Below are 57,671 nucleotides of genomic sequence, written 5' to 3' on the forward strand. Positions count from 1 at the left end.
TCGCCCTCGCCCTCGCCCTCGCCCTCGCCCTCGCCCTCGCCCTCGCCCTCGCCCTCGCCCTCGCCCTCGCCCTCGCCCTCGCCCTCGCCCTCGCCCTCGCCGAATTCTGCAAACCGCGACCAGGCAAACGGTGACCGCGCGTCCCAGGACGGGGCATCCCAGGATTGCGCACCCCAGGACGAGACGACGGTGGGGCAGGCGTACGACCGCGACCGCCCACCCGAGGAAAGCGCGACCCAGGACCGTGCGACCCAGGACCGTGCGACCCAGGACCGTGCGACCCAGGACCGTGCGACCCAGGACCGTGCGACCCAGGACCGTGCGACCCAGGGCCGCGCGACCCAGGACCAGGAGACGGCGGGGCAGGTGCGTGACCGCGAGCGCCCGTCCCGGGAACGGGCAACCCGGGGAGGGGTGATGGTGGGGCAGGTGCGTGAGGGGTTGCGGTTCGTGCTGGGCGATCCGGTGCTACGAGCCATCGCCGCCACGAGTGGACTGTCCAACGTGCTCTTCGTGGCGGCCAACGCCCTCAACGTCTACTTCCTCGTCGAGACCGTAGGGGTCAGCGCCGCCACCGCCGGCCTGCTCTTCTCGACCGCCTCGGTGGCCGCCCTGGTGGCCGCGGCCGTCGCCACCCGGCTCGCGCGGTGGCTCGGGCCGGCCCGGATCATCTGGTTGTCCGTCACCGTCACCAGCCCGTTCAATCTGCTCATCCCGTTCACCGACAAGGGCTGGCGGCTTTCTTTCTTCGTCGTCGGGATCTGTGTCGGCGGCGCCGGCCAGCTCGTGTACGCCATCACCCAGCTCAGCTACCGCCAGGCGGTGGTACCCCGGCCGATCCTGGGCCGGGTCAACGCCACCATGCGCTTCCTGGTCATGGGCCTTCTGCCCCTGGGCGGCCTGCTCGGCGGCGCGCTGGCCACCCTGTCGAGCGTTCGCCTGACCCTGTCCGCCGTCGCGGTGGGTCTCACCCTCGCCCCGATCTTCCTGATCCTCTCGCCCCTGCGGCGTCAGCCCTTGCGGCCCTGAGTGGCCACTCCCTCGATGAAGTAGCGCTGGCCGAAGCTGAACAGCAGCAGCATGGGCAAGGTGACGAGCAGGGACGCCACCATCACGTACTGATAATCGGCCTGTCCGCCCGCCGTCGGGCTGTATTTCGTCATCGCGTAGGCCACTCCGAGCGGCGCCGTGAAGCCCTCGACCGAGCCCGCGTTCAGATAGATCAGGGCGCCCTGGAAGTTGTTCCAGGCCGCCTGGAACTCGAACAGGAACACGATGATGAACGACGGGATCGACAGCGGCATGGCGATGCGCCAGAACATCTGCCAGTAGCTGGAGCCGTCGATCCGGGCCGCCTCGAACAGCTCGCGGGGCAGTCCCAGGAAGAACTGCCTTTGCAGGAAGATGTAGAACGCCGAGCCGAACAGGTTCGCGCCGAACAGCGGCACCCACGTGCCCAGCAGGCCGGTCTGCTTCCAGATCAGGTAGGTCGGGATCATCGTGACCGAGGCCGGCAGCATCATGGTCGCCAGCACCAGCCCGAACAGGATGTTCCGGCCGGGGAAGCGGAAGTAGGCGAAGCCGAAGGCCACCACCGAGCTCGAGACCGACACCAGGGCGGCGGCGAGCAGGGCGATGGCCACGCTGTTGAAGATCCAGTGCACGAGGGGCAGCTGGTTCCAGACCTCGACGTAGTTGTCGAAGCGCCACGTGTGCGGGATCAGCGCGTTGTCGAAGACCTGCCCGGACGGCTTCAGGCTGGCCGCCACCAGCCACACCAGCGGGTACAGGAACAGCGCGGCGAAGCCGATCAGCAACACCGTGAGCAGCACCTGCCCGGCCGACCGGCGGCGCTTCGGCCGGGCCGGCCCGGGAAGGCTGGACGGGCCGGCCTGAGAGACAGCCGCCGGCGGCGCGGTCGTCGCCATCACCGCTCCCCTTCGTAGTAGACGAACCGGTTGCCGATCCGGACCTGGATGGCGGTGAGGATCAGCAGGATGACGAACAGCAGCCAGGCCATGGCCGCCGCGAAGCCGAAGTTGAACTGGCGGAACGCCTGCTGGAACAGGTAGACCGCGTAGAACAGCGACGACTCGGGGGCGACGTTGGTCTGGTCGCGCCAGAACAGCAGGTAGGCCTGGTCGAACACCTGGAACGCGGCGATGGTCAGGATGATGACGTTGAAGAAGACCGCACCGGAGATCATCGGCAGGGTGATGGTGAAGAACTGCCGTACCGGGCTCGCGCCGTCCAGCGACGCCACCTCGTACAGGTCGCGGGGCACGTTCTTCAGCGCCGCCAGGAAGATGACCATCGTCCCGCTGACACCCCACAGCGCCATGAGCACGATCGAGGGCCGCACCCAGGCCGGGTCGACCAGCCATTGCGGGCCCTCGATCCCGACGGCGCGCAGGGCCGAGTTGATGGCGCCGCTGTTGCCGTTGAGCAGCAGCAGGAACACCGCCGCGGTGGCCACGGCGGGCGTCATCTTGGGCAGGTAGTAGACCGTACGGAAGAAGCCCGCCCCGCGCCGGGCCCGATTGAGCAGGATGGCCAGGAACAGCGCGACGATGACCTCCAGCGGCACCGCCAGGACCGCGAAGAACAGGGTGTTCTTCAGCGATCCGGCGACGCGCGGGTCGTCCAGCAGGGCCCGGTAGTTGTCCAGCCCGCCCGGCCGCATCTTGTTGGTGGCCAGGTTGAAGTGGCTGAACGAGATGGCCAGGCTGTAGATCATCGCGCCCAGGGTGAAGATCAGGAACCCGATGATCCAGGGTGAGATGAACAGGTAGCCGGCGATCGCCTCCCGGCGGTTGTACTTGCGGGCCTTCAGTTGCTCCACCGTCGTCAGCCGCCCGCGATCGAGCGGTAGGCCGACATGGTCGCCGTCTGCGCGTCGGCCAGCGCCTGCTGCGGCGTCTTCTTCCCCAGCAGGGCCGAGGTGATCGCGTTCGTCAGTTCCTGCTTGAGCTGCTGACCGGCCGGTGACGCGCCGGCGCTCTTGCCGCTGGTCACCACGTCGTAGTAGGTGCTGATCACCTGGTCGAACCCGGCGTTGCCGCTCGGCTTGACGTACTTGTCGCGGATCGCCTTGTCCGGGCCGGGTGATCCGGTGAACAGGCCGGTGTTTATCGACTTCTCCTTCTCGATGGTGGCCGCGCGGGCCGTGGCCGCCGCGTCCCACGAGCCGTCGTCGGTCAGCGCCAGCGCCCACTTGCAGGCGGCGCTGGGGTTCTTGGCCTTGGCCGGGATCACGAAGGAGCCGCCGTAGGCGACGGTGACGGGCTGGCCGTCCTTGCCTTTGAACGGCACCGCGCCGAGTTTGAGCTTGTCTTTGTACGGCGACAGCACGTTCGGGTACCACTGCGCGTCGACCTCGGCCCCGACCTGGTTCTTGACGAACTGGTTGTTGTCGCCGAACACGTCGAACGCGTCGGTGAAGCTCTTGTACTTGGCGAAGCCGCCCTGGGCGTCGACGATCTTCTTGAGCGTCTCGAGCGGGTAGACGTTGCTCGGGTCGTCGAGCGTCGGCGCGCCGTTGTCGCCCACGAGCTTGCCGCCCTGGCTGATGAACCACAGGTAGGTCTGGCCGACGGCCTGCGGGTTGAAGCCCAGCACGGCCGGGACGCCGCCGCTGGCCTTGTACATCTTCGCGATGGCGGCGAGCAGCACGTCGGGCTTGGAGGTGTCGATCTGCTCCGGGGTGACGCCGGCGGCTTCCATCACCGTCGTGTTCAGGATGATCGCCGGTGGCTGGTAGAACTGCGGAACGGCCCAGACCTGGTTCTTGTACGTCACGTCGCCCACCACGTTGGAGTACCAGCGCTGCTTGGGGTCGACGTCGTGGGCCGAGAAGCATTTCTCCAGCGGCACGATGAGTCCCTGGGCGGCGTAGGTCGGCACGTACTCCCGATCCATCTGCACCACGTCGGGGACGTCGCCGCCGGCCAGCCGGGCGGTGAACTTCTGCGCGTCGAAGCCGGTCTGGTCCATCTTGACGGTGACGCCGTTCAGCTGCTTGGCCGCGTAGTCGATGCGGGCCTTCCCGACGTCGTCGGCGTTGTCGAAGGCCCAGGCGCTGAGCGCACCGGACGCGTTGGCGTCGAACGTCACCGCGTCACCGCCGCCACCCTCGTCACCGCTGCCCGACTCGCAGCCGGCCGTGCCCAGCCCGAGCACGATGGCGACGCCGGCGGCCACTATGGCCGCACGTTTTCTCTCCATAGTGGCCTCCCCGATGTGGGATCCATCCCAGATCGGACGCTAGACCAGCGTGACGGGGCACACAAGGCATCAATATTACCGTTGTGTATCACTGCACTTCAGGGCGGCTTTGGAGGCTTCGTTAGGGCGTATGGCAACGTTTCCACAACCTGGCCGGGACGCGACCGAAGAATCCCCGGTGGGCGGCTCCTTAAACGCGACCGCGCTGCCCGGGCGCCATCCGTTCGGCGGGCGAAGTGGCGTCGGAGGCGTCGCGGTCCGGCTCGGCCCGGCGCCGGCCACCGGGCGCGGCCGCCGACGGCCCGGCCTCCACCGGATCGGCGTCCGGCCGGTCCCACTCGATCAGGTCGGTCTCGCGGACCTCACCGCCGTCGAACGGCACCCGGAACGTGCGGATCCGGTGCGGGCCGAAATCGGCCGTCACCGTCCGGCCCAGCAGCGGAATGCCGAGAACGGCCCGGTGCGTACGGCCGGTGGTCTCCACCGCCCGTACGATCAGGGACCCTCCGTCCTCGTGGGTCTTGACCGCGGTGACCATCACCGGCCCGGCGCCGTCCGACAGATAGCTCTGCGCCGGCGGCAGGGCGCCGGAGTGGAAGCTCTCCAGCATGGCCCGCACCGGCGAGCCCAGCTCGGCCGCCCGGCGGGTCAGCCCGGCCCGCCGCCAGTCGCCGGCGTGCGGCACGAGCAGGTAGCGGAACGTCTGGAGCCCCTGGTCCTGATAGGAGTAGAAGCCGTCCGGGTCGAGCTCGCGCGGATCGTGCCACGAGTAGACCGGGCTGCGCACCGCCGTCATGCCGATGCTCACCCCGGCCGGTTCGGTGGGTGAGACGTCGTACCCGTGCTTGGCGTCGCCGACCACGGCCAGGCCGGCGCGGCCGTCGCTGACGTCGACCCAGGACTGCGCGGGGTTCTCGGCGCCGTCGGCCGGGCGGTCGACGACACCGAACGGGATCTCGTACGTGGCCCGGCGGCACCCCACGGTGGTCGGGAAGCACAACTTGAGCTGGTGGGCCCGCTCCCGCCAGTCGAGGGTGACCCGCACCTCGAGATGGTCGGCGTCGTGGCCCAGCAGGAACTCCTCGACCAGCGTGGACGAGTTCCACGCGCGTTCGACCCGCAGCCGGGCCCGCAGCGGTCCGGCCTCCCGCAGGACGATCCGGCTGACCGGCATGACGGCGCCGGGCCAGCGGTACGACCGGACGTGATGCCCCCACGTGTCGGTCGGATCCCGGCTGACGGCGGTGTGCTCCCCGCGCGCGCCGGCCACCACGTCGGCTCCGGTCCTCTTGTCCAGCAGCGACGACAGCCAGCCGGTGGCCGGGTCGAAGACGGCCCGCAGCCGGTCGTTCTCCAGGACCTCCTCCGTGGCCCGCAGCGCGGTCGGCACGGCGACGGCACCCGGGCGCAGCCGGTAGAGCCGGTAGCCGAACGCCGGCACGGCCGCCTCGAAGACGACCGCCCCGCGGGCGAGGTCGTCGGTGGTGGCGACCGGCTGGATCGGCTGCGACAGCGCGCCGTCGACGTGCACGCCGGACGGCTGGGCGCCGTACTGCAACTCGACGTGCGCGGTGACCTCCCACGGGTGCGGGTTGAAGACGAGCACCGGCTGCGTCCCCTCCTCGAGGGGGATGTCGACCTGACGGGCGATGACATTGTGGGTACGGGCGATGACCCGCTTGGCGATCGCGACGGCCTCCCCCAGCTGGTCGCGGGCGTCGTCGTAGGCGGTCTCGACGGCCGAGCCCGGCAGCACGTCGTGGAACTGGTTGAACAGGATCTGCTGCCAGGCCCGGGCCAGGTCGGCCCGCGGATCGCCCAGGCCGAACAGCGCCGATCCCACGGCCGCCCAGCGCTCGGCGGACAGGATCGCGGCCTGTGCCCTCCGCTGCCACATCTTGATGCCCGAGTGCGCCGAATAGCAGCCCGGCGCGTGCATCTGCAGGTCGTCGCGCCATACCGGCAGCGCGGCCAGGCCGTCCTCGCCCAGGCGCTTGGCCAGCTCGTCGAGGTACCGTCCCGGCGAGGAGATCACCATGCGCCCGTAGGACCCCATCCGGTCGTACCGGTGAATGCTCTCGATGTTGGCCCTGGTCGGCCCGCCGCCGTGGTTGCCCACCCCGAAGAAGATCATCGTGTCGCCGGGCGGCACCGCCCCGAGCGCCTTGTCGACCTGCGCGCCCACCTCACCCGGCGGGCTGCAGTACTCGTACGGAAGCCGGTAGGCCAGGACCCGCGAACCGTCGGCCGACTCCCACCAGAACGCGGTGCCGGTGAGGCTGGTCTCGTGCGGTCCGGGGCGCATGAAGACGTACGAGGTCAGGCCCTGTCCCCGCAGGATCTGCGGGAGCATGCCGTGGTGGCCGAAGGGGTCGACGTTCATGCCGACGCTCGCGGTGACGCCGAACTTCTCGCGGAGGTAGCGCTGCCCGTACAGCCCCTGCCGCACGAAGGACTCCCCGGCCGGCAGGTTGCAGTCGGGCTCCACCCACCAGCCGCCGGTCAGCTGCCAGCGGCCCTCGGCGACCCGGGCCCGGATGCGGGCGAACAGCTCCGGATCCGACTCCTCGACCCACGACAGGAGCACGACCTGGTCGCAGGTGAAGACGAAGTCGGGGTACTCGTCCATGCGGTGGATGGCCGACCAGAAGGTGGCCCGGGCCTCCTGGTAACCCTCCTGCCACGGCCACAGCCACACCGGGTCCAGGTGGGCGTGCCCGACCATGTGCAGCGTGCGGTGCGGGGTGGCCAGCGGCCGCTCGGCCCCGGGACCGCAGGACGGCTGGTCGCCGTTGGGCGCGTTGGCCATCGGCGCGGTCACGGCCCCGGCTCCTCACCGGCGGCCCACGCGTCCACCATCTCGCTGATCACATGCAGCATCAGGGTGTGCATCTCCTGGACACGCTGGGTGCTCTTGGACGGCACGAGCAGAACCCGGTCGGCCCGGGCGGCGCCCGGTGCTCCGCCCGCGAACAACACCGTGGCGGCCCCGCGCGCCCGCGCGGTGTCCAGCGCCGAGACCACATTGGGCGACCGGCCCGAGGTGGTGAAGGCGACCACGACGTCGCCGGGCCGGGCCAGCGCCTCGATCTGGCGCGCGAAGACGTCGGCGTAGTCGAAGTCGTTCGCCACACAGGTGAGAACGCTGGGGTCGGTGCTGAGGGTGACGGCCGGCAGCGGCCGCCGCTCCCGCTTGAAGTGCCCGACCAGTTCCCCGGTGAGATGCTGGGCGTCGGCCGCACTGCCCCCGTTGCCGAGCGTGTAGACGGTGCCGCCACCGGCCAGCCGCCGGCAGATGAGCTCGCCGGCCGCCCGTATCTCAGCGGTCAGCTCCCCCAGCGCCGACGCCACGGCGACGTGCTCGTCCAGATGGCTCTCCAGCCAGTGCACCATGGCCGGCGCCATCGGCCCCCGCCCGCCCTCCAGCCCGCGTTCCAGCCCGCGTTCCAGCCCGCGTTCCAGCCCGCGTTCCAGCCCGGCCTCCAGCCCGCGTTCCAGCGCCGCCTCCAGCCCGCCTTCTAGCCCGGCCGAAACCTCGATTCGCGCGGCCTCGAACCCGGTCGGCGTTCCGGCCTCCACCGACTCTCCCGCCGCGAGCTCGCCCCGCGGTGGGCTTGAGGCCGCGAACTCGCCCCGCGGTGGGCTTGAGGCCGCGAGCTCGCCCCGCGGTGGGCTTGAGGCCGCGAGCTCGCCCCGCGGTGGGCTTGAGGCCGCGAGCTCGCCCCGCGGTGGGCTTGAGGCCGCGCGCGGCGGTCCGGTGTGGGTGCTGCCGAGTCCGGGCCGTGAGCTACCGGTGGGTGGCGGGGCCAGGGCGATGACTCCCGCGCCGATGACGCCGACGCGGTCGCCGAGGGCGGCCGGCTCGACGCGGGCGGCCCGGGCGGCCGGCGGCATGGCTTCGCGGGCGACCACCTCACGCACCGGCCCGAGGAGCATGGCGCCGGCCCGGGTGACGCCGCCGCCCAGCACGACCAGGTCGGGTTCGAAGACGTTGACCAGGTCGGCCACGGCCGCGCCGAGCAGGTCCACCGTCTCCGCCCAGACCGCTGCCGCCGCCGGATCCCCCGCCGCGACGGCCGCCGTCACGCCGGCCGCGGTCATCTCCCGGCCGCAGGCTTCGCGGGCTCGTTGCGCTATCGCGCTTCCCGAGGCGTACGCCTCCACACAGCCCCGCCGCCCGCACGCGCAGAGCCGCCCGCCCCGGCGCACGATGATGTGGCCGAACTCCCCGCCGTTGCCGGCCGCGCCCCGGTGCAGCCGCCCGCCCACCACCGCGCCGCCACCGATCCCGGTCGAGACGGTCAGGTAGAGCATCGTTGCCGTACCCCGCCCGGCTCCGAACCGGTATTCGGCGACCGCGGCCGCCGTGGCGTCGTTCTCCAGCACGAACGGCACCCCGAACGCCTCGGCCGCCAACGGCCCGATGGGCACCCGCGTCCACCCCGGCAGATGCGGCGGGCTCATCAACATCCCCGACGGCCCGTCGAGCGGCCCCCCGCAGGCGATCCCCACGGCCCGGATCCCCCGTGCGCCGACCGCGCGGAGAGCCTGGTGTCCCAGGTCGAACAGGCACGCCGTGGCGTCCCGCCAGTCGCCGGTGTGCGGCGTCGGCGTGGTCACCAGGCCGTGCGCCGTGCCGTCGGCGGTGACCACGGCGGCGGCCAGCTTCGTGCCGCCGATGTCCAGGCCCAGCACCGGCCCGGCGTCGCCCGGACAGGGCGCCAGCAGATCGGTACCACTCACCGGGGCCTCCACATGGGATCGATCCCACACCGGCGAGCGTAGGAGGAGTGCCCGGGACGGGTCAAGAGTCAGGCCGGCGGGGCCGTCGATCCGCGCGACACGACGGACGCCGACAGCAGGACCGTGCGCACGGGGGCGAGCGGCGCCTGGATCCGGTCGATGAGCTGGGACACCGCGGCCTCGCCGAGCGCCACCGTGTCCTGCCGGACCGCGGTCACCCCCGGAGTCACCATGCTCATCCACGGGACGTCGTCGAAGGACACCAGGCTCAGCTCGCCCGGGATCGACCGGCCCAGCTCGGCCGCCGTCCGGAACGCCGCCTCGGCCAGCACGTTGTTGGCCGCGAAGACCGCCGTCGGCGGGTCGGGGCGGGTCAGCAGCGCGCGGATGCCGACCCGGGCCGCCTCCACGTCCCACCCCGCCGTCACCACCAGCGACTCGTCCAGCGGCACCCCGGCCGCCGCGAAGGCCGCCCGATAGCCCGCCAGCCGGTCCCGGCCGGTGGTCCAGTGCATCTCGTCGATGACCAGGGCGATACGCCGGTGACCGATCCCGATCAGCTGCTGGGTGACCCGCTGGGCGGCGCTGCCGTTGTCCACCAGCACCGCGTCGCACACGCCGGCCGAGAACTGCCGGTCCACCTCGACCACCGGGATCCGCTGCCGGCCCAGGTACGCCCCGAGCTCGGCCGACACCGGCGTCACGATGACCCCCGCGACCCGCAGCGCCACGAACGTCTCGGCCGCCTCCGCCTCCACCCCGGCCGAGCCGCCGTCGTCGGCCAGCATCATCGTGTACTGCCGCTTGCGGGCCTGCGCGCTGATGCCCGCGGCCAGCCCCGCGTAGAACGGGTTGTTCAGGTCGGACAGCAGCACGCCGATCGACTGGCTGGCCTGCCGGCGCAGGTGGCGGGCGGTCGCGTCGGGCACGTAGCCGAGGTCGTGGGCGACCGCGCGGACCCGGTCGCGCACCGGCGGCGCCACGTAGCCGTGGCCGGTCAGCGCGCGGGACGCGGTGGAGCGGGACACCCCGGCCGCCTCGGCCACCTCGCGGATGGTGGCCCGGCGCGCCACTCCCTCAGCCGTCACGTCGCCTCTCTCTCCCACACGTCCACGATGGCCTCGGCGTGCTGACCCAGGTGGAGGGCGCCGATGCTGACGTCGGCGGCCAGCCGGGCCCGGCGCCGCGGAGACCCCGTCGTCACCTCGATCACCGCGTCGTCCTCGCCCCGCGGGGGCAGGGAGATCGTCGCCACGTCCGGCACGGCCACCCACCCTACCGGCAGGACCATTCTGATCACGGCCTTCTGTACGGTGGTCTGGGGGTTGACCACGGTCACGCGCAGGCGCAGGACGGCACCAGTTTCCGCTCGCGCGTAATAGGGCGCAATCCTCGCCATCACCCCGTCCGGGCCGGTGCCGAGCTCGTCCAGCGGCAGCAGTTCGCGGTGCAGCCGGTCCTGCTCGTCGGCTTCCCGGGCGACCAGCGCGAAGTACTCCTCGTCGACCCAGCGGGCCGGCCAGTGCCCGAAGATCATGAGTTGCGGCGCGACGGCCCGGTACAGCCGCGCGCAGGCCTGGTAGTCGCCGAGCCGGAAACGGTTGCGGTACTGGTAGTTCAGCACTTCCCGGGGCCCGCCGACGGCGCCCAGGCCCACCTGCTGGTCGCCCGTGGCCAGCACCTTCACGCCGTCCACGACGAACTCGTACGCCGCCTGGTAGAGGGTGTGCCCGGGCAGGTCGTGCACGGTGATCTCGTACTCCCGCCAGCGGAACGACCCGCCCAGCCTCAGCCGCCGGTCGACCGGGATCGGGTCGAACCACGTACACGGAAGGTCCTGGTCCATCGGCGCCTCGAGGATGTCCGCGACGTGCTCGGGGGCCCACACCTCGGTGCCCTCGACGTCGCGCAGCAGGTTCAGGCCGGCCACGTGATCGTCGTGGTAGTGGGTCGGCAGCGCGACGTCGATCGAGGTGACGCCGTACCGCCGGCGCAGCGCCGGCAGCGAGCCCAGCCAGGGCCGGCGCGAGGCCCGGTCGCCGCCGGGCGGCAGGCCGGTCTGCATGTCGTATCCGTAATCGATCAGCAGCGCGGCCCGAGTCCCGGAGATCAGCACGTAGCTGCACGCGCTGCCGGTCCGGTTCTGCAACAGGTGGCGGGTCAGCTCGAGGAAGGGATTGGCCAGCCAGTCGGCCAGATCCCAGGGGTACGGACGGCGCGAGTCCACGTACTGGTTCATCCGCGCGGCCAGCAGCGTGAGCGCCGCCGCCGGTTCGGCCATCGGTTCGCCGTGCGACGGCAGAAGCAGATCCAGTTCCCGCTGTACGAGGGTGAGGCAGCTCAGCACGGTCATGGCCGGGCCCTCGTTCTCCACGTACGACCATTGGGTCGCGGCCAGCGACCACACCTGGCCCGGCCCGTAGATGAGGTCGCCGGTGAAGGCGATCCGCCGGCCGCCCCGCTCGATCACGTACGTCACCGACCCGGTCGTGTGCCCCGGCGTCGGCAGCACCTCGACGGTCGTGCCCGCGTACACCCGGCGCCGGTACTCGGGCACCACGTCGTGCACCGGCACCGGCTCGAGCAGGGAGAACTTGTCCTGCCGCAGGTTGTAGTCGTTGCGCAGGGTGCGGCCCTGCCACATCTCCTCGACGTCGTCGAACAGCTCCCGCTCGGCCGGCGGCACGTGGACCCGTACCCCCTCGGCCGTGGCCCACCGCAGGCCCTGGGCCTGGTCGCGGTGGTGGTGGGTCATCAGCACGTCGGTGATCCGGTCGACGCCCATGGCGGCCAGGTGCTCGAAGGCCCGGCCCGACCCGAAGTCGATCGCCACGGCGGTCCGGCTGCCACCGGGATCGGCGATCACGTAGACGTTGCAGGTGTCGGCGACCCGGAACACGCCGGGGGCGATCTCGGCGAAGGGCATGCCGGTATGGTATCGATTCCACATCGGCCCCGCCTCTACTGTGGATTGGACCGGTACGCCTTCCACGTGCGCGCCACGAGCATCAGGTCGTCCGCGGTGAGCTCCTCGCCGGAGCTGTCGACGCGCTCGGCGTAGTACAAGGCCGGCACGCCGAGCCTCGCCTGCGCCTCGACATAGGCCCGCCACTGGGCGCGGTCGGCGATCGGCCACTGGTCGGTGTCGATCAGGTGGTACGGCAGGCAGGCGCTGACCACGGCGTGCCGGAAGGCCAGCTGGTCGGCGGCGGCCACCTCCGCGCCGGCCGGGTCCCGTTCGAGGATGTCGTTCAGCCGGATCATGTCGCTGACGTCCCCGAACCCCGGATGCGGGGCGTGGGTGACGACGAGGGCGTCCGGCTTGGCGCTCTTCGCGGCGCGGTACATGGTCTCGAGCAGGCGGTGCAGCAGCGCGATCCCCCACGGCGCGCCCGCTTCCGCACCCGGCCGGCGCAGCCCTCGCCCCGACGGCGCCCGCTGCGTGAAGTCGATCTTGAGGCCGTCCGCGTCCAGCCCGTCCGGCCCGAGCAGCCACGCGACGATTCCCGCCAGCCGCTCCCGGTAGGCCGGGCAGCCCGGGTCGGTCGCGACCGGCGTGCCGCCCGGGTCGGTCACGCATTCGGCCACCGGCAGGCCACCGGGATCCCACGCCTTCCACCACAGCAGCACCCGCTGACCGGCCGCGTGCCGCCCGGCGATCCAGGCCCGCAGGTCCGGCCAGCGGGTCACGTCCGGCTCGCCCGTCCCGTACGCCAGCTGCCAGCGATCATCGACCACCACGGTGCCCGGGACGACACCGTGGTCGGCCAGCCGGGCCAGCCACCCGTCGTACCGGTCCTGCCGCGACAGCGCGACCGCCGTGGTCACCCCGGCCGGCACCACGGCCGGACCCAGGTCCCGCAGATGGTACGGATGGGAGGTGGGCTGCCCGGGAATCGGCGCGGCCGCGCATTGCGCGCCCCACCCGCAGAAGATCGGCTCCCGCCACCACGCCGCCTGTTCGCCGCCGGCCCCGGCCGGCGCCAGTTCCCGCAGAGCCGTCCACGGGTCGGCGGCACGCCGGAGAACCACCGGCGGGGTTTCGAAAAAACCGTCGATTGCCGTACGGCCTTCGTAATCGGCCACCAGCAGGAAGCCACCGTCGAGCGGGTCGTAGCGCAGCGCCGGAAACCGAAGATCGGCCACGTCGCCGCCCAGCGCGGCACTCAGCACCCCGCCGCCGCCCGTCCGCCGGAACACGAAACACAGCGGCGGCGGCGAGAAGACCGCGTGCAGCCGCCCCGCGGACGCGTCCCCGACGACGCCGAGCGAGGCCGCACTGCCGGCCGGCCGCTCGAACTGCACCGGCTCGGCCGGCGCGGGAACGAAAACGGAGGCGAACTCGATCGACGACCGGAACACACCACAGGCCCCGTCCGGCAGCGTCCCCCGCCCACCGAGCAGCCGCACCTCACCGAGCGGCCCGGCCCCGCGTACCCGAACCCGAACCTCGACCCGATCCTCGAAGCACCGCAGCACGACGCTCTTGAACTCCCACGCGCTCGACGCCACAACGACCTCGAACTCCGCCATCTCCACCCGCGGCGCACCCTCGACCGCCTCGCGTCCCGCCCCAACCGCCGGCTCCACCTCGGCCCGCGACGCGCCCTCGCCCGGCTCCCAGCCGGCAACGACCGGCGGCCCCACCCCGCCCGTCTCCCGCTCCACCTCGCCCGGCTCCCGCCCCACCTCGGCCGGCTCCCGCCCCACCTCGCCCGGCTCCCGCCTCACCTCGGCCGGCTCCCGCTCCACCTCGCCCGGCTCGCGCCCCAGCTCGGCCGGCTCCCGCCCGGCGGCGGCCCGCGACGCGCTTGCGACCGGCTCGCGGCGTGCAGCGACCGGCGGCGCCGGACCGGACAGCTCGCGGCGCGCGACGACCCGCGGCCGGCCGTAGGACTCGTCCGGCACGTCGGCCCGGTCCACGGAGGCGAGCAGGCTGAGCCGCGACCAGATCCGCCCGTCAGGGTCCGCGAGCACCGCGACCAGCTCCGGGACGCGCACCTGCACGACGTAGTCGGCGGCGACGACGGTCCACGTGCCTTCGCCCTCGCTGAGCTCCATCCGCTACCGGCCCACGGCCACGCCGACGAAACGCTCGAACATCGCGTCGTAGGTGGCGCCCCCGCCCGGCACGACCTCGGACGGCAGCGCCGGCACGTCCCCGAATCCGGCCCGGGCGAGGGCGAGCAGAGCCGCCCCGGCCGCGACGGTCTCCGGCTCGGCCACCATGCGAAGACCCCGGGGCAGAACCCGGGCCTTGATACGAACCCAGGCGGGGTTGGCCGCAACCGGCCCACCGAAGAGGAAGACCGTCGGCGCGACCGGCTCAGCCGCGAGCCGCAGTTGCTCGGCCAGCATCCAGCGCGCGTGCAGGCTCAGCCCTTCCAGCAGAGCCTTCCCCAGCAGAACGGAGCCGTGCTCCGGCCGCCGCCCCACCACACGTAACCGGGCCTCCGGATCGGGCACAGGAGTCTGCCGCCCCGCCAGATAAGGCAGGACAATCACGCCGGTCGGCTCCTCACCAAGCTCCACAACCGCGCCAAAAGGGTCGCCGCCGGAATCCGAAGCCCCCACGACCGCGTCTCGGCGCCCGCGAACGCCGCCCAGCACGGGAGGGCCACCCAGCGCGGGAGGGCCATCAGGCGCTGGGCCGCCTTCGAGTGGGTCGTCGCCCCTGGCTTCGTGCTTCAGCCACCAGGCGATCGTGGCGCCCGCGCTGGCAGAACCGGCCAGGACGGCCCGGTGGCGGCCCTCGACCGTGAGGACGACGCTCATTCCGGCCCGGCCGGCCTCGACCGGTGAAGGGTGGCCGCCGACGAGCGTCATGACGGCCTCGGCCGTGCCCACCGAGTCGGCCACGTCGCCCGGGGAGCGCACCCCGCAGGCGTACGCGCCGACCTGATGATCGTGGCCCGCCACCACCACCGGCGTGCCGGCCCTCAGCCCGCAGGCGACGAACGCCGGATCGCTGACCACGCCGGCCACCTCGCCCGGCGCGACGACGGCCGGAAGCTGCGACGGCCGCAGACCCACCTCGGCCAGCAGGTCCGGGTCGAACGCCCCGGCGAGCCCCTCCCCCTCCGCCGGCAGCCGGTAGGCCATCGTTCGGCCGGCCAGTGTGTGGTCGGTCGCGAGCCGTCCGGTGAGCTGAAGACAGGCCAGGTCGGCCGCCCCCGACCACCTCGCCATCGCCGCCCACACCGACGGCCGGTGCTCCCGTAGCCAGGCCAGCTTGGCCAGCGGCACCTTGGCGCTGGGCCGCACGCCCGTAGCCGCGATCAGCTGTTCCCGCCCCAGCCGCCCGGCCAGCGCCTCCGCCGCCGCGGCCGCCTCCCGCTCGTGCCAGCGCAGCCACGGCCCCAGCGGCTCCCCGGCCGCGTCCAGCGGCACCCCGGTCTCCGCCATCGACGCGATCCCGACGACATCCGGCGGCGACACCCCAGCCGCCACCCACCGTCCCGGCCCAGCCCCAACCGGCCCAGCATCGACCGACCTACTCCAGGCCGGCCCGCTCCAGGCCGACCTACTCCCGGCTGGCCCGCTCCCGGGCGGTCCGCTCCCGGTCAGTACTTGCGCGATCAACTGGAGGAGGGTCCTTCTCAGGGCGCCCGGCGCCGGCGTGGGCGCGGACGCGACCGCCCGCACCCGCGGTGCCGGGCCGCCCGCGTCGACCAGCGCGACCTTGGTGTTCGTCGTTCCGACATCGATGCCGAGCGCTGATGGCACGGCATCAGTCTGTGCGAGCCCCGCGATCCGATCAAGAGAGCTTGGCGCGGACCTCGTCCATGTCCAGCTCCTCGACCGCCGTGATGACCTTCTCCAGGGCCGCGCCGGGCAGGGCGCCCGGCTCCGAGAAGACCATGATCCCGTCGCGGAAGACCATCAGGGTCGGGATCGAGGAGATGCCGGCGATGGCCGACAGGCGCTCCTCGGCCTCCGTGTCGACCTTGGCGAAGACGATCTCCGGGTGTTGCTCGCTGGCCTTCTCGTACACCGGCGCGAAGCTGCGGCACGGGGCGCACCAGTCGGCCCACCAGTCGACCAGCACGATGCCGTCGCCCGTCACCGTCTGCTGGAAGGTCTCCTTGGTCAGGTTCACCGTACTCATCTGTGCTGTCCCCTTTCGTGGCGCACCGGCGAAACCACCGTACCGAGGACGAAATTCCCGTGGTCAGTAGTCGGTGAGCTCCTTGGCCAGGTGGTCGACGACGGCGCGGGCGTCGTCCTCGATGCCGTTGATGAACGAGGAGCGCCGGCGGCGCAGCATGGGCAGGCCCAGGGCGTAGAGTCCGGGCGCGTCGGCCACGCCGCCCTCGTGGCGCAGGCGGCCCTTCTCGTCGACGACCGGGACGTCGAGCCAGCTGTAGTCGGGGCGGAAGCCGGTGGCCCAGATGACGGTGCTGATCTCGCCGCCGCGCAGGTCGAGCTGGAGGCGGGTGGACGCGGCGACGGCGGTGGGCTCGAAGGCCACCGGATCGGTGACGCCGGCCCACGAGTCGAAGCCGGCCAGCAGGCGTTTCATCTTCAGATCGGCCAGGGAGCACACGTTGCGCAGGCCGCCCGAGAACAGGGCCACCCCGTCGCGGACGGCGGCCAGGCGGCCGACCAGTTCGACGCCCAGCCCGCTCAGGGTGTTGAGGTCGAGCGTGTCCCGGGCCGGTGAGCCGATCAGCTGCGGTGAGGGCAGCCGGCGGGCCCGGTTCAGGTCGTCGATCTCGTCCCAGCGCTGGTCCCACACGCCGGAGGCGTCCATCCACCACAGGATGTCCCGGCCCCGGTACAGCCGGGGCAGGCGGACGTGCTCGCCGACCGAGAGGACGACCGGGCGGCCCGACCGTCGCACCTCGGCCGCGAGCTGCACGCCGGTGGCTGAGGCGCCGACCACGAGCACGCCGCCGTCGGGCAGCTCGGACGGGCCGCGGTAGCCGAGCGGGGTCAGCTGCGTCAGGGAGGCCGGCACCTCCGTACGGAAAGCCGGGGTTGTGGCGATGTTCGCCGCGCCGCTGGCGATGACGACGGACCGGCACTCGATCTCGCCCTGGTTGGTGGTGACCTGGTAGCCGTCGCCGGACGGGCGCACCGACAGCACCTCGCACGAGGTGCGCACAGGGGCGTCGACGACGCGGGCGAAGCGCGACACGAGGGACGCGACCTCGCCCGACGTCATGTACCCGTCCGGGTCGGGGCCGTCGTAGTCGAGGCCGGGCAGGCGGCTCAGCCAGTTCGGGGTGAGCAGCCGCAGCGAGTCCCAGCGTTCGCGCCGCCACGAGTTGGCCACCTCGCCCCGCTCGAGGACGACGTGGTCGACCGATCGGCCGCGCAGGAAGTGGCTCGCCGCCAGGCCGGCGTGACCGGCCCCGACGACGACAGTGGTGACGCGTTCGATGACTCGGCCCGCCTCAGGCGACCTCGACCGTGACGTTCGTCGGATTGGTCAAGGCGTCGTAGACCGCCGAGCGCTTCTGCGACTGGGCGACCAGGGCCTCGATCTCCTCCGTGGAGGCGTCGGCGTCGATGTTGAAGGTGACCTTGACGTCGTTGAAGCCGTTGCGGACGTCGCTGTCGGCGCCGAGGATGCCGCGGATGTCGTGGGCGCCCTCGACCGTGGACTCGATCGAGCGGACCTGGATGCCGCGGTTCTGCGCGACCGAGGCGACGCCGGCGGTGAGGCAGGCGGCCAGGCCGACGAGCAGGTACTCGATCGGGGTGATGCCGTTGTCCTCGGCCGCGAAGACCTCGGGGTGGTCGGCCGAGAAGACCGACTCGCTCTTGTGGCTCTGCTCCTGGCCGAGGCCGAAGAACTTCTGCACGGTGGCCGTGCTGTGCACGCCCTTCTCCCACTTGGAGGTGGCGCGCCAGGTGAACTGGGCGGCCTCGGGGGCGCCCTTGAGCGCCTCGCGGGCGTCGAGCAGCGCCTGCACGTTCACGCCGTTGTCAACTACGGTCATGGTCCAATTGCCCCTTTGAACATAAACCCGATAGGGATTCCCGACAAACATACTGGCCTGCGCAGACGGCGTATAGATAGCATCTCCCGCATGGTGAGGCCCTTGACCGTCGAAACACAGTTCCTTGATCTGCCGGGGTCTCTGCCGCTGGACAGCGGCCGCGAGCTGCGTGAGGTCCGGGTGGCGTACGAGACGTACGGCACCCTGTCCCCCGAGCGTGACAACGTCATCCTCGTCTGTCACGCCCTGAGTGGAGACGCTCACGCTGCCGGATATTCGGCGACGGCGCCGGCCGCGAGCACCCGCGACGGTTTCGCGGCCGAGAGCCGCGACGGCTCCCAGGGCAAGGCCCTGGGCTGGTGGGACGGCATGATCGGCCCCGGGAAGGCGTTCGACACCGACCACTACTACGTGGTGTCGACGAATCTGCTCGGCGGCTGCCGGGGCTCGACCGGCCCCTCGTCGACGAACCCCGACACCGGCCGGCCGTACGGATCGGACTTCCCGGTCATCACCGTGGCCGACATGGTTCGGTGCCAGCGGGCGTTCCTCGACGAGCTCGGCATCGAGCGCCTGGCCTCGGTGGCCGGTGGATCCCTGGGCGGCATGCAGGCGCTGCAGTGGGCGGTCGACCACCCGGATCAGGTCGACTCGATCGTGGTGATCGCGTCCACCCACGGGCTGCACCCGCAGGGCATCGCCTGGAACGCCATCGCCCGCGAGTCGATCCGGCGCGATCCGGCCTGGCAGGGCGGCCACTACTACGGCACCGGCCGCAAGCCCGACGGCGGCATGGGGGTGGCCCGCATGGTCGGCCACGTCACCTACCTGTCCGCGCCGGCGCTGGAGGACCGGTTCGCCCGGCGGCTGCAGTTCGCCGACGACATCCGCTACACGATCGACCAGCCGGAGTTCGAGGTCGAAAGCTACCTCGACCATCAGGCGGAGTCGTTCGTGAAACGGTTCGACGCGAACACGTACCTCTATCTGTCGAGGGCCTTGACCTATTTCGACCTGGCTCGTGGCCACGCTTCCCTCGCCGCCGCGCTTTCCCAGACCAAAGCCCGGGCGCTGCTCATCGCCTTCACATCGGACTGGCTGTATCCACCCCTCGCCTCGGAGGAGATCGCCGCCGCCCTGCCCGGCGAGAAGGAACTGCACATCATCGACGCCCCGTACGGCCATGACTGCTTCCTCCTGGAGGAGGCACGGCAGACTCCGATCGTCCGCCGCTTTTTCAACCTGGAGTCAGAGTGATCGAGGAAGCACACGAGTTCGGTTTCGAGACCCGGCAGCTGCACGCCGGGCAGCGGCCCGACCCCAACACGGGCGCCCGCGCGGTGCCGATCTTCCAGACGTCCAGCTACGTCTTCGAGGATCCGGAGTCGGCGGCCGCCTACTTCAATCTGCAGGAGTACGGCAACACGTACTCCCGGATCATGAACCCGACCACCGCCGTCTTCGAGGAGCGGGTGGCCAACCTCGAGGGCGGCTCCGGGGCGGTGGCGTTCTCCAGCGGCATCGCGGCCCAGGCGGGCGCCCTGTTCACCCTGCTCGAGCCGGGTGACCACGTGGTGGCGTCGTCGGCCCTGTACGGCGGCACGGTCAACCAGCTCAAGCACCTGCTGCGCAAGATGAACGTGGAGCTGACCTGGGTCGACCCCGACGACCCGGACGCGTGGCGCAAGGCCGTGCAGTCCAGCACCAAGGCGTTCTTCGGCGAGACCATCGGCAACCCCGGCGGCAACGTGCTCGACCTCGAGACGATCGCCGGCATCGCCCACGAGCACGACCTGCCGCTGATCGTGGACAACACGTTCGCCACGCCGTACCTGTGCCGCCCGATCGAGTGGGGCGCCGACATCGTCATCCACTCGGCGACCAAGTTCATCGGCGGCCACGGCACCAGCATCGGCGGCGTGGTGGTCGAGGCCGGCACGTTCAACTGGTCGAACGGCCGGTTCCCGGTGGTGGCCGACCCGTCGCCGGCGTACCACGGCCTGCAGTTCCACGAGACGTTCGGCGAGTACGGCTACCTGATGAAGCTGCGCGCCGAGACGCTGCGCGACCTGGGCGGCACGCTGTCCCCGTTCAACGCCTTCCTGTTCCTGCAGGGCCTGGAGACGCTGTCGCTGCGCATGGAGCGGCACGTCGAGAACGCGCTCACGATCGCCGCCTTCCTGCAGGACCATCCGCTGGCCGCCAACGTCAGCTACCCCGGGCTGCCCGGCAGCAAGTACGCCCCGCTCGTCGAGAAGTACCTGCCGAAGGGCGCCGGCGCGGTCTTCTCGTTCGACGTGGCCGGCGGCCGCGACGGCGGCCAGGACCTGATCCGCGGCGTCACCCTCTGGTCCCACCTGGCCAACGTCGGCGACGCCAAGAGCCTGATCATCCACCCCGGCAGCACCACCCACCGCCAGCTCAGCGACGAGGAGCTGGCCGCGGCCGGCGTCGGCCCGGGCACGGTACGCCTGTCGGTCGGCACCGAATCCGTCGACGACCTCATCTGGGACCTGTCCCAGGCCTTCGAAGGGCTGAAGCGATGACCGACCTGACGCAGTACCAGGACGTGAAGGACATCCAGCGGGTGCTGCACACGTCCAAGACGATCGCGATCGTCGGGCTGTCGAACAACTCGCTACGGGCGAGCTACTTCGTGGGCTACTACATGAAGCGCCACGGCTACAAGGTCATCCCGGTCAACCCACGCGAGCCGGAGATCCTGGGCGAGACCAGCTACCCGAGCCTGCGCGACGTCCCCGAGCCGGTCGACGTGGTGAACGTCTTCCGCGCCCCGAGCGCCGTCCCGCAGATCGCGTCCGACGCCGTGACGATCGGCGCCAAGACTCTCTGGTGCCAGTTCGGCGTGATCAGCTCCGAGGGCGCCCAGACCGCGACAGACGGCGGCCTGACCGTCATCATGGACCGCTGCCTCAAGGTCGAACACGCCCGCTACGTAGGCCGGATGAACTGGCTGGGCTTCAACACCAAGCGAATCACCGCGGTCCATACAGGGCTGCAGTGATCCTCCGCCGCCGGATTACACGTTGGGCGATTCCACCTGGCGTGACCACCTCGATGACGCTCCCCGCACCATCACCTCAAGCTTCCCGCCGCTCACCTCGGGGTCTCGCCGGCGTCCGAGTCAGAAACGCGCGAATGAACGCGCCGACCTCGGCGGAGGTAGTCAGGCTGCCCGCGCGTCGAGCCACGAGGGCCGGCGGGGCACTGCCAGGTAAAGTCGCCGCTTCCTCGTACACGACGCCATCTCCTCGACCCTCGTAGGTGGTGACCCTGCCGCCGTCGATTCGGAAACTTTTCGGCGTCGGCTGGCCGATTCCCACCACGGTGGTTACCTGGGTTCCCGCGGCGGCCAGCAAGGCGCTGCTCTCCTCGAGGTCGAGCCGGCGACGGAACGCCTCCGCGGCCAGTTCCCCGCTTCCGCCGACAGACACGACGTCCTCGATGGTCAGCCTTCGGAGATCTCCCGCGGTGTCGACACAGCGGTACGCCGGCAGTATGTCGTACATGGCGGGCATCGACTGGTAGAGCTGCCGCAGGCCGAGAACGCGCGAGCCGCCATGCCTAGCCACCGAGGTCACAGCGGTCACCGTGCCGTGGAAGGGGGTGCCGATGGCCAGGAACCGCCGCACGTAGGGCGCACCGCCGAACGTCGTCAGGTAATTCAGGGCGACCAGCCCGCCGAGGGAATGCGCGACGACGGTCAACTTCGCGTCCGGACCGCCGGACGGGTGGGCTCGCCAGCGCGCCAGGTGAAATTCGGCTGACGCGCTGAGCCGCTTCGCGTTATGGGCCACGGAAAGGCGCCAGTCGTAGGCGAAGTTGAGAAGGGCATCGGGATGGGCCACGCTCGACCTCATCTCACCGAGAAACGTGAAGTACGGGTCCAGGTCGACCACGCCGGGAAGAACCACACCCGACCGAATCAGGCGGCCGGCCGTGATTCGGCTGATGTCCCCGGCCCTGTCCTCATCGGTGACGAGCAGCCGTTCAGTGGTGCCCCGGACGAAGCGAACAGCATTGCCGGTCCCAGATCCCCACAGCACTCGCCCGCTCGCGGCATCGACGAGTTCGCTGCCGCCGATCCCCGGGACGAACACCACCGCGTCCCTCGAGGTGTCGAAGTCCGCATGCCGGGCCGTCGCGGTGACAACAGGCCGGCTTTCTTCCCGCCCTGCGGCCAAGACGTCGCGGCGGCTACGCACCGCCGCCGCCTCACTCGACCGGCCCAGCGCTGCATAGAGGGCTTCCAGGTGCTTCAACTCACCCGTCAACCCGGACAGGCTGTCGATCTCCTCGAACAGCGCGACAGCTTCGACGCATGCCGCGAGCGACTCCTCCATACGATTGGCGTCCGCGAGCAGCCGCGAGAGATTGCTCAACGCCGCGGCGAGACCGGGCAGGTGCACCTCTCCTTTGACATCGACTATGCGGCGCTGTTCCTCAACGGCCTCTTCGCTGAAGGCGAGAGCTTCGTCGCGACGGCCCACTACAGCCAGAAGGTGCGACCATTCACTCAGCGCCGAAGCAAGCCCGGGCGCATAGAGGTCGCGATTCCGCCGGGTCAGTTCACGATGCAGAGCGATCGCTTCCCCGCCGGCCTCCAGCGCCTCCCTCAACCGCCCTACCGACTCCAGGTTTCGCGACAACTTCGTCAAGGTAGCCGCAAGACCGGGAAGGTGCTCCCACCGATCCCTCTCGGCAAGTTCTCGATATATCGACGTCGCTTCCACGCTGTCGCTCAGCGCCTGCTCCCGACGTCCTGCCGAGGCGAGGAGCTCGGACCGGACGTTCAGGACCACGGCCAGATCGGGGCCGGAGGAGCGCAGAAGGCGATACAGGTGCACGGCTTCTTCACTCGCGGCGAGAGCCTCGGCGTATCGGCTGACCGCGGCGAGGACGTGAGCTTGGGTGTTCAGTGCCCTGGCCAACGAGCCCAGGTCGTCGTCACCGTCTTGCTGAAGCCGGCGACGGAGATCGACAGCCTCCCTGCTCGCGGCGAGGGCCTCGGAGTATCGGCCGGCCGCCGTCAGGTATTCCGAGAGTTCGGTCAGCGCCGTGGCGAGGGGGGAAAGATTGCCGGGTTCACGCTCGCTGAGTCCTCGTTGCACGCCGACCGTCTCACCGGCCGCGTTCGCCGCTTCGCCGTATCGCCCGTTCGCCGCGAGCGCATCCGCGAGCGCGTCGAGGTCTCTGGCCAGTTTGCGGAAATCGCGGTCGTTGGAGACCTGCAGCCGCTGCCGGTCAACAGTCTGCTGAAGGCTCCGCAATCGCGCGTCTTCCGCGCCGGCGTTTTCTTCGGTTGGCGAGAAAATTACCGAATAGTCAACCCCGATCAAGGCGACCCGAATATTCCCACTCCACGTTCCGTAACTGATCATGAGGGCTTTGAGCTCATCAAGGACCAGGTTCCAGTCAGCCTCAGAAGAAGACTCCGGGACCAAGATGAACTGACCGTCGAGCCAGCCCAAGTCGATCGGCGCATCGCTGACAACAGCAATATTACGGAAAGGCAGGGGGCCTTCACGATCGAGCAAATGGGCATGCCGCGAGAGCTTGTCTCTGGCTGCCTCGAAAGAGAAGTGCCAGTAGAAGGTGTTCAGAGATTCCCGCGGCACATCAGGATCTCCGGGCGAGGACTTGTGGACCAGAGCGATCTGGAGCGCCGGGTCGATCCCGATGACTGAAACATAGACGCCGTCGCCGTCATTATTGAAGGACGCACGCAACATTATTCCAAAATCGTCAATTCCCGACGTTCGCAGAACGGTACCGGAAAGTTCATGGTCGCCGCCTTCCGTCCCCCAGCTGATATCCAGGCGCGGGAAGTTGTGGCCGAAGTGAAGCTGCTTCGGGGAAGTTGCCACGCCTACTTCCCGGGCGGCGCGGACGGCCTCGATGTCACTTCCGGGGAGGAGTTCCAGAGTGGTGAGATCCGCGCGGGCTGACGGATCGCCCGCGCGGAGGCGTTCGGCGGCCTCGGCGATCTCGTCGTTCAAGGTGATGCCGGGGGCCGGCTGGGCCGTCAGGCGGCCGCGCATCGCGACGATCCAGTCCGAGGAGAGCTCGACCGATGATGTCCCGTCCGCCTGGAGGTCGTCGAGCCAGCTGACCGCTCCGGCCGGGTCCAGAATTCCGGCGACGGTCAGCCTCTGGGCCTGAGCCAGATACGGCTGACCACCCCAGACGCCGGGCTGGTCGCAGTAGCGCTCGAGGAGCAGCGCGACCTGTTCCACGCGCTCGCTGCCGTATCGGGTGCGGAGGCTCACCAGCAGCGACCGGCGCAGGTCCTCGTCGATTTCGAAGAGCTCGCCGCCCAGTTCGCGAACGAGCGGCGACGCCAGCAGGTCAGCCTCGACCGTCCAGGGCAGATCGTCGGGTGGGTCCACGAAGAAGTTGATCCGTAGGAGGTTGAGGAAAGGCGGGTCGATCACGACCGGGAGGGCCGCGTGGCAGGCCAGTTCGATCGCCCCCGGCGGCAGGGTTCGGCGGGCCTCGGTCAGGCGGGTGGCGGCCCGGGCGCCGGCGGTGGGGCTCACAGCGGCGCCGCCACGGACACCGGCCGTCCGCGCAGCACGTCGACCGCCGCGTACATGCCGTCGCGGTCGAGCGGAAACATGGGGATGTGGCGGGCGATCTGCGCGGCCGAGGTCTCGGCCCAGCGGTCGGTGGCGAGCGGGTTGAGCCAGCAGACCCGGGCCCGCCGCGCGTTCACCGCCAGGCCCAGGGCGACCGCGTCGAAGATGCGGGTCGCGACCAGCGAGCCGCGCTGCGCGCCGGCGTCGCTGACGATGACGACGCCGGCCCCCGCGGTCAACGTGTCGAGCACTTTGCGCGCCGGCCGGCGCCGGGTGAGATCCGGGTCGTCGTAGATCCAGCCTTTGGTCAGGGGTGGGATGCGGTCGATGATGGTGTCGAGCTCGACGGCGAGCGGGTCGGTCAGGTCGGCCATGGTGCTCCGGTCGGGGCTGCGGCCGAGCGAGTTGCGGAAGTAGCCGATAGTGATCGAGTCGAGCCGGGCGGCGCGGACGATCGACCGGGTCACGTGGTCGACGAAGTTGTGGAACGGGGTCATGGAGCCCTGCCGGTCGATGAGTAGGAGCAGGCGCGCGCTGTTGATCCGGCGCGGCATCAGCACCGGCGCGGTGACCACCCCGGTCTTCGCGTACCGGGCGACGGTGGCCTCGACGTCGAGCTCGGTGCGGGGGCCGTGCCGGCTCGGGCGGCGCAACCGTCGCCAAGCCTGGGCAATCTCACGCTCCGACATCGGATATTGCGGGCGGGTGATGAGGTACGGAGCCGGTCGTCCCGACCGGGGTGGGTCGGCTCCGCCTCCGCGCAACGCCGGGCGCGTGACGTCCAGATCCGCTTCTCGGGCGTCCGGGACCGGCTCGAGCTCCCGGCCCGCGGGCGACTCCACGGGGATCTCCGCCGCCGGGCGGGTTTCGCCGGCCACTCGTTCCAGGGGCTCCAGCGACCAGTCCGGCGGTGCGACCAGGTGGAGCGTCGAGGTGATTATCTCGGCATCGCGGCGCGAGGTCGCCCACAGCGCCACGCACAGGGCACCGAGCGCCTCGGTCGAGTGGAGGCCGTGACCGGCGGCCAGAGCCGTCCGCAGCGTCACGCAGTCGTCGACGCCGAGCCGGAGGCCACGCCGGCGCAGCCGGTCCACGAGGTCGCGGGCGAACGCCGGCATCGGGCCGGCCATTACGCCCGGTTCCGTTTCTCCACCCGCACCTGGTCGTCGTAGTTCTTGACCAGCGAACCGAGCTTCGGCAGTCCGGCGATCTCCTCGGCCGTGACCTCGTCCCGGCGCATGCTCTCGACCCAGTCGAGGAGCTCGCTGAGGCCGGGCTTGTAGGTCAGGTCGAGTTTGCGGAGCTCGAGGAGGGTGTCGATGGCATTGTCGCGAACCTCGTCGTCGGCGATGCCGTGCATGTCGAGGATGTCGTCGAGGTCGTCCTCGGGAAACCGGACATAGTGGAACACGCAGCGGCGCAGGAACGCGCCGGGCAGCTGTTTCTCCTCGTTGTTGGTGACGATGATGATCGGGCGGAGGTCAGCTCGGCCAGCCGGCACCGCGTACGCGATGTCAGGGACCTCGTCGACCTCGAACCGCAACTCGTCGAGCTCGCGGAGCAGGTCGTTCGGGAAGTCGAGGTCGGCCTTGTCGATCTCGTCGATGAGCAGCACCGAGCGCCGTCCGAGCTGCGCGCGGGCGATGACGCGTCCGAGCGGGCCTAGCCGTACGTAGGTCTCCGGCTCGGGAAGCTTCTCCTTGAGGATGCCGCTCAGCTGCGCGTCGGCGAGACGGCGGACCGCGTCGTAGGTGTACAGCAGGTCGCGCGCCCGGCTGGTGGATTTGACGTGCGCCTGCTCCAAGGGCAGGCCCAGACGGTACGCCACGGCGTGCGCCAGGCGGGTCTTACCGACGCCCGGGTCGCCCTGCACCAGCAGTGGACGGCCCAAGGTGATGGCGATGTTGACGGCTTCGCACAGGTCACCGGTCAGCAGGTACGGCTCCGGCGAGACGGTACGTGTCTCGGGTGCCTCGAGCGGCGTGGACGCGTCCTCGATATCCCGCGTGGCCGGCGGGGTGCCCGGCTCGAGACGGGTCGAGGTGTCGATGGCGCGGCGGACGTACACGTCGACTCATCTCTCTTTCAGCCACTCCAGGAACCGGCCCGGATCGTTGCGGTGCTTCTTGACGCCCTGGGCACTGCGGTTGAGCGCGCCGTAGGTCAACGGAATGCTGAGCACACCGTCCACCGCCGCGACCCGCTCGATCCATTGACTCCACGGGGTGGCGAATTCGCGCGGCCAGTCGAGTTCCTGGGCCGCCCGGTTCGTCCACTTGTACACATCGAGGCTCTCGAAGCGTGGCCGGCCGAGGTCGATCACGTCAGCCGCCCGATGCGTGTCCGATCGGGTCACGAAGACCAGCACGAACCAGTTCTCGATGGCCTGGCAGGCGGCCCGGACGTCCTGCCAGAACTGTTCCAGGGCGCCGAGACTGATGTCGTTGACCAGCACCCGGCACACCACGCCGGTGTCCTCGAGCTCCGGCAGATGTTGCAGGACCTGCTTCACCTTGTGGTCGGGATCGGACATGACGGCGCTGAGCGTGACGTTGTCCTTCTCCTGCAGGTCGCCGAAGCAGTCGGGCAACCACGCGCACAGCCTCTTCGCCACCGAGTCCTCGTCGGTGACGACGCTGAGGCCGAGCAGGCCTCGCTTCCCGTTGGCGTTGAGGTGCGACTCGTAGACCTTGTTCCGCACGGCCGCGAGATCGAAGTAGGCGTCGTTGAACAGCCGGGCCGCTTTGGGCACGGCCAGCCCGGAATCGATCGATTGACCGAGCCCCGACGCCTCGGCGAATTGGCGAACCGCCTCGTTGTGCGGATTGAGCTCGATGAGATCGCGCTTCAGGTCGTCCAGCCAGCCGCCGCTTCTGGCCGCGACTATGAGGTCCGATGCCCTCGAGTCCAGGTCGCCGGGCTTCGCCAGCTGGTCGAGATTCCGGTTCAGGTCGAACATGACGAACCGCGCCAGCTTTTCGTCCGCCGGGTACGCGCTGACGAGCGCGGCCTGCAGCAGGCGGAGGGGTCGGCGCGACATCAGGGCGTCCGGAAGGCGCCGAGCTCGGCCGGCAGGGCTCGGAGGAGCGCGAGCGCGGGAACGGCCAGATTGTGGGTCGGCAGGTGGTTCACCCGCTTGTCCGGATCGCCGCTCTGGTGGACAGCGACGAGCTTGAGGCTGATGTCGAACAAGGGCGCGCCCGATGATCCATGAGCGGTGTTGACGGTGTGCCGCAGCCGGGTGCCATTGCCGTTGAGGCCGATCGTCGACCCGAACGCGAGGGTCTGGTCTTCGCCGTCGAGGTGATGCAGGATCGCCAATTCGTCGTACGGCTCGAGCACCCGTTCCCGCACGTCGCTGATCCAGCCTCGCGAGTCGCCCGGACGGCCGGCGATCCGCAGGAGGGCGAAGTCGAGGTGGCCGGGATCGGGAAGCCGGCCACCCGGATCGGCCAACTCGTCGACCGGGCTGCGCGGAGACGACGCCGCCACCGGGTCGGCGTCCGGTCGGAACATCTGACCGCCGGGAAATCGCAACCGCAGGGCGTCCGGCTCGTGGCCCTTGATCTTCGCTTCCTCGATCACGTGACCGGCGGTGAGGCAGAGCCCCGGGCCGACGAGGAAGCCGGTGCCGAACGGCGCGTAGCCGCCCGCCGTCTCGGCGTCGATCCGGCACGTCCGGGCTTCGAGCTCAGCCCACCTCTGATGCCAAGCCCTGGGCTGGAGCTCGGGTGCGTGGGGGCGAATCGTCCGCTCGAAGTGATCCGGAATCGCCGCCGGCGCCGGCTCCGATCGCCAGTCGACCTCCGTGATCCACTGACGGAGAACCGGGTTGCCCGGGCGATCCTCCCGCGCCGCGTCGACCAGAGCCGCGAGCCACCCCTGCGACCGCGCCGCCAGCAGAACCGCGAAGACGGTGTCGGTCATGTTGACGTTGCCGACCATCCGGTTGAGCGACCGCTCCAGGTCGAACTCGAGCAGCTGCTCAAACCCGTCGCGGTTCGGGTAGGCGTCGAGCAGCGCGTCGGAGAGCCCGCGCAGCTGGCGCCCGGTCAACGGCCGAGAGATGCCGCACCTCCTCAGGTCCCCACCGGCGAGTGCCCGTAACTGTACGACGGCGCAACCCGGCACCCCTCGTCCACATCGCCCAATCGGGCTTCGGGTAAACGGTCAAACTCCGCTTTAATGTGCCGATGAAGCCGACGCGGTACGTTGTGGAGCGAGTCGCCGTGACGAACGCGCAGCTCGCCCGCTGGCAGGCGCAACTCAGCCGTACCGAGGTCAGGCTGAGTGGGCCTTGCCCCGAGTGCCGTGCCACCACGATCGCCAATCTTCCACGCAGCGCCGCCGTCCTCGAGGCCAACGCCGGGCCGGCGGCGAAACAGCTGACCGCCGTGATCGAGTGCGCCTGCGACGAGCCCCACCGCGATCGCCCGGACGGCGTGGTGCCCGGATGTGGCCGCACGTGGCCGGTGACGGCGACCTTCGACGACGCCGGCACCGTGACCCTCCGGCCGGCCTTCGAGCCCGGCCCGGTGGAGGCCGCCGAAGCTTTCCGGAAAGCCCAGCACGGCCAGCTCGCCGCCCTGCGCGCCGCCGGCGACAAGTGGACCGCCGGTATCGCCGCCCTGATCGGCCTGGCCGGGCTCATCCTGCCGCTGGCCGGCCGGGACGCGATCCGCTCGCTGCTGCCGTGGATCCAGATCGCCGTCGGGGTTCTGCTCGCTCTGGCGTTCGCGGCCGCCGCGGCGGCGGTCCTGCTGGCCTACCGCGCCGCGCACGGCATGCCGGCCGTGCGCCCGGTCGGCGACGACGACGCGCTGCTCGACTGGTACCAGGCCTACCGGGACCGTCCCCGCGCCGCCGCGCGGCACCTGCGGCGGGCCATCCAGGCCGCCCTGGCCACTGTCGCCGCGCTCGCCGTGGCGGTCGGGCTCGTGGTGTTCGGCCCGGCCAAGCCACCCACCTCGGAGCCGGTCCAGATCACGAAGCCGGACGGCTCCGTGGTCTGCGGCGTGTTCCTGCCCTCGACCGCCGACGGCCGACTCCGGGTCCGGCGCGCCGACGACGGCGAGGTGGCGGCCCTCTCACCGGACGACATCAGCCGCGTCAAGCCGGTGAAAGCCTGCACCTAGCGGCACCAAAAGGTCAGGCCGCGGCCCGGCTCGCCGAAAGAGAAGGCATGACCGTGTCGGCTGAGACCGTGCGCGTCCCCGCCCGGCCGATGCGGCGCCGCCGTGTTCGGCATGTGGCGGTGGGGGCGATCGTCGTGCTGTTCGCGGTCGAGCTGGCCGTCGGGTGGCCGTCGCTGTCGTCGGCGGCGCACCAGCTGAAGGCGCCCGATCCGGGCTGGCTGGCCGCCGCGCTCGTGGCCGAACTGATGGCCATGGGCGCGTACGCCCGCATGCAGCACCTGCTGCTGCGCTCGGCCGGCCTCAAAGTGCCGATCCACCGCAACCTCAGCCTGGCCTACGCCGCCCACTCGCTCAACGAGACCCTTCCCGGCGGCCCCGCCTTCTCCACCAGCTTCAACTATCAGCAGATGCGCCACTTCGGCGCCACCCCGGCCGTTGCCTCGTGGGTCATCGCCTTGTCCGGCATTCTCTCCACCACCGCGCTGGCCGTGGTCACCGCCGTCGGCGCTCTCGCCTCCGACGGCACGCCGCACTGGTACAGCCTGGCCGGCCTGGCCGCCCTCGTCGCGCTGCTCGTTGTCGGCGCCCGGCGGGTCAGCGACAACCCGGCCCGGGCCGATCCGGCCGTACGCGTGGTTCTGCGGGTCGTCAACCGTCTCCGGCGCCGGCCCGCCCAGCACGGCCTGGACGGCGCCCGCGGCTTCATCGCCCAGCTCGGCACCGCCCGCCTGACGCCGGGGCGCGGGCTCATCGCCGCCGTCGCGGCCGTGCTCAACTGGGGGCTCGACGCCGCCTGCCTGTGGCTGTGCCTGCGAGCGGTCAGCGACGAGCCGATCAACGCCACCCAGGTCCTGCTCGCCTTCTGCGCGGGCATGGCGGCCGGCACCGTCACCCTTGTTCCCGGCGGGCTCGGCATCATCGACAGCGCGCTGATCCTGGGCCTGGTCTCCGGCGGCATCGGCGCCTCGACGGCGATCGCCGCCGTCGTTCTCTACCGCATCATCAGCTTCGGTTTCATCATCGGCATCGGCTGGATCTCGTGGCTCGTGATGCGCCGGCGCACCATCGGTTCGCCGACCGAGTGACGGCGGCCGGCCGGCTGTGCAGGATGAGGAATGACGCCAGTCGAGCCGAGGGAGCAGCAACCATGTGTACGCAGACGTTGAGCCGCCGGGCGGCGCTGTTCGGTGGGGCGGCCGTGGCCGCCTCGGTCGCGGTGGCCACGCCGGCCGAGGCGAGCGGGAGACGCGGGCTGCTCGATCTCACCTATCCGCTCACGACCACCTTCCCCGCGTTCTCTCCGGGTGAGGAGGCGGCTCGGCGGACGGTGGCGACCATCGCCGGCGACGGCTACTACATGCAGGAGTGGACCACCGTCGAGCACATCGGCACCCATGTCGACGCTCCGGTGCATTTCACGGCGGGCGGCCGTACGGCGACCGAGCTGCGACCGGAGGAGCTGGTTCTGCCCGCGGTGGTGGTCGACATCGCGAGCCGGGCGCGGCGCGACGCCGACACCGTCGTGACCGTGGACGACCTCAGGGCGTACGAACGCCGCTATGGCCGTATCCCGGACGGCGCGGCCGTCCTCATGTATTCGGGGTGGGGCGCCAAGGCCGGCGACGCGAACGCCTACCGCGGCACCGACGCCCAGGGCACGCTGCACTTCCCGGGTTTCGGCGTCGACGCCTGCGAGTGGCTGCTGCGGCACCGGCGCGTGCGCAGCCTTGGGGTCGACACGCTCAGCATCGATCCGGGGGTGTCGGAGACCTTCGAGACGCATCTCGCGCTCACCGGCGCCGACCGGTACGGCGTGGAGAACCTGGCCAACCTCGACCGGCTCCCTCGCCGCGGGGCGACCGTCTTCGTGGGCCTGATCCCGTACGAGCAGGGCTCGGGCGGCCAGGCGCGCGTCCTGGCGATGACCTAGTTGATCGTGCCGAGGGCCGCACCGCGCCCGGCTCCACCGCCGCCGGCTTCCTCGACCGCCGGAGGGGCTGACCCAGCAGAACCCCGGCGAAGACCAACACCAGACCCCCGATTTGCCGTACGGACAACGTCTCGTGCGCGACCGCGGTGCCCAGCAGCACCCCGGTCACGGGGTTGAGCAGGCCGACCAGGCCGACTGTGCCCGCGCTCAGGTGGCGCAGCCCGGTGAACCAGGCGGCGAAGGCGACAGCCGTCGCGACGACGGTGAGGTAGCCGAAGCCCAGGACTGCCGCGCCGTCCAGCGCCGGCGGCGCCCCCTCCAGCAGGACCGCGGCCGGCACGAGCATGAGCCCACCCGCGATCAGCTGCCACGAGGTCAGCGAGAACACGTCGATGTCGGCGCTCCACTTCTTGGCCAGGATGTAGCCGAACGACGACATGACCATGGCCGACACCGAGGCCAGCACGCCCCGCGTGTCCACTGCGACCGGCCCGGTGAACAGCATCAGGCACACTCCCAGCACCCCGGCGGCGGCCCCCGCGAGATGCGCGCCGCGGGGCCGCTCGGACAGCGCCGCCCAGGCGAAGAGCATCAGCACCACCGGCGAGGTCGCCATGATGGTCGAGGCGATGCTGGTCGGCAGGGTCTGCGCGGCCAGGTAGACCAGGGCGAAGAACGCGCCCATGTTGAGCGTGCCCAGCGCCAGCGACTTCCACCACCACGAGCCCGACGGCAGCTTCCGGCGCACGAGCAGCAGCAGGAGCCCGGCCGGCAGCGCCCGGATCGCCGCTCCGTACAGCGGGTAGCCGGCCGGCAGATACCGGTGGGTCACGAAGTAGGTGGTCCCGAACGCGATCGGCGCCAGCGCCGTGATGACCGTCCACCGCCAAGTAGCTTCCACGGAAGGTACTATAGCTTCCATGGAAGCTACCGACCATGTGGCCCGGATCCAGCAGGCCTGGGCCCGCGAACGCCCCGACCTCGACGTCACCCCGCAGGGCGTGATCGGCCGCCTGCACCGCGTCGCCGGCCACCTCACCGACCAGCTGACCGTCGTCTACCGCCGCTACGGCCTGGGCGAGGGCGACTTCGACGTGCTGGCCGCCCTGCGCCGGGCCGGCGCCCCGTTCGAACGCGCCCCGGGCGAACTCGCCGCCCACACCATGGTCACCACCGGCGCCATGACGAAGCGGATCGACCGTCTGGAACGCGACGGCCTGGTCACCCGCCGCCCCAGCACCACCGACGGCCGCGGCCGGGTGGTCGCGCTGACCGACGCCGGCCGCACCCTGATCGACCAGGCCTTCACCGACCACATGCGCAACGAGCGCCGCCTGCTGGACGAGCTCTCCCCCGCCGACGCCGCCGCCCTCGAGACCATCCTGACCCGCTGGCTGGCCCGCCTCGAAACGCCCTAGCCCTGTGCCGCGTTCGAGACGTGCTCCCAGTCGGCCCAGGTGCGCAGGCGCTCGGCGTAGAGGTGCTTCGCGATTCCGACCGGCTGGGTGCCGAAGATGACGCGCAGCGGCGGGTTCTCGGCGTCGACGATCTGGAGCAGGGCCGGCCCGGCGGCCACCGGGTCGCCGTAGTCGGCGCCGCCCTGACGGGCGGCCATGGCGTCGCGCAGCGCCTGGTAGGCCGGGTTCGGGGCGGCGTGCACGGCCGAGGAACCGGCCCAGTCGGTGGCGTAGCCGCCGGGCTCGACGAGGGTGACCTTGACGCCGAAGGGAGCGACCTCCTGGGCCAGGGACTCGGAAAGCCCTTCGAGGGCCCACTTGGAGGCGTGGTAGCCGCCGAGGCTGGGGAAGGCCCCGATGCCGCCGATGGTGGAGATCTGCACGATGTGGCCGCTCTTCTGCTCGCGCAGGATCGGCAGGACGGCCTGGGTGACGAAGAAGGCGCCGAACAGGTTGGTCTCGAGCTGGTCGCGCAGCTGCGCCTCGGTGATCTCCTCGACGGTGCCGAACAGGCCGTAGCCGGCGTTGTTGACGACCACGTCGAGCCGGCCGAACGTGTCGTGGGCGGCCTGGACCGCCGCGGCGACGGCGCCCTTGTCGGTGACGTCCAGGGCCAGCGGCAGGATCGCGTCGCCGTACTCGGCCACCAGGTCGTCGAGGGTTTTCGGGTCGCGGGCGGTGGCGGCCACCTTGTCGCCGCGCTTCAGGGCGGCCTCCGCGAAGTTGCGGCCGAAGCCGCGGGACGTTCCGGTGATGAACCAGTGCTTGCTCATGGATCTAGACTGCGTCTAAAGATGGACGGCGTCAAACACAGGTATGATTGATCACATGAGCCTGCGGGAGAGCAAGAAGCTGGCCGCGTGGCGCGCCATCCGGGCCGCCGCGCTGCGGCTGTTCGACGAGCACGGGTACGACGCGGTCACCGTCGAGCAGATCGCGGCGGCGGCCAACGTCTCCCGCGCGACGTTCTTCAACTACTTCGCCAGCAAGGAGGCGGTGGTCTTCGACCAGGACCCGGAGGAACGGGAGAACTGGCGGGCGATGATGGCCGCCCGCCCGGCCGGCGAGCCGCTCTGGGACTCGCTGACCGCGATCATGATCGGGCTCAACGAGCGCCTGGCCGACCGGATGCCGCTGCAGCGCCGGCTCAAGAAGCAGTCCCCCGCGCTCGCCCAGTCCACCGAGGACTTCGGCGCCCAGTTCCGGGCCGATCTGCACGAGTGGGTCTTCGCCCGCGAACCCGATCCGACCACCGCGGCCTTGCAGCTCAACCTGGCCCAGGCGGCGACGGCGACCGCCTACCAGACGTGGGAGCCGGACGAGCCCTTCGACGTCTACCTGCGACGCGTCCGCGACTGCCTGCACCGCGCCGGCGCCGGCGTCGCCGCGTGGGCGGAGTAGCCCGTGGCCCGCGTCTTCATCACCGGGTCGGCGGACGGTCTCGGCCGGCTCACGGCCGAGACTCTGCTCGGCGAGGGGCACGAGGTCGTCGTCCACGCGCGCAGCGCGGAGCGGCTGGGCGCGGTCGGCGATCTGCTGGAACGCGGAGCGTCGGGGGTGGTCGGCGACCTGGCCGACATCGGCCAGACCCGGGCGGTGGCCGAGCGGGCCGGCCGGGTCGATGTGGTGGTCCACAACGCGGGCGTCTACCGGGACGCTCGGGTCATGCCGGTCAACGTGGTCGCGCCGTACCTGCTCACCGCCCTCATCGACGGGCCGTCGCGGCTCGTCTATCTGACCAGCGGCATGCACCGCGGCGGGCGGCCCGACGTCGGGCTGCTCGGCGCCGGCTCGTACTCGGACAGCAAGCTCTTCGTCACCACCCTGGCCCTCGCCGTGGCCCGGCGGTGGCCCGGCGTCCTCAGCAACGCCGTCGACCCGGGCTGGGTGCCGACCCGGATGGGCGGTCCCGGCGCCCCCGACGACCTGCGGCTCGGGCACCGCACCCAGGAGTGGCTGGCCACCAGCGACGACCCGGCGGCCCGGACCAGCGGTGGCTACTGGTACCACCAGCGGCGCCACGACCCCCATCCCAGCGCCGCCGATCCCCGCTTCCAGGATCGGCTGCTCGGCGCCCTGGCCGAGCTCACCGGTACGCCGTTGCCCTGACCGGCTCAGGCCATCTCCAGGGAGCGCCGGATCGCCCGGGAGACCTGGTGGAAGACACGGTCGTCGGCGCTGGCGTAGACCACGACCTCGGCGCCGCGGTGCACCGCGTGGATCTCCCAGGGCCGGGTACGCCGGCCCAGCGCGGCCCCGACGCAGCCGAGCGCCACCACGTCGACGATCGCCGCGGCGACCCACAGGCCCGTGCTGTCGGCGTACGCCGCCGCGGCCAGGGCGCCCACGGCGACCAGCAGGCTCAGTCCCGCGAGGACCAGGGCGCCCGCGCTCAGCGGCGGCGGCGCCCCGCGGACGATGCCGATGTCGCGCAGCTCCCGTCGCGGGAAGGTCCGCACCGGCTCGGTCAGCCAGACGATGTGGTCGCCCGTGACGATGGCATCCGGGCCCCGGTAGTAGATTCTGGTCACGGCGGCCACCCCCACCGAAGCGTATGCATCCACGGCCTTGATCGCAGCGCTCGGTCAGCGAAGTGACTTCCGCGCCCCGCATCCCTCCAGCCAGCGGACCAGCTGCCGGTGCACGGCGTCGGCGCCGTACAGGAGCGGGTCGTCGAGCGGCCAGTCGGCCGGGTGGACCAGGACGGCGTCGTTCTGCCAGCCCCCGAGGCCGCCGTGACACCCCACCAGCTCCTCGAAGGCGTGCACCTCCCGGGTCCGCTCGTCCAGCGTCGAATGCACGTACAGGTCGGGCGCGTTGTCCATCGCCGCCACCCGGGCGAGGTCGGGCGCGGCCCGGGGACCGAACGGCTCCAGCGGGTCGGCGCCTTCGACCAAACCCTCTTCCAGCACGTGTACGCCGTCCCGGCCGACCGCGAGCGGCCCCCGCGCGCTGTCCACGACCACGAAACCGATGCCCGGCTCACCGAGCAGCCCCGGGATGAGACCGGGGAACAGCCGCCCCAGCTCCTCGATCGGCACCCGGCCGGCCAGTCGCGGGAACCAGACCAGCCCCAGGTTGCCCGAGCCGACCACGACCAGCTCGGGCCGGTCGCCGTCGGGCGCGGCGCCGTGACCCGGGTTGGGGCCGAGCCGCGACTTGCCGAGCACCTCGGTGAGCATCGCGTTGAGCGGCCCCCACGCCTCGGCGTCGCGGGTGTCGGCCAGCGTCGACGCCTTCCCGGCGCCGGTGTGCTGCCGCACCGCGTCCTCCAGGGGCCGGCCGGTGAGCTGGCGGAACGTGTGGCCCTGGCTCTGGCCGTGGTCGGAGAGCACGACGAACCGGTACGGCCGGGGTGCCGCCTCGGCCACCCGTTCCAGGGTCGCCAGCACCCCGTCCAGGCCGGCCAGGGCGGCCAGCGACTCGGGCCGGAGCACGCCCGCGTGGTGGGCGATCTCGTCGTAGTCGACGAAGTCCACGAAGATGACCGGCGCCGCCGCCATTATGTGCTCGGCCACCAGCGCCACGTTCAAATCACGGAGCAGCACGTTGGTCAGGCCGCGCAGGGCCACGTACGACCCGTGCCGCGAGACCCGGGGCTCGATTCCCCGCAGCCGCTGCTGACGCCCCTGGTAGAGCTCCTTGACCATCTCCCCGACCGTCCGGACGAGTGCGCGCACCAGGACGAACGGGCTCGCGAAGAACCGTACGTAGGCCTTGCCCGGCCCCAGCCCGAAGCTGTGCCCGGCCCGGCTCATCACGACGTGCGCGGTCGGCGCGTCCCCGCTGAACATGTTGGAGATGCTGACGCCGCCCTCGGCCAGCAGTCCTTTGCCGTCGGACAGGCGGGCCTCGATGGCGGCCGCGTCGGCCGGGCGGTTGGCCACGAACAGCCGGCCCGCCTCCTTGTCGTACCACCGGAACGCCGGGATCCCGTCGTTGGTGCCGTGCAGCAGGCCGGCCTGGCTGGCCGGCGTGGTCGAGGGCACCCGGGCCCACCAGCGCGCCGCGTCGTGCGACCCGGAGCGGATCCACCGCGACAGCGTCGGCAGCGTTCCGGCCGCGATGCCGACCTCCAGGACGGGGAACGGCAGCCCGTCGATCTGCACGATCACGACGCCCTCGCCGCCGCCACCCTCGGCCGGCCGGCGGCGCACCCGGCCCCGGTGAATCAGATCGGCGACCAGGTACGAGCTGTCGTTGACCCCGGCCAGCCAGCGGTTCACGGCCAGCACGACCGACACGATCAGCAGCGTCCAGGCGGCCGTGGCCCAGCCCGTGACGGTCACGCCGGGCACCACCACGAGCGCCGCCTCGACCACCGCGATCTGGGCCGCGATGCCCAGCAGCAGGGAGATCACGGCACCGACCCGGGCGGCCAGGATCCGCAGCACGGGCAGGACCACCGCGTCCACGAGCCCGAGCATGGTGGCGATCAGCAGGGCCAGCCACAGCGACGAGAAGGCCAGCCCGTCGAGCACCGCCGCCGCCACCAGCAGGGCCACCGAGGTCGGCACGAGTCCCAGCATGGCGTCCCGGACGCCCCGCCCACTCATATGCCGATCTTACGGAAGAATGGGGCGAATCAGGTGAGCAGCAGGATCGCGGCCACCACCGTCGCGAAGACGACGATCGTCCACCGGAGACCTCGGCCGGCAGCCGCTGGGCGATCCGGGCGCCGATCACACCGCCGACGATCGTGGCCGGGGCCAGGACCGCGACGACGGCCCAGTTGACCGGGCCGAAGACGCTGTAGGTGAGCACGGTGGTCACGCCGACCACGGCCGAGAAGACGTTCTTCAGGGCGCTGATCCGGCGCAGCGTCTCGTCGAGGACCAGCGACAGCGCGGCGATCAGGAGCAGGCCCATGGCCGCGTTGAAATACCCGCCGTACAGCCCGCAGAGGAAGACCGCAATCTGCACGAAGACGGCGGGATTGTCCTTCGGTTCGCCGGCCAGCGCGCGCAACCGCTTCTGGAAGGCCATCATCGCGGCCGCCGCCAGCAGCAGGAAGGGCACCACGACGTCGAAGACCGAGCGCGGCGTGAACAGCAGCAGCGAGCTGCCGCAGAGCGTGCCGACGACGACGGTCGGAATGATCGTGACGATGCGGCGGCCCTGGCCGGCCAGGTCGGGCCGCCCGGCGACCGCGCTCGCGGCGTAGCCGGGCGCGACCGACAGCGCGTTGCTGACGTTGGCCGCCACGCCCGGCAGGCCGAGCGCGATCAGCAGCGGGAAGGTGATCAGCGAGCCGCCGCCGGCCACGGCGTTGACCGTGCCGGCCAGCAGCCCGCCGCCGAGCAGGGCGACGATCTCCAGAGCGGTCAGCGCCGGTGCTCCCGCAGCAGCTGTACGAGGTGCTGGCCCGGCGTGCCGGCCAGGTCGGCCGCCTGGGTCCGGCAGGAGAAGCCGTCGGCCAGGAAGATGTCGCCCTCCTCGGCCTTGTCCAGGGCGGGCAGCAGCTGCTGCTCGGCCACCTGCACCGACACCTCGTAGTGGCCGCGCTCGACGCCGAAGTTGCCGGCCAGGCCGCAGCAGCCGCCGAGCCGCTTGACGGTCGCGCCCGCCTTCTTCAGCAGCTTGGCGTCGGCGTCCCAGCCCATCACGGCGTGGTGGTGGCAGTGCGGCTGCGCGATGACCCGCACCCCGTCCAGCGACGGCGGCTCGTAGCCGTCCGTCTCGGCCAGCAGCTCGGCCACTGTCCTGGTCGCGGCCGCCACGTCACGGGCCTTGTCGTTGTCGACCAGCTCGACCGCGTCCTGCCGCAGCACGCCGGTGCACGACGGCTCGAGCCCGACCACCGGAATACCCTGCTTGACCGATTTGTGGAGCTCGTCCACTGTGGCGCCGAGGATCCGCCGCGCCGCGTCGAGCTGCCCGGTCGAGATCCACGTCAGCCCGCAGCACGCTTTCCGGCTGGTGACCTGCGGCGCGTACCCCGCGTCCACCAGCACCTCGACCGCCGCCTCAGCGATCTCCGGCGAGAAGTGGTCGGTGAAGCTGTCCACGAACAACACGACCGGTTTGCCGGAATTTTTCGGGATGAACGACGAACGGAAGGTGCGCGGCGCAAACGTGGGAATCGACCGCCGCTTGTCCACTCCGGCGAAGTACAGCGCGAGGCCCCGAATACCGGGCAGCGAGGTCATCACATTCGCGAAAGCCGGCATTTTGGAAGCGAGGCGGGACCACCGAGGCAGCCATCCGAGCGAATAGTGCGACCGCGGCCGCGCCCGCCCCTTGTAGCTCTGGTGCAGAACCTCGGACTTGTACGCCGCCATGTCGATCCCCGTCGGGCAGTCCGAGGCACAGCCCTTGCAGGACAGACAAAGATCCAGCGCGTCGTGTACGGCCTCGGCCCGCCAATCGGGCGCGAGATCGCCGTCCAGCATCTCCTGCAGCACGCGGGCCCGCCCGCGCGTCGAGTCCTTCTCGTTCTTGGTGGCCAGGTACGACGGGCACATCACGCCGCCCAGCACCGTGGTGTCGGCGCGGCACTTGCCCACGCCCGTGCACCGGTGCACCGCCTGGTTGAAGTCGCCGCCGTCCGCGTGATAGGCCAGCGCCAACGGCACCGTCACCGGCCGCGCCTGCGACACCCGGATGTTCGCGTCGACCGGATCCGGATCGACCAGGTTGCCGGGGTTGAGCAGGTTGTCCGGGTCGAAGGTGTGCTTGATCCGCCGGAACAGGTCGATCGCCGCCGGCGAGTACATCCGGGTCAGCAGCTCGCTGCGGGCCCGCCCGTCGCCGTGCTCGCCCGACAGCGACCCGCCGTAGCTCACGACCAGGTCGGCCGCGTCCTCCAGGAACGCCCGGAACTTCCCCGGCCCGCCCGGGGAGTCCAGCGGGAAGTCCAGGCGTACGTGCACGCAGCCGTCGCCCAGATGCCCGTACGGCATCGCGCTCAGCCCGTGCCGCTCCACCAGCAGATCGAAGTCCCGCAGGTACGCGCCGATACGCTCCGGCGGCACGGCCGCGTCCTCCCAGCCCGCGTGGGCCGGCAGCCCGCTCGGCGCCCGGCCGGCCAGACCGGCGCCGTCCTCGCGGATCTTCCACAGCGGCGCCGCCGCGGCCGTGTCCTCGACCACCAGCGAGTCGACCGCCCCCGAGGCGGCGACCAGCCTCGCCGTCCGCTCCCGGACCTCGTCCTGGTCCTCGCCCGCGATCTCGACCATGAGCCAGGCCGTGCCACCGGGCAGCGGCGGCACCGCGTCCGGGCCACGCCGGCTGCGGACCACGTCGCAGATGCGGGAGTCGATGCCCTCGCAGGCCGTCGGCTTGAACCCGAGGATCTGCGGGATCACGTCACCGGCCGTACCGAAATCGGGATAACCCAGAACCACGAGCGTGCGGTACGCCGGGTCGGCCACCAGCCGTACCGTCGCCTCGGTGACGACCGCGAGCGTGCCCTCGCTGCCGACCAGGAACTCGGTCAGGTTGAAGCCGTTCTCCGGCAGCAGGTGCTCGACCGCGTAGCCCGACACCTGGCGGCCGAAGCGGGCGAACTCGGTCCGGCCGGTCGCGAGGCTGGCCCCGATGACGTTCCGCAGCTCCTCGACGACCTTGTCGGCGCCCGAGGTCTGAGCTCCGGGCGTCTGGGCCCCGGTGATCAGCCGCTCGCCCTCGATGGTCAGCGCCGACAGACCCACGACATTGTCCGAGGTACGCCCGTAGCCCAGCGTCCGCGCCCCGCACGAGTTGTTGCCGATCATGCCGCCGATCGTGCACCGCGTGTGCGTCGACGGGTCGGGGCCGAACCGCAGTCCGTACGGCTTCGCGGCCGCCTGCAGCGTCGCCTGGATCGTGCCCGCCTGCACCCGCGCCGTCCGCGTCTCGGGGTCGACCTCGAGCACCTTGTTCATGTGCCGGCTGAAATCGAGCACCACGCCCGGCCCGATCGCGTTGCCCGCCACCGACGTGCCCGCGCCGCGGGCGGTGACCGGAACGCCCAGCTCCCGGCACACCCGCAGGGTCGCCGCCACATCGTCGTCGTGGCGCGGCCGCACGATCGCCCGCGGCACCACCCGGTACAGCGAGGCGTCGCTCGAATAGGCCGACCGGTGCGCCGCATCGGTGAGCACGTCGGCCACACCGGCCCGGCGCAGGCTGGCGGTCAGGTCGGTGTCGCTTGTCATGTCCGGTTCCAGTGGGGCTGCGTAGCGGCGGTGAACTCGGCCTTGTGGGCGTCGCCGCCATGGTAGTCGCCGCCCGGGCCACCCCCGCGCACCGGGCGTATCAGCCATCGATCACACTGCTGCCCATGGCGAACGTGACTGTGCTCGGCGCCGGCGCTGCCGGCCTGGCCGTGGCGGCCCAGCTCAAGGCGAACGGCGTGGACAGCGTCGTGCTCGAGCGCGGCCCCGAGGTGGCCACCAGCTGGCGGGGCCGCTACGACCGGTTGCGCCTGCACACCGTGCGCCGCCTGTCCGGCCTGCCGGGTTTTCCGATCCCCCGGGAGTACGGCCGGTGGGTGCGCCGCGACGACCTGGTGCGCTACCTGGAGGCGTACCGGGAACGCTTCGCCCTTGACGTCCGCACCGGCACCACGGTCGAACGGGTGAAGCCGGGGGGCGAGCGCTGGTCCATGCAGTTGGCCGACGGCTCGGAGCACACGTCGCGCACGCTGATCGTGGCGACCGGCTACCTGCACACACCGGTGATCCCCCAGTGGCCCGGCCTCGCGTCGTGGACCGGAACGCTGATCCACTCCTCGGCCTACCGCAACGCCGAGCCCTTCCGCGGCAAGAACGTGCTGGTCGTCGGCCCCGGCAACAGCGGCGCCGAGATCAGCACCGACCTGGCCGAGGGTGGCGCCGCCTCGGTGAGCCTGGCCGTGCGGACCCCACCGCACATCGTCCGCCGCGCCACGGCCGGCTGGCCCGCCCAGATGAACGGCCTGCTGCTGGGCGGCCTGCCCGAGCCGGTCTTCAACTCGATGGCGGCCACGATGGCCCGGATGGAGGTGCCGGACCTTCGCCCGTACGGCCTGGCCCGCCCCACCGAAGGTCTCAAGACCCGCCTGCGCACCCAGCGGTACGTGCCGTTGCAGGACGTCGGCATCGTCCGGGACGTGCTCGCGGGGCGCGTACGCCCGGTCGCGGCGGTCGAGTCCTTCACCGAGAACGCGGTCCGGCTGGCCGACGGCACCACCCTGACACCCGACGTGATCGTCGCCGCCACCGGCTACGGCACGGGCCTGACCAAGCTCTTCGACGACCCCACGCTGTTCGACGACACCGGTGTCCCGCTGGTCCACGGCGGCCCGTCGGCCCGCCCCGGCCTCTACTTCATGGGGTACAACGTGACACTGGGCGGCATGCTCCGCGAGCTGGCCATCGAGTCCCGCCGCGTGGCCCGCGCGGTCAGCGCTCTCTCTTAACGGCGCAGCGCGTCGTACATGCGCCAGCCGGCGATCACCGATCCACCGGTCAGGATCATGTAGCAGAACATGAGGGCCGCGGCACCGCCGAAACCGGCGACGGCCGTGAACATGGCGAAGGCGAGGGCGGCGGCGCCCGCACCGATCGTGAGCACCCAGCCGGTGGCCTTCTGCGCCGGCTGCCAGTGCGGCGACCCGCTGGCCAGCAGCATGCCCGCCACCGGCCCGGCGACCGGCATCAGCACGGCCCCGACGGTCATCAGCCCCACCGCCGTGTACTCGGCCGCGCCGCCCCGGGGGACCGCTCCCCCGCCGGTGGCGGCCGGCGGAGGAGTCGGAACCAGGGCGGGCAGCCGGATGTGGGCCGGCACGCTCCCTCGGCGCACCGCCGCCACCAGGGCTTCCGGCGGCCCTAACCGGCGGATGATCTCCGCCGGGTCCTCGAGCGGCGCACTGGGCGACGTCCGCCGCACCGCGATGTAGTCCGCCACCGTCGTCATGAGCTCGTCCCGCAGTTCGGGCGCCAGGTCCTCGCTCTGCGCCCACAGCGCAGCCAGATAATCCAGCACAACAACGTCGGTGTGTGCGAGCGGTGCCGTCGTCATTCGTTGTCCCCCGTTGCTGGATCCGGTGCGATGACAACAGCTTCGCCCCGGCCCGCCCCGGTGGACATCCGCCCGAGGACGGAATCCCCGCCACCGCCTCTACCTTTCGGCCGATGCACGGCGCCGCCCCACCAGCACCACGCGGGTGGCGATGGCACCGGAGCGCCCCGCCGACAATCCCGAGCCGGGCCGGCCAGCGCGGAAAGAGCCGGCCGCCTCGTCGACGGTGGCCGGCGAAGTTGAGCACAATGAGGGCCAGGCCGGCGGCGCGCTCCAGACGGAACCAGGTGCGATCGTGGACAGACGGATCAGTGGTCATCTCGGGTTCTCCTCCCCGCCGGAGTCCCGCCCGCTCCCGCCGCCCCACGACACCCGAATCGCCGGATCACCCCGTCGATCAGACGCGATCCGCCTGGCCGTGGCCCAGACCGAGGTCACCACCGACCCGGTCACGAACGGCCGCGCCATCCGCGCCGCGATGCGTGCGGCCGCCTCCGGCAACGCACGTCTGATCCACTTCCCCGAGGGTGCGCTGTCCGGCTACGCCGGCACGGCGAAGACCTACTACGCCGGCTGGCGCATCAACTGGGACCCGGTGGCCGACGAACTACGCCACACGATGGCCCTGGCCGCCGAACTGGGCGTGTGGGTGGTGGTGGGCGGCAACCATCGCCTGACCGGCCGGCACCGCCCCCACAACTCCCTCTGGGTGATCGACGACCAGGGCCGGCTGGCCGACCGCTACGACAAGCGCTGGCTGTCCCACTCCGAAATGAACGGCTACTACACCCCCGGCGACCACACCTGCACATTCGAGGTGGACGGCTTCCGCTTCGCCTGCCTTCTGTGCATAGAGGTCAACTACCCCGAACTATGGCTGGAACATCGGCACGTGGATTGCGTCCTGTTCTCGACATACTCCGAGGACCCCATCTTCGAGGTCATAGCCCGAGCCCACGCCGCCACCCACAATTTCTGGGTGAGCATGGCGGTCCCCGCCCAGTGCGCCCCGGCCACTCCGTCCGCCGTGATAGGCCCACACGGCTACGTGCTGCGCCACGCCCGCACAGACGCCCCGGACGTGATCTGCGTCGACCTGGACCGCTCCGACCCCACCCTCGACATAGCCCTCACTAAGGCCCGCCCATGGCGAGCCATCGCCCGGGCCGGCGACATCTACACAGCAGCCCGCGTCAGCGATCCCCGCAGCACCGACCACACCATCATCTGACGTGGTCGGTGAGCGGCACGGAGGGCTCGGGGCGGATACGCTGCCGGGCATGCTTCGTGTGGCGGGGATCCACGGCATCTTCAATCTGGACCGGCGGCGGGGTCCGGTCGAGGCCGCCGACAACCTCGCCCTGGCCTGGGGCAGCGCGCTCGGCAGGCAGGTCGACGTCAAGGTCGCCTACTACGCCGACTGTCTGGCGGCCGAGGCCGTGCAGGGGGCGGGGACCGCGTATTCGCCGGCGGAGGCTCAGGCTCAGCTGTCCGAGTGGGCGCTGGCGCTGGGGGCGCCGGCCGAGGTGGCGCAGGGGCGGCTGACGGTTCCGGTCCGTCAGATCATCACATGGATCAGCCGGACGTACGGGCTGGACCATGATCTGGTGGAAAGGTTCGTCGGTCAGTTTCTCCGCGAGGTGCCGGCCTACCTCACCGACGGCGGCTCGGCGCGGCGAGCGGCGCAGGATCGGCTGGCCGCGGTTCTTCGCGAGCATCGGCCGCGGGCGGTGATCGCGCATTCGCTCGGGTCAGTGGTCGCGTTCGAGACACTTTGCCGCTTTTCCGAGTACGAGGTGGATCTCTTCGTCACACTGGGGTCGCCGCTCGGGTTACCCGGTGTCATATTCGAGCGTCTCGAGCCGAAGGGCGTACGGCGGCCACCCGGTGTGCGCCGCTGGGTCGACATCGCCGACGTCGGCGACATCGTGGCGGCGCCGCCGCGGCTCGGTGAGCGCTTCGACGTGGACATTCACATGGACGCGCGCATCGGCCGGTTCGACTTCCACCGGGCCAAGAGCTACCTCGCTGCCGAGGCCACTCGGACAGAGATCGCCAAGCTGGCCGCCGAAGCATGACCAGCGCAGCGGCAGTGCGGATCGACCAGATCTTCTTCGGCTGGTCCACGACCGGTCACCGGCTCGCGCCGTTGAACTGGTCGTTCACCGAGGCGGACGCCTCGCAGCGGTGGTTCCAGAGGCTACGATCCCACCTCAGGCTTCTGAGAGTCGGAGGTGCCGAGCTCCCCGACGCCGCCCTCTCCTACTTCTCGTTCGAAGACGGGCTCGCGGCGGTGGTACGCCGGGTCAACGAGGGCGACAGCGCCGGGCGCAACAATTCCCACGCCCTGATCGGCCCGGCCGACGCGCTGGCGGCCGAGGCGGCCCTGGGCATGAGCCTCTGGACAGGCTGGCGGTCCGACGACCCCTCGCCCGCGATCCTGGAGCCCATGTTAGGCGGAGTGCTCAGGCAGGCGACCCGGGTGGCCGAGAAGCGCCTTCTGCCCAGGCTCGCCGGCCGGTCGGCCGATCTGACAGCGGTCCTGGCCCAACTCTTGGCCGACCCCGCCGGCCCGATCAGCGTCATCGGCTGTCCCGATGCCGGCCGACCGGCCGTGCTGTGGGGCCTGGCCCGGATCGCGGCGCGCATTCGGCTCAGTGTGCCGGACTGGTCGTTCTCCACGTATGAGGACCGGCACGACGCCGGCGTGGAAGACCTGCCGCGCTTCGTCTTCCTGCCGGTCCTTCCACAAACGGGGGTCTCGGTCAGGCGGACGGTCGTCGACGTGGAACACCCCTCGGAGCAGCTTGCGCCGCATCGTGAGCGCGCCGAGCAGTTGGTCCGGGATCTGCTTCAGGGCGGCCGCAAGTCCGTCGCGGCACCGCGCCGAGCGCCAGCGCCGAAGTCGAAGACCCACAAGGCTGTCTGCATCGGGTTGTCGTCATTCGGCGCCGACCCCAAGCCCGGCGTGGAGCCAGAGCCGGGGCGCTGGCCGGACCTGCCCCAGGCGGCCGGGCGGATGCGCGCCCTCGCCCGGACGTTCACCGATCTCGGTTTCACGGCGACCACGCTGACCGACCTGTCCAGCCGGGATCTCGGCGCGACCGTCCGCAAGATCATCGATGACGCCGCCGAGACGGACGTCCTGGTCTTCCACCTGTTCAGCCACGGCTACCTGACACCGTCGGGAAGTCTGCGGGTGATCGGCGCGGACGGTGAACACCACGAGGCGACCGACGTCGGCGACTGGCTGAAGCGGATCGTCGACGCCGAGGCCCCCGTACCGATGACGCTCTTCCTGCTCGACGTCTGTCACGGCGGCAGCGTCGCCCGGCTGTTCTGGCAGCCCGCCATCAACGACGAGGACGCCCGGGCCTGGGTGATCGCGGCCGCCGCGCCGGACGAGCAGGCCTACGCCGGCCGGTTCACGGACGCGGTGATCAGGGTCCTCGGCGATCTCGCCGAAGGCCGCCTCGACATCGACCAGTCATTCCGCTTCGCTCCGCTCGACACCATCGCTCAGCTGATCCGCCGCGACGTTCTCCACAATGCCACCGCCGCGGGCGCTTTCGTCCAGCGGGTGACGGCGAGCCGGGTGGACATCAGCGCCGGGCTGCCCGAGCTGCCGTTCTTCCCCAACCGGCAGTACGCGAAGACCCCACGCCACGATGCCCGGACCCGGATCGACGCCGCCGCCAAGCCTTTCCTGGACGATCTCGACGAGGCGCTGGACCCGGTGCACTTCCTCTCCCGCGCGGCCGGGCACGGCGGGCCGGTCCGCGACGAGCTTCCCGGCTGCTTCAGCGGGCGCCGCCGCGAGCTGCGCCTGCTCTCGCCGTGGCTCAACCTGCAGGACTCGGTGGGCTTGCGAGTGGTGACCGGCAGCCCCGGCGCGGGCAAGTCGGCGCTGATCGGCGTGCTGGTCTGCGCGGCCCATCCGATGATGCGCGACAGCACCCGGGCCGTCTGGGAGGCGGTCGAGCAGGCGCCGTACCTGAATAAGACGATGGCCGCGGTTCATGCCCGCGCGCGGACGCCGGCTCAGATCATCTCTTCCGTGGCGCGCCAACTCGGCGTCGTGTCCGGCGTGCCCGAGCCGGCCGCGGCCGACCTGATCGCGGCCCTGACCGTCATGCCGGAGCCGCCGGTGATCGTCATCGACGCGCTCGACGAGGCGATCGGCGCGGAACTGCTCATGCGGGAGCTCCTGCTTCCCCTCACGCGGGTGGTGCGGCCCGACGGCGATCCGGTACGCCTGCTGGTCGGCATGCGGCCCTGGGCCGAATTCGAGCCGCTGCGGGCCGAGGCCGAGCGCCAGGGCCGCGTCGTCGACCTCGACGACGTCGACGAGCGGGAGCTCAGCCGCGACGTCGGCGCCTACGTCCGGCGCCTGTTGCTGACGGATCCACGATGGGATCGGCTGGAGTACGACGGCGCGGCCTCGACACTGGCCCGCGCGGTCGCCGAGACCCTGACCCAGGACCAGGCCAACCGGGAGTGGGGCGCTTTTCTGGTCGCCGGGCTGTTCAGCGGCTACCTGCTGAACAGCTACGCGGAGCCGATCAGTGATCAGGCGACGGCCATCGACGTGGGTCGCAGTGTGCCGCGCACGCTGCCGGATCTGCTCGAACTCGATCTGCTGACCCGGGCGACCGACGTCTGGACCCGGCCGATCCTGGCCGCCGCCGCCCACGCCAAGGGCGACGGCATGCCCGCCCGGCTCCTCGGGCACGCCGCGGCGGCGCTGGACCGCGAGGCGCCACCGGACACGCAACTGGTCCTCGAGGTCCTCGACACCGTCCGGTTCTACCTCCGGCAGAGCGCGGAGGTCGACGGCACCACGGTCTACCGGCTGTTCCACCAAGGACTGGCCGACTACCTCAAGCAGACGGCCGAGGTCGTGCCGGTGGCGAGCGGGCTCCTCGGCTCGGTCCGGTCGTGGGCGCCCGCCAGGCGTCAGGCCCCAGCCGTGCCGCGATGGGAACTCGCCGAGCCGTACCTCAAGCGGCACATCGCCCAGCACGCACGCGAGGCCGGCCGTCTCGCCGATCTCCTGGCCGACGCCGATTTCCTGGTCACCGCCGACCCCGCCGTCGTGCTGCCCGAGCTCGCCGGTCTCGCCGTCACAGGGCCCGCGGTCACCGCGTACCGCCGGGCGGTCAGCGCCGGGTTCGATCGCGCCGATCGCAGTGGTCGTACTCAGCGCCTCGCCCTGGCCGCCGTACGCGCCGGCGCCAGCGGGCTGGCGGAAGCGACCGCGGACATGGCCGAGCACGACGGGGTCCTCGGCTGGCGGCCGTTGTGGGTGCGAGACGGCTCAGCTACCGCGATCGGCGCCGACGAACGCTGGGCCGTGCTCGGCACGGCCGAGGGGACGATCATCGTGCTCGATGCGAACGACGGCACGCCGCTCTGGGGCGAGACCGGTGCGCACGCTGGACCGGTCGTCGCGGTGGCGCCGGGTCAGGTCGACGACGGGCCCGGCGTCCTGAGCATCGATGACAAGGGCATGTTCCGCCGCCGCCGTCTCCACCACGAATACGAGGCACGTACGTCGTGGATCGGAGCCGCCACGAGGCTCCGAACATCGCCGAGCCTGTTCGGTGAGGACTGCGCCGTCATCGTGTCCGGCACTGGTGCCGCCGCCATCTGGGGCGTCGACTCGGGCCGGCGGCTGGCGACCGTCGACGGCCTGATCATGGACGCCGAGTGTTTCACCGTCGGCCGGACAGCGGGCCGAATCCTCGCGGAAGCGAGACGACCAGGAATCGTGACGGTGAAAATGGCCGGCGGCCGCCTGACGACCCTGGAGCACGACTACGCGGTCTCCGCGGTCACGGCCGGCGCGGTCGGCGACGTGCTGGTGATCTTCACGGCCGACGACAGCAGCACCATCCATGCCTGGGACCTGTACGGGCGGCGCTGGGGCCGCTTCGACCTCGCCGGCCGAATCCATCGGCTGCACGCAACCGCCCACGGCCTTCTGATCGTTCAGGGCCCGGGCACGTTGACCGGGCTCCGGTTCGCCCCGCACGGCCTGACCGCCGAGCCGCTGCCGGTCAAGATCGACACTCTGGAACTGGTCACGACCTTCGGCCCAACCGTCGATACTCAGGTCCGGTCGGCGTCGGCGAGAGTCGGCGAAGGCCCGGATTCCGGTCGCGCCGGCGCCCACTGATCCGGGTGCCTCATGCCGGCGGCCGGCGGCCGAGGAACGACGGAAGCATGGCCAGGCCGAACAACAGAAGAACCACGCCCTGCGACACGTCCATGGCGCCGAGCAGATAGCCGAGAGCGTTGTTCGCCTGGAAGGGGGAGTCGCCGAGGAACGACATGTTCGACGCGGTGTGCAGCAGCGATCCGGTGACCGCTCCGGGGCCGTGTCCGACCGGCGCGCCGTCCGCGTAGTGGAAGGCGTCGAACGACACCGCGGCGACCAGACAGGCGAGCGAGTTGCTCACCAGCGTGGCGATGGCGAGATAAATGTACAGCCGCAGTTCGGCGAGGTTCTCGCCGGCGCTGCCGGGCAGGCTGCGATGGAAGCCGAGCGTCAGATAGACGCGCGCATAGCTTCCGACCGTCAGATACCAGGCCAGCGCTTCGAGGTAGGCCAGCAGAGCGACGGCCGTGGCCAGCAGCGCACACGCCAGCGCCAGCCCTCGGGGACCGGTCTCGGTCCTCGCGAGCAGCTCGGGTACGGCGATGATGACGACGGCGGCGGCGACCACGCCGGGCGCGGTGTAGAAGGTGGACCACAGGCGAAGGGCCCATCCGAGTACGGCCGCCGCCCCTGTTCTGCCGATCAGACTGATGTACCGCTCGCGAACGCGATATTCCTTGGCCCCGAACGGAAAGAAGCGCGCGCCGGTCGCCTTCAGCAGGGCGATCTTCTCGGCATCGCTGCGCGGTGGGTTCTCGGCGTAGAGCCTGCGGTAGTCGTCACCCCGCCGAGAAACCCAGCGGGTGGCATTGATGATCGCCACGCATTTCAGAGCCAGATGTGGCAGGAGCACGACGAGCAGAACGGTTCCCCAGGGCGCCATCCTGCCTCCGTGCGTCCGGCGAAGGTAGCGGGGTGGAAAGCCTATGGCCGGCGGGCGGGAATCTCAACAAATCCGGCCGGTGACCATGATCTGTAAAGGTTTTCATGCGCCCAGAAAGAGATCATGGTCGATGCATTGACTTTCCGATGAAACGGATTGCAGGCTGGCCCGCATGGCGGTGACCATCAAGGATGTGGCTCGGGCGGCTGGGGTCTCGGCCGCCACGGTCACCCGGGCGCTGTCCAATCCCGAGGTGGTGCGGCCCTCGACGCGGGATCGGGTCAAGGAGATCGCGGCCAGTCTCGGGTACCACCCCAATCGGGCCGCGCGGGGGCTGATCACCGGGCGTACCGGAAATCTGGGCCTGCTCGTTCCCGATCTCGGCAATCCGTTCTTTCCCAGCATCGTCAAGGGCGTGCAGGCCCGGGCCCACGAGGCCGACCACGCCGTCTTCCTGGCCGACACCGACGAGGATCCGGCGGCCGAGGCCGGGCTTGTGCGCAAGCTGGCCAAGCAGGTCGACGGGGTTCTGCTCTGCTCGCCGCGGATGGCCGAGGCCGAGCTGCGCGAGCTCGCCGCCGAAGTGCCGGTCGTGCTGCTCTACCGGCGTATTCCGGGGGTTCCGTCGGTGACCGCCGAGTTTCTCGACGGGATGCGCCAGGCCGTGAGCCACCTCGTCGCGCTCGGGCACCGCCGGGTCGCGTACGTCGCCGGCCCCAGATCATCGTGGGCCAACCGGGAACGCGTCCGCTCGCTGCGCGCCGTGGCCAAGGGGAAGGTCGAGCTGGTCGAGACCGGCAACGTGGCGCCGCAGTTCGAGGGCGGCGTCTCGGTGGCCGACCGGGTGCTGGCCGAGCGGGTGACCGCGGTGATCGCCTACAACGACCTGGTCGCGCTCGGGCTGCTGCACCGGTTCGCCGCCCGCGGCGTCGGCGTGCCGGGCGACATCAGCGTGCTCGGCTTCGACGACATCCCGCTCTCGGCGATGGTCCATCCCGCACTCACGACTGTCGCGCTGCCCAAGGAACTGGCCGGTCAGGCCGGCGTCGACCTGCTCCTGAGACGGCACGACAAGGAACGTCGCGAACTTCCCACCCAATTGATGGTACGAGGCTCCACCGGCCCCGCCTGAGGAGACACCATGTCCCGAAAGATGATCACCGCCGCCGTGGCCACCGTCCTGCTGGCCGCCGCCTGCGGCGCCCCCGACAGTCCGGACGGAAACGGCAACGGCGGCGGGCCCGTCACCCTCAACATCCTCGACGTGGCCGGCAACCTCCAGCTGACCCAGGGGATGATCGACGAGTTCGCCGCCGGGCACAAGGACCAGATCGGCAAGGTCACCTACTCCAAGGCGACCGCTCCTGAGCTGGTCGGCAAGATCAAGGCGCAGCAGAACGCGAACCGGGTCGACATCGACCTCGTGCTGACCGGCGTCGACGGCCTGGCCGCCGGCATCGAGCAGGGCCTGTGGACGCCGCTGGCCGACGCCAAGCCGAAGCTGACCGGCATGGCCAACTACTCCGAGGGCGCCGCCGCGATGCAGAAGCTGGCCGGCGACTACGGCGTCACCGTCACCTACTACCCGTCCGGCCCGCTGATCGAATACCTGCCGGCCAAGGTTCCGGATCCGCCGAAAACCGCCGCGGACCTTCTCGCGTACGCCAAAGCGAACCCCGGCGCCGTCCAATACGCCCGCCCGTCCAACTCCGGGCCGGGCCGCACCCTGCTCATGGGCCTTCCGTACCTGCTGGGCGACAGCGACCCCAAGGACCCGGGGAACGGCTGGGCCAAGACCTGGCAGTACCTGACCGAGCTCGACAAGTACGTCACGCTCTACCCGTCGAGCACGTCCGAGACCATGAAGAACCTGGCCAACGGCTCGGCGAAGATCATCGCGACCACCACCGGCTGGGACATCAATCCGCGGGTGCTCGGCACCGTACCGAAAGAAGCGAAAGTCCAGGCCCTGGAGGGCTTCCACTGGGTCACCGACGCGCACTACGCGGTGATCCCCAAGGGTGTCCCGGCCGGCAAGCAGACCGCCATCGTCGACCTGCTGCAGGACATGCTGACCCCGCGGCAGCAGGCCAAGGCGTACGACAAGGGCTATTTCTATCCCGGCCCGGCGGTGAAGGACGTGACCCTCGACATGGCGCCGGCCGAGAGCAAACAGGCGATTGAGGAGTACGGGCGTCCCGAGTACGACAAGCTCATCGCCGACCACCCGCTCGAGGTGCCGCTGGACGCGAAGGCACTGGTGGCGGCGTTCGACAAATGGGATCGCGAGGTCGGCGGCGCGAAGGTGAAGAAGTGACGGCGTTCCAGGAGCTGCGCCTGGACGGGGTGCGCCGGCGCTTCGGCGGCAAGGACGCCCTGGCGGGGCTGAGCCTGACGATCCGGCGGGGCGAATTCATCGCCCTGCTGGGCCCGTCCGGCTGCGGCAAGTCGACGGCGCTGAACTGCCTGGCCGGTCTGCTGCCGCTGACCGAGGGCAGCATCTGGCAGGACGGCGCCCGGCTCGACACCCTGCCCCCGGAGCGGCGCGGCTTCGGCATGGTCTTTCAGAGCTACGCGCTCTTCCCCCATCTTTCCGTACGCCGGAACATCTCCTTCGGCCTGCAGATGCGCCACCTGCCGCGGGACGAGGTCCGCCGCCGCACCGACGAGGCGATCCGGCTCGTCCGGCTCGAGGAGCACGCCCGCAAGCTGCCGGGCCAGCTCTCCGGCGGCCAGCAGCAGCGGGTGGCGATCGCCCGCGCGGTGGTGCTGGAGCCGTCGCTCGTGCTCATGGACGAGCCACTGTCCAACCTCGACGCCAAACTCCGCCTGGAGATGCGGACGGAGATCCGGCGGCTCCATCAGTCGCTCGGGCTCACCACGGTGTACGTGACCCACGACCAGGAGGAGGCGCTGTCGCTGGCCGACCGCCTGGTCGTGCTGCGCGACGGCCGGGTGGAGCAGATCGGCACGCCCGAGCAGCTGCACAACCGCCCGGCCAACGCGCACGTCGCCGACTTCATGGGATACCGCAACCTGCTGCCGATGAAGGTGAAGGCGGTGCACGGCGACACGGTGGCCCTCGACGGCTCGGGCCTGACCTTGGAGGGTACGGCGGTGGGCCCGGTCGCCGCGGGTGACGAGGTGGTGGCCGGGATCCGCCCCGAGGACCTGCGCGCCGGCCCGCACGGGGTGCCGGTGACCGTGGAGGTGGTCGAATACCAGGGCCGCGAGCTGGCGGTCGAAGCCCGTACCGAGGAAGGGGTCGCGCTCTTCCTGCGGGCCACCGAGCGGCCCACCCCCGGCGACCGGATCACGGTCACCGCCGCCCCGTCCCGCGTGCTCGTGTTCCCGGCGGGCGCCCGATGACGGCGACCCTGCCCGGCGCGGGACCCACTCCGCCCAGCGCGGGCCCCGCCCGTCCCGGCGCCGGTAGGTCCCCGCGGGTGGCGCTGCGGCACCGGCTGGCCGAGCGGGGCATCGACCGGCAGCTGCTGTTGCTCGCGCCGGCGCTGATCGGCGTCCTCGCACTGTTCGTCTACCCGTTCGCGTACGGCATCGGCCTGTCGTTTCAGCCGGCCGAAGGCGGCGTGTTCGGCGCGTACCGGACCTTCTTCACCGACGCCTACGAGCGTGCCACCATCGCCACGACGCTCGGGCTCGCGCTTCCGGCGGCGATCCTGAACGTGGCGGCCTCGGTGCCCATCGCGTACCGGATGAGAGGCCGTTTCCGCGGAAAGCGTCTGCTGACAACGGTTCTGGTGGTGCCGATCACCCTGGGCACGGTGCTGACGGCCGAGGGCCTGCTCAACTATCTGGGCCCGGCCGGCTGGTTCAACCGCACGCTGATGACGATCGGCCTGACCGACGCGCCGGTGCGCCTGACGAACAACTACTGGGGCGTCTTCTTCTCGCTGGTCATCACCGGGTTCCCGTTCGCGTTCCTGCTGATCCTGTCGTACCTGTCCGGCATCGACCCGACGCTGGACCGCGCGGCGGCGACCCTGGGCGCGGGGTGGTGGCAGCGCTTCCGCCGGATCACCCTGCCGCTGCTGGCGCCCGGCCTGGCCACGACGTTCTGCCTGACGTTCGTGCTGGCGTTCAGCGTCTTCCCGTCGGCCGTGCTCGTGGGTGATCCGGCCGGCACGACGCGGGTCATCTCGATCGCCGCCTACCACGCCGCGTACGAGGTGTACGACTATCCGCTCGGCAGCGCCATCGCCGTGATCATGGGCCTGGTCGAGCTGGCGGTGGTCGCCGTCGTGCTCGGCCTGCGTTCCCTGCTCTACACCGGTTCGACGGGAGGCAAAGGATGAGGCTTCGATTCACCGTCGGCGCCTGGCTCGTGTGGGGCGCGGTCATCTTCTTCTTCGTCAACCTGGCCGGCGTCATCTTCTCGGTGGTCGTCAACTCGTTCGGCGAACGCTGGTTCGACACCTGGCTGCCGCAGGGCTGGACAACGCAGTGGTACGCCTCGGCCTGGAACGAGTTCGGCCTCTTCCAGATCCTGATCGTGACCCTCGAGGTGGCACTCCTGGTGGTGGCGATCTCGCTGCTGGTGGGCGTACCCGCCTCGTACGTCCTGGCCCGCCGCTCCTTCCCCGGCCGCCGCCTCGTCTACCTGCTGTTCCTGCTGCCGATCCTGATGCCCCCCATCACATACGGAATTCCCCTGGCCACGGTCCTCTACAAGTACGGCCTGGCCGGCCACCTGGCGGGCGTGGTCCTGGCCAACCTGGTCCCGTCGATCCCGTTCGTCATCCTCACGATGACCCCGTTCATCGAACAGATAGACCCCTCGATCGAACGAGCCGCCCGCATGTGCGGCGCCCGAACCGGCCAGGTGTTCCTGCGCGTCCTGGCCCCGTTACTGGTGCCCGGCATCCTGGCCGCCTCGATCCTGGTCCTGGTCCGCACGGTGGGCATGTTCGAGCTGACCTTCCTGACCGCCGGCCCCGACTCACAGACCTTGGTGGTGGCCCTCTACTACTCGATGTCAGCCGCCGGCATCCGAGCCCAACAGTCCGTTGACGCCATGGCAGTCATCTACACCGCCTCCATGCTGGTCCTGCTGGTCGTCGCCCTGCGCTTCGTCAACCCCACCCAACTGGTAGCCCGAGTCAAAGAGGACCCCGACTAGAACCCTTGGAGCCGCGCTGCCGCCTCGGCTCCAAGCGGCCTGCTCGGACCGCACCGTGGCTCAGCCGCGACCATCGGGTCCCGACGCAGTACCGCCTCAGCCTCATCCGGCCTCCTCGCACGGCGGGCAGGCGCAGCCGGCGGCGGCTCCTCCGGGTGATCGGCGGCTATCGCCGGTGACGCGTTACCGGTCGGTAGTCCCGATGTGGCAAGGTCGTCGCGGTGGAACGACTGATCGACGTGGGTGACGGATCACTGTGGACCGGGGACACCGGGGGTGATCTGCCGCCGGTGGTGTTCCTGCATCCCGGGGTCGGTGACGCGCGGATCTGGGATCCCGTCTGGGAGCGGCTCGGCGGCCGGCACCGGCTGATCCGTTACGACGTCAGGGGTTTCGGCCGCTCGGCGCCGCCGGCCGGGCGGTTCTCGCGGCTGGACGACCTGCGCCGGCTGCTCGACCGGCTCGACGTCGGGCCGGCGCTCTTCGCCGGCTGCAGCATGGGCGGCGGGACCGCGCTCGACCTCGCCCTCGCCGAGCCCGGCCGGGTTCGCGGGCTGGTGCTGGCCTGTCCCGGCATTTCCGGCGCCCCGCCCGCTCACGAACCGGGCGCCGAGCCGGACAGCCCCGACCCGGACGTCTTCGTCGAACAGGGCGTCGCCCGGTGGGCGAGATCCGGTCGCGACCCGCTGGTCGTCGATCTGCTGCGGTCGGCGGTCCGGTTCTGGCTCAACTGGGGCGAGGCCTACCTCGCCGACGACGGCGACGCGTGGTCCCGGCTCGAGGAGGTGGCCACGCCCAGCGTGCTGCTGCTCGGTGAGCTCGAACGCCCGTCGTTCGTCCCGGCCTGCGTCGAGGCGGCGCGGCGCATTCCCGGCTGCCGCCTCGTACGTGTGCCCGGCGCCGACCACTTCCTGCCGCTCCGAGCGCCCGAAGCGGTGGCCGAAGCACTGCTGCGGCAAGCGAAGGAGACCCGATGAGCGAACGGCTCGAGGAGACCTATCTCTGGTTCGACTGCACACCGCAGCAATCTCTTCTCGGCATCGACGTGGACGGCCGCCGGGTCTCGTTCGCCGAGCACGTGTTCTACCGCTTTCACGACGACCGCATCGCCGAGGTGTGGTCCTTGATAGACACCGACGGCGTACGGCGTCAATTGGCGCACTGACCTGCCGCCGTCGGCATCGATGACGGAAAATCGGCGTGTGGTTCTTCTGCAGCGCGCCGTTGCCACGGCCGTGGTCGCCGCGACCTTCGCCCGGCGGATGATCCTGGCCGAGGACCGGGCCGAGTTCGTGCGGACGGCGACCGACGAGGGACGCTGATCTGCGATACGGCCTGACGTGGAAGAAACTACGCAGGTCGGCGACCAGCCGGGAATGCTCGAGAGCCTGACGTTCGGCTAGGCAGGGCGCCTCCCCGCGGCTGCTGCGGGCATTGAAAGCGGCCGAACGGCGAGAACCGGTGGAACAGCCGCGGCCCAAGGTCGAAGCCGGCCTGCCGAACGAGTGCTCGAGGCCAACCTTCGCCTGGTGGTCATCGTGGCCGGACGCCACACCGGCCGCGGCCTGGCCTTCCCCGACCTCATCCAGAAGGGCACCCTGGGCCTGATCCGCGCGATCGCCGACCAGGCCCGCGCCTTCCCCTTGCCCGGGCCGGCCACCCGCATGGACCGGGTCCGCGAGATCGAGGCCCAGGTGCCGGCGATGGCCGAGGTTTCCGGACGGGACGCGAAACCGGCGGTTGACTTTGTTTCGTGCCGATGACAGCGTTGTCATCGCTCGTTCCATCGTTGTAAACCGCGGCTAGGAGTGCGCGTGTTCCATCGATCCACCCCGCGACGCGGCCGGGCGGCCGCGACCGTCGCCATCCTCGCGGCCGGCCTCGCGCTGGCCGCCTCGTCCCCGGCCGATGCCCACGGGCACGGCGCCCACGATTCCACCGTGGTCTCCGGGAAGGCGCGCTTCGAAGTGCTCTCCCCGACCCTGATCCGCACCGAGTACGGGACGTTCACCGACGCGTCCACGTTCAACGTGATCGGGCGGGACTCGTTCCGCCCGGTGCGCTTCACCAAACGTACGGAAAAGGGCTGGCTGACCATCGACACCGGCGCCCTGACGCTGCGATACAAGGTCGGGTCCGGCTCCTTCACCGCCGATAACCTGGACATCAAGCTGCGCGCCGGCCGGCAGACCGTGCAGGCCGCGCCGTGGGCCGGCCACTACCCGCCCAGCTGCGAGGCCGGCGTCCTCTGCGAGGCCGAGGCGCTTGACGTGCGCGGGCCGGGCGTGGCCACCGACCACCGTGACTACACCGGCAAGGGCTTCACGGCCGGTTACACCGGCACCGGCGACGCCATCGTCTTCACCACCGCCGCCACCGGCAGCCTGCAGCTGGCCGTGCGCTACGCGAACAGCACCGGCGGCGACGGCCAGAACGTCACCCGTACGCTGACCGTCGCGGTCGAC

The 57,671-nt window shown here is 71.1% G+C and carries 45 protein-coding genes and 3 pseudogenes (1 of these 48 running past the window's edge); 23 read left to right on the forward strand and 25 right to left on the reverse strand.

What is annotated here, in order from left to right; genetic code table 11:
• The first annotated feature begins 189 nt into the window (after window positions 1–189).
• Window positions 190–1,029, forward strand: coding sequence for an MFS transporter (locus tag AB0C26_RS32975; RefSeq protein WP_360255539.1), 840 nt, complete (start codon window positions 190–192; stop codon window positions 1,027–1,029).
• Here AB0C26_RS32975 and AB0C26_RS32980 read toward each other — a convergent pair.
• The 12 genes from AB0C26_RS32980 to AB0C26_RS33035 form a co-directional block, all read right to left on the reverse strand.
• Window positions 1,011–1,928, reverse strand: coding sequence for a carbohydrate ABC transporter permease (locus AB0C26_RS32980; protein ID WP_360255541.1), 918 nt, complete (start codon window positions 1,926–1,928; stop codon window positions 1,011–1,013). The two genes, AB0C26_RS32975 and AB0C26_RS32980, sit on opposite strands and share 19 nt — an antisense overlap.
• A complete protein-coding gene (locus AB0C26_RS32985) occupies window positions 1,928–2,842 on the reverse strand; it encodes a sugar ABC transporter permease (RefSeq protein WP_360255543.1) in 915 nt (304 codons plus the stop codon). Before AB0C26_RS32985 ends, AB0C26_RS32980 begins: the two co-directional genes overlap by 1 nt.
• Window positions 2,843–2,847: 5 nt before the next feature.
• Window positions 2,848–4,224 (reverse strand): extracellular solute-binding protein, encoded by a 1,377-nt coding sequence (locus AB0C26_RS32990; RefSeq protein WP_360255546.1) that lies wholly within the window; start codon window positions 4,222–4,224, stop codon window positions 2,848–2,850.
• Between the two features lie 190 nt (window positions 4,225–4,414).
• On the reverse strand, window positions 4,415–7,045 hold the full coding sequence (locus tag AB0C26_RS32995; RefSeq protein WP_360255548.1) for a glycoside hydrolase family 38 C-terminal domain-containing protein: 2,631 nt from the start codon (window positions 7,043–7,045) through the stop codon (window positions 4,415–4,417).
• Complete coding sequence (locus AB0C26_RS33000; RefSeq protein WP_360255550.1) at window positions 7,042–8,967, reverse strand: ROK family protein; 1,926 nt, start codon at window positions 8,965–8,967, stop codon at window positions 7,042–7,044. The genes AB0C26_RS32995 and AB0C26_RS33000 overlap by 4 nt, the downstream gene beginning before the upstream one ends.
• A gap of 68 nt (window positions 8,968–9,035) precedes the next feature.
• Window positions 9,036–10,055 carry a LacI family DNA-binding transcriptional regulator gene (locus tag AB0C26_RS33005; RefSeq protein WP_360255553.1) on the reverse strand — a complete coding sequence of 340 codons (1,020 nt, stop codon included), beginning with the start codon at window positions 10,053–10,055 and terminating at the stop codon, window positions 9,036–9,038.
• Window positions 10,052–11,893 carry an MBL fold metallo-hydrolase gene (locus AB0C26_RS33010; protein ID WP_360255555.1) on the reverse strand — a complete coding sequence of 614 codons (1,842 nt, stop codon included), beginning with the start codon at window positions 11,891–11,893 and terminating at the stop codon, window positions 10,052–10,054. Before AB0C26_RS33010 ends, AB0C26_RS33005 begins: the two co-directional genes overlap by 4 nt.
• A 35-nt stretch (window positions 11,894–11,928) precedes the next feature.
• The gene (locus AB0C26_RS33015) at window positions 11,929–14,028 is read right to left on the reverse strand and encodes a hypothetical protein (protein WP_360255557.1); all 2,100 of its coding nucleotides are present in this window, start codon (window positions 14,026–14,028) and stop codon (window positions 11,929–11,931) included.
• A 3-nt stretch (window positions 14,029–14,031) separates the two neighbouring features.
• The gene (locus tag AB0C26_RS33020) at window positions 14,032–15,693 is read right to left on the reverse strand and encodes an FGGY family carbohydrate kinase (RefSeq protein WP_360255560.1); all 1,662 of its coding nucleotides are present in this window, start codon (window positions 15,691–15,693) and stop codon (window positions 14,032–14,034) included.
• A gap of 31 nt (window positions 15,694–15,724) precedes the next feature.
• Entirely contained in the window at window positions 15,725–16,075 is a 351-nt protein-coding gene (locus AB0C26_RS33025; RefSeq protein ID WP_360255562.1) for a thioredoxin family protein, read from the reverse strand.
• Between the two features lie 63 nt (window positions 16,076–16,138).
• The gene (locus AB0C26_RS33030; RefSeq protein ID WP_360256089.1) at window positions 16,139–17,398 is read right to left on the reverse strand and encodes an NAD(P)-binding domain-containing protein; all 1,260 of its coding nucleotides are present in this window, start codon (window positions 17,396–17,398) and stop codon (window positions 16,139–16,141) included.
• Window positions 17,367–17,915 (reverse strand): OsmC family protein, encoded by a 549-nt coding sequence (locus tag AB0C26_RS33035; protein ID WP_360255564.1) that lies wholly within the window; start codon window positions 17,913–17,915, stop codon window positions 17,367–17,369. Before AB0C26_RS33035 ends, AB0C26_RS33030 begins: the two co-directional genes overlap by 32 nt.
• A 90-nt stretch (window positions 17,916–18,005) precedes the next feature.
• On the opposite strand from AB0C26_RS33035, the gene AB0C26_RS33040 reads away from it, so the two are divergent.
• From AB0C26_RS33040 to AB0C26_RS33050, 3 genes are read left to right on the forward strand one after another with little or no spacing between them, the layout of a single operon-like run.
• Entirely contained in the window at window positions 18,006–19,172 is a 1,167-nt protein-coding gene (locus AB0C26_RS33040) for a homoserine O-acetyltransferase (protein ID WP_360255567.1), read from the forward strand.
• Window positions 19,169–20,461 carry an O-acetylhomoserine aminocarboxypropyltransferase/cysteine synthase family protein gene (locus tag AB0C26_RS33045; RefSeq protein WP_360255569.1) on the forward strand — a complete coding sequence of 431 codons (1,293 nt, stop codon included), beginning with the start codon at window positions 19,169–19,171 and terminating at the stop codon, window positions 20,459–20,461. The genes AB0C26_RS33040 and AB0C26_RS33045 overlap by 4 nt, the downstream gene beginning before the upstream one ends.
• Complete coding sequence (locus tag AB0C26_RS33050) at window positions 20,458–20,940, forward strand: CoA-binding protein (RefSeq protein ID WP_360255572.1); 483 nt, start codon at window positions 20,458–20,460, stop codon at window positions 20,938–20,940. The genes AB0C26_RS33045 and AB0C26_RS33050 overlap by 4 nt, the downstream gene beginning before the upstream one ends.
• Window positions 20,941–21,016: 76 nt before the next feature.
• Here AB0C26_RS33050 and AB0C26_RS33055 read toward each other — a convergent pair whose 3' ends face one another.
• The 5 genes from AB0C26_RS33055 to AB0C26_RS33075 are packed head-to-tail and all read right to left on the reverse strand — an operon-like array spanning window position 21,017 to window position 28,570.
• Window positions 21,017–24,475, reverse strand: a complete 3,459-nt coding sequence (locus tag AB0C26_RS33055) for a tetratricopeptide repeat protein (RefSeq protein WP_360255575.1) — start codon at window positions 24,473–24,475, stop codon at window positions 21,017–21,019.
• Complete coding sequence (locus AB0C26_RS33060; RefSeq protein ID WP_360255578.1) at window positions 24,472–25,644, reverse strand: VWA domain-containing protein; 1,173 nt, start codon at window positions 25,642–25,644, stop codon at window positions 24,472–24,474. Before AB0C26_RS33060 ends, AB0C26_RS33055 begins: the two co-directional genes overlap by 4 nt.
• Window positions 25,644–26,582 (reverse strand): MoxR family ATPase, encoded by a 939-nt coding sequence (locus tag AB0C26_RS33065; RefSeq protein WP_360255581.1) that lies wholly within the window; start codon window positions 26,580–26,582, stop codon window positions 25,644–25,646. Before AB0C26_RS33065 ends, AB0C26_RS33060 begins: the two co-directional genes overlap by 1 nt.
• Before the next feature lie 6 nt (window positions 26,583–26,588).
• Window positions 26,589–27,554, reverse strand: coding sequence for an effector-associated domain EAD1-containing protein (locus AB0C26_RS33070; protein ID WP_360255583.1), 966 nt, complete (start codon window positions 27,552–27,554; stop codon window positions 26,589–26,591).
• Window positions 27,554–28,570 carry an effector-associated domain EAD1-containing protein gene (locus AB0C26_RS33075; protein ID WP_360255585.1) on the reverse strand — a complete coding sequence of 339 codons (1,017 nt, stop codon included), beginning with the start codon at window positions 28,568–28,570 and terminating at the stop codon, window positions 27,554–27,556. Before AB0C26_RS33075 ends, AB0C26_RS33070 begins: the two co-directional genes overlap by 1 nt.
• 173 nt (window positions 28,571–28,743) lie before the next feature.
• Here AB0C26_RS33075 and AB0C26_RS33080 point away from each other — a divergent pair, with 173 nt between their 5' ends.
• The 3 genes and pseudogenes from AB0C26_RS33080 to AB0C26_RS33090 all read left to right on the forward strand — a co-directional run.
• Complete coding sequence (locus AB0C26_RS33080; protein WP_360255587.1) at window positions 28,744–29,649, forward strand: hypothetical protein; 906 nt, start codon at window positions 28,744–28,746, stop codon at window positions 29,647–29,649.
• A gap of 47 nt (window positions 29,650–29,696) precedes the next feature.
• Window positions 29,697–30,734 carry a YbhN family protein gene (locus AB0C26_RS33085; RefSeq protein ID WP_360255590.1) on the forward strand — a complete coding sequence of 346 codons (1,038 nt, stop codon included), beginning with the start codon at window positions 29,697–29,699 and terminating at the stop codon, window positions 30,732–30,734.
• A 62-nt stretch (window positions 30,735–30,796) separates the two neighbouring features.
• Window positions 30,797–31,393 (forward strand): annotated as a pseudogene (locus AB0C26_RS33090) (cyclase family protein); the annotation flags it as partial.
• Window positions 31,394–31,439: 46 nt separating this feature from the next.
• Here the strand turns inward: AB0C26_RS33090 and AB0C26_RS33095 are convergent.
• Window positions 31,440–32,480 (reverse strand): DMT family transporter, encoded by a 1,041-nt coding sequence (locus AB0C26_RS33095; RefSeq protein WP_360255593.1) that lies wholly within the window; start codon window positions 32,478–32,480, stop codon window positions 31,440–31,442.
• Between the two features lie 19 nt (window positions 32,481–32,499).
• Between AB0C26_RS33095 and AB0C26_RS33100 the strand changes: the two genes are divergently transcribed.
• Entirely contained in the window at window positions 32,500–32,997 is a 498-nt protein-coding gene (locus tag AB0C26_RS33100) for a MarR family transcriptional regulator (RefSeq protein ID WP_360255596.1), read from the forward strand.
• On the opposite strand, the gene AB0C26_RS33105 is transcribed toward AB0C26_RS33100, so the two are convergent.
• Window positions 32,994–33,809, reverse strand: a complete 816-nt coding sequence (locus AB0C26_RS33105) for an SDR family oxidoreductase (RefSeq protein ID WP_360255599.1) — start codon at window positions 33,807–33,809, stop codon at window positions 32,994–32,996. The two genes, AB0C26_RS33100 and AB0C26_RS33105, sit on opposite strands and share 4 nt — an antisense overlap.
• Before the next feature lie 55 nt (window positions 33,810–33,864).
• On the opposite strand from AB0C26_RS33105, the gene AB0C26_RS33110 reads away from it, so the two are divergent.
• Both AB0C26_RS33110 and AB0C26_RS33115 read left to right on the forward strand, forming a co-directional pair.
• The gene (locus AB0C26_RS33110; RefSeq protein ID WP_360255602.1) at window positions 33,865–34,437 is read left to right on the forward strand and encodes a helix-turn-helix domain-containing protein; all 573 of its coding nucleotides are present in this window, start codon (window positions 33,865–33,867) and stop codon (window positions 34,435–34,437) included.
• Window positions 34,438–34,440: 3 nt separating this feature from the next.
• Entirely contained in the window at window positions 34,441–35,145 is a 705-nt protein-coding gene (locus tag AB0C26_RS33115) for an SDR family NAD(P)-dependent oxidoreductase (protein WP_360255604.1), read from the forward strand.
• Window positions 35,146–35,150: 5 nt separating this feature from the next.
• Here AB0C26_RS33115 and AB0C26_RS33120 read toward each other — a convergent pair whose 3' ends face one another.
• The 4 genes and pseudogenes from AB0C26_RS33120 to AB0C26_RS33135 all read right to left on the reverse strand — a co-directional run bounded on the left by AB0C26_RS33120 (window position 35,151) and on the right by AB0C26_RS33135 (window position 41,174).
• Complete coding sequence (locus AB0C26_RS33120; protein WP_360255606.1) at window positions 35,151–35,567, reverse strand: DUF6232 family protein; 417 nt, start codon at window positions 35,565–35,567, stop codon at window positions 35,151–35,153.
• Window positions 35,568–35,621: 54 nt separating this feature from the next.
• Window positions 35,622–37,592 (reverse strand): alkaline phosphatase family protein, encoded by a 1,971-nt coding sequence (locus AB0C26_RS33125; RefSeq protein ID WP_360255608.1) that lies wholly within the window; start codon window positions 37,590–37,592, stop codon window positions 35,622–35,624.
• A gap of 29 nt (window positions 37,593–37,621) precedes the next feature.
• Window positions 37,622–38,364, reverse strand: a pseudogene (locus AB0C26_RS33130) (sulfite exporter TauE/SafE family protein).
• Window positions 38,361–41,174, reverse strand: coding sequence for an FAD-binding and (Fe-S)-binding domain-containing protein (locus tag AB0C26_RS33135; RefSeq protein ID WP_360255611.1), 2,814 nt, complete (start codon window positions 41,172–41,174; stop codon window positions 38,361–38,363). Before AB0C26_RS33135 ends, AB0C26_RS33130 begins: the two are co-directional and overlap by 4 nt.
• Before the next feature lie 125 nt (window positions 41,175–41,299).
• Here AB0C26_RS33135 and AB0C26_RS33140 point away from each other — a divergent pair, with 125 nt between their 5' ends.
• Window positions 41,300–42,418 carry an NAD(P)/FAD-dependent oxidoreductase gene (locus AB0C26_RS33140; RefSeq protein WP_360255614.1) on the forward strand — a complete coding sequence of 373 codons (1,119 nt, stop codon included), beginning with the start codon at window positions 41,300–41,302 and terminating at the stop codon, window positions 42,416–42,418.
• On the opposite strand, the gene AB0C26_RS33145 is transcribed toward AB0C26_RS33140, so the two are convergent.
• Window positions 42,415–43,023: an HAAS signaling domain-containing protein gene (locus tag AB0C26_RS33145; protein WP_360255616.1), complete on the reverse strand. Its 609-nt coding sequence runs from the start codon at window positions 43,021–43,023 to the stop codon at window positions 42,415–42,417. The genes AB0C26_RS33140 and AB0C26_RS33145 overlap by 4 nt on opposite strands.
• Window positions 43,024–43,318: 295 nt before the next feature.
• Between AB0C26_RS33145 and AB0C26_RS33150 the strand changes: the two genes are divergently transcribed.
• The 3 genes from AB0C26_RS33150 to AB0C26_RS33160 are packed head-to-tail and all read left to right on the forward strand — an operon-like array spanning window position 43,319 to window position 49,201.
• Window positions 43,319–44,254: a carbon-nitrogen hydrolase family protein gene (locus AB0C26_RS33150; protein ID WP_360255618.1), complete on the forward strand. Its 936-nt coding sequence runs from the start codon at window positions 43,319–43,321 to the stop codon at window positions 44,252–44,254.
• 1 nt (window position 44,255) lies between these two features.
• The gene (locus tag AB0C26_RS33155; protein WP_360255620.1) at window positions 44,256–45,101 is read left to right on the forward strand and encodes a hypothetical protein; all 846 of its coding nucleotides are present in this window, start codon (window positions 44,256–44,258) and stop codon (window positions 45,099–45,101) included.
• On the forward strand, window positions 45,098–49,201 hold the full coding sequence (locus AB0C26_RS33160) for a caspase family protein (RefSeq protein ID WP_360255622.1): 4,104 nt from the start codon (window positions 45,098–45,100) through the stop codon (window positions 49,199–49,201). Before AB0C26_RS33155 ends, AB0C26_RS33160 begins: the two co-directional genes overlap by 4 nt.
• Before the next feature lie 10 nt (window positions 49,202–49,211).
• Here the strand turns inward: AB0C26_RS33160 and AB0C26_RS33165 are convergent, their stop codons facing one another.
• Window positions 49,212–50,066 (reverse strand): hypothetical protein, encoded by an 855-nt coding sequence (locus tag AB0C26_RS33165; protein WP_360255624.1) that lies wholly within the window; start codon window positions 50,064–50,066, stop codon window positions 49,212–49,214.
• A gap of 172 nt (window positions 50,067–50,238) precedes the next feature.
• Between AB0C26_RS33165 and AB0C26_RS33170 the strand changes: the two genes are divergently transcribed.
• The 9 genes and pseudogenes from AB0C26_RS33170 to AB0C26_RS33210 form a co-directional block, all read left to right on the forward strand.
• The gene (locus tag AB0C26_RS33170) at window positions 50,239–51,198 is read left to right on the forward strand and encodes a LacI family DNA-binding transcriptional regulator (protein WP_360255627.1); all 960 of its coding nucleotides are present in this window, start codon (window positions 50,239–50,241) and stop codon (window positions 51,196–51,198) included.
• Between the two features lie 9 nt (window positions 51,199–51,207).
• The gene (locus tag AB0C26_RS33175; RefSeq protein ID WP_360255629.1) at window positions 51,208–52,383 is read left to right on the forward strand and encodes an extracellular solute-binding protein; all 1,176 of its coding nucleotides are present in this window, start codon (window positions 51,208–51,210) and stop codon (window positions 52,381–52,383) included.
• Window positions 52,380–53,435: an ABC transporter ATP-binding protein gene (locus tag AB0C26_RS33180; protein WP_360255631.1), complete on the forward strand. Its 1,056-nt coding sequence runs from the start codon at window positions 52,380–52,382 to the stop codon at window positions 53,433–53,435. Before AB0C26_RS33175 ends, AB0C26_RS33180 begins: the two co-directional genes overlap by 4 nt.
• A gap of 77 nt (window positions 53,436–53,512) precedes the next feature.
• The gene (locus AB0C26_RS33185) at window positions 53,513–54,382 is read left to right on the forward strand and encodes a sugar ABC transporter permease (protein WP_360255633.1); all 870 of its coding nucleotides are present in this window, start codon (window positions 53,513–53,515) and stop codon (window positions 54,380–54,382) included.
• Window positions 54,379–55,206 (forward strand): ABC transporter permease, encoded by an 828-nt coding sequence (locus AB0C26_RS33190; protein ID WP_360255635.1) that lies wholly within the window; start codon window positions 54,379–54,381, stop codon window positions 55,204–55,206. The genes AB0C26_RS33185 and AB0C26_RS33190 overlap by 4 nt, the downstream gene beginning before the upstream one ends.
• Window positions 55,207–55,427: 221 nt before the next feature.
• A complete protein-coding gene (locus AB0C26_RS33195) occupies window positions 55,428–56,183 on the forward strand; it encodes an alpha/beta hydrolase (protein WP_360255637.1) in 756 nt (251 codons plus the stop codon).
• On the forward strand, window positions 56,180–56,371 hold the full coding sequence (locus AB0C26_RS33200) for an ester cyclase (RefSeq protein WP_360255639.1): 192 nt from the start codon (window positions 56,180–56,182) through the stop codon (window positions 56,369–56,371). The genes AB0C26_RS33195 and AB0C26_RS33200 overlap by 4 nt, the downstream gene beginning before the upstream one ends.
• A gap of 307 nt (window positions 56,372–56,678) precedes the next feature.
• Window positions 56,679–56,969: pseudogene (locus tag AB0C26_RS33205) on the forward strand (sigma factor); the annotation flags it as partial.
• A gap of 51 nt (window positions 56,970–57,020) precedes the next feature.
• Window positions 57,021–57,671, forward strand: the start of a protein-coding gene (locus tag AB0C26_RS33210; protein WP_360255641.1) for a TIM-barrel domain-containing protein. It continues 2,112 nt past the right edge of the window; only the first 651 of its 2,763 coding nucleotides appear in the window; its start codon is at window positions 57,021–57,023; the stop codon falls past the right edge of the window.

Source organism: Actinoplanes sp. NPDC048796 (assembly GCF_040650035.1).
Classification (GTDB): Bacteria; Actinomycetota; Actinomycetes; order Mycobacteriales; family Micromonosporaceae; genus Actinoplanes.

What these genes read in the sequence shown, in the direction of transcription:
- AB0C26_RS32980 (WP_360255541.1), bottom strand. Translation starts at nt 1,928, where the DNA reads ATGGCGACGACCGCGCCGCCGGCGGCTGTCTCTCAGGCCGGCCCGTCC.
- AB0C26_RS32990 (WP_360255546.1), bottom strand. Translation starts at nt 4,224, where the DNA reads ATGGAGAGAAAACGTGCGGCCATAGTGGCCGCCGGCGTCGCCATCGTG.
- AB0C26_RS33010 (WP_360255555.1), bottom strand. Translation starts at nt 11,893, where the DNA reads ATGCCCTTCGCCGAGATCGCCCCCGGCGTGTTCCGGGTCGCCGACACC.
- AB0C26_RS33015 (WP_360255557.1), bottom strand. Translation starts at nt 14,028, where the DNA reads ATGGAGCTCAGCGAGGGCGAAGGCACGTGGACCGTCGTCGCCGCCGAC.
- AB0C26_RS33025 (WP_360255562.1), bottom strand. Translation starts at nt 16,075, where the DNA reads ATGAGTACGGTGAACCTGACCAAGGAGACCTTCCAGCAGACGGTGACG.
- AB0C26_RS33035 (WP_360255564.1), bottom strand. Translation starts at nt 17,915, where the DNA reads ATGACCGTAGTTGACAACGGCGTGAACGTGCAGGCGCTGCTCGACGCC.
- AB0C26_RS33040 (WP_360255567.1), top strand. Translation starts at nt 18,006, where the DNA reads ATGGTGAGGCCCTTGACCGTCGAAACACAGTTCCTTGATCTGCCGGGG.
- AB0C26_RS33050 (WP_360255572.1), top strand. Translation starts at nt 20,458, where the DNA reads ATGACCGACCTGACGCAGTACCAGGACGTGAAGGACATCCAGCGGGTG.
- AB0C26_RS33060 (WP_360255578.1), bottom strand. Translation starts at nt 25,644, where the DNA reads ATGGCCGGCCCGATGCCGGCGTTCGCCCGCGACCTCGTGGACCGGCTG.
- AB0C26_RS33070 (WP_360255583.1), bottom strand. Translation starts at nt 27,554, where the DNA reads ATGTCGCGCCGACCCCTCCGCCTGCTGCAGGCCGCGCTCGTCAGCGCG.
- AB0C26_RS33085 (WP_360255590.1), top strand. Translation starts at nt 29,697, where the DNA reads ATGACCGTGTCGGCTGAGACCGTGCGCGTCCCCGCCCGGCCGATGCGG.
- AB0C26_RS33100 (WP_360255596.1), top strand. Translation starts at nt 32,500, where the DNA reads ATGGAAGCTACCGACCATGTGGCCCGGATCCAGCAGGCCTGGGCCCGC.
- AB0C26_RS33105 (WP_360255599.1), bottom strand. Translation starts at nt 33,809, where the DNA reads ATGAGCAAGCACTGGTTCATCACCGGAACGTCCCGCGGCTTCGGCCGC.
- AB0C26_RS33110 (WP_360255602.1), top strand. Translation starts at nt 33,865, where the DNA reads ATGAGCCTGCGGGAGAGCAAGAAGCTGGCCGCGTGGCGCGCCATCCGG.
- AB0C26_RS33125 (WP_360255608.1), bottom strand. Translation starts at nt 37,592, where the DNA reads ATGAGTGGGCGGGGCGTCCGGGACGCCATGCTGGGACTCGTGCCGACC.
- AB0C26_RS33135 (WP_360255611.1), bottom strand. Translation starts at nt 41,174, where the DNA reads ATGACAAGCGACACCGACCTGACCGCCAGCCTGCGCCGGGCCGGTGTG.
- AB0C26_RS33140 (WP_360255614.1), top strand. Translation starts at nt 41,300, where the DNA reads ATGGCGAACGTGACTGTGCTCGGCGCCGGCGCTGCCGGCCTGGCCGTG.
- AB0C26_RS33145 (WP_360255616.1), bottom strand. Translation starts at nt 43,023, where the DNA reads ATGACGACGGCACCGCTCGCACACACCGACGTTGTTGTGCTGGATTAT.
- AB0C26_RS33160 (WP_360255622.1), top strand. Translation starts at nt 45,098, where the DNA reads ATGACCAGCGCAGCGGCAGTGCGGATCGACCAGATCTTCTTCGGCTGG.
- AB0C26_RS33165 (WP_360255624.1), bottom strand. Translation starts at nt 50,066, where the DNA reads ATGGCGCCCTGGGGAACCGTTCTGCTCGTCGTGCTCCTGCCACATCTG.
- AB0C26_RS33170 (WP_360255627.1), top strand. Translation starts at nt 50,239, where the DNA reads ATGGCGGTGACCATCAAGGATGTGGCTCGGGCGGCTGGGGTCTCGGCC.
- AB0C26_RS33175 (WP_360255629.1), top strand. Translation starts at nt 51,208, where the DNA reads ATGTCCCGAAAGATGATCACCGCCGCCGTGGCCACCGTCCTGCTGGCC.
- AB0C26_RS33190 (WP_360255635.1), top strand. Translation starts at nt 54,379, where the DNA reads ATGAGGCTTCGATTCACCGTCGGCGCCTGGCTCGTGTGGGGCGCGGTC.
- AB0C26_RS33200 (WP_360255639.1), top strand. Translation starts at nt 56,180, where the DNA reads ATGAGCGAACGGCTCGAGGAGACCTATCTCTGGTTCGACTGCACACCG.